Origin of the sequence: Sandarakinorhabdus glacialis (assembly GCF_014643455.1) — a bacterium.
Taxonomy (GTDB): domain Bacteria; phylum Pseudomonadota; class Alphaproteobacteria; order Sphingomonadales; family Sphingomonadaceae; genus Sandarakinorhabdus; species Sandarakinorhabdus glacialis.
In genome coordinates this window covers 1-42,081 of record NZ_BMJM01000016.1, presented here as the reverse complement: position 1 = coordinate 42,081, position 42,081 = coordinate 1, and the positions used below count along the sequence as shown (strand labels likewise).

General features: G+C 63.6%; 35 protein-coding genes, 3 tRNA genes and 1 pseudogene. 22 read left to right on the top strand and 17 right to left on the bottom strand.

Annotated features, from left to right (window positions below):
* The coding region (locus IEW98_RS15190) for a transposase (RefSeq protein WP_188764235.1) at nt 1-122 on the top strand (122 nt) is incomplete at its 5' end.
* Nucleotides 123-189: 67 nt separating this feature from the next.
* Here the strand turns inward: IEW98_RS15190 and IEW98_RS15185 are convergent.
* The 4 genes from IEW98_RS15185 to IEW98_RS15170 form a co-directional block, all read right to left on the bottom strand.
* Complete coding sequence (locus tag IEW98_RS15185; RefSeq protein WP_188764233.1) at nt 190-2,595, bottom strand: hypothetical protein; 2,406 nt, start codon at nt 2,593-2,595, stop codon at nt 190-192.
* Nucleotides 2,596-2,614: 19 nt separating this feature from the next.
* A complete protein-coding gene (locus tag IEW98_RS15180; protein ID WP_188764231.1) occupies nt 2,615-3,703 on the bottom strand; it encodes a PDDEXK family nuclease in 1,089 nt (362 codons plus the stop codon).
* Nucleotides 3,704-3,886: 183 nt separating this feature from the next.
* On the bottom strand, nt 3,887-4,063 hold the full coding sequence (locus IEW98_RS15175) for a hypothetical protein (protein ID WP_188764229.1): 177 nt from the start codon (nt 4,061-4,063) through the stop codon (nt 3,887-3,889).
* Nucleotides 4,064-4,604: 541 nt separating this feature from the next.
* A tRNA-Thr gene (locus tag IEW98_RS15170) sits at nt 4,605-4,680 on the bottom strand.
* 119 nt (nt 4,681-4,799) lie between these two features.
* Here IEW98_RS15170 and IEW98_RS15165 point away from each other — a divergent pair.
* Together IEW98_RS15165 and IEW98_RS15160 are read left to right on the top strand one after the other, a co-directional pair.
* Nucleotides 4,800-5,363: a hypothetical protein gene (locus tag IEW98_RS15165; protein WP_207792594.1), complete on the top strand. Its 564-nt coding sequence runs from the start codon at nt 4,800-4,802 to the stop codon at nt 5,361-5,363.
* A 168-nt stretch (nt 5,364-5,531) separates the two neighbouring features.
* Entirely contained in the window at nt 5,532-10,271 is a 4,740-nt protein-coding gene (locus IEW98_RS15160) for an NAD-glutamate dehydrogenase (RefSeq protein ID WP_243450811.1), read from the top strand.
* 21 nt (nt 10,272-10,292) lie between these two features.
* Here the strand turns inward: IEW98_RS15160 and IEW98_RS15155 are convergent, their stop codons facing one another.
* The 8 genes from IEW98_RS15155 to IEW98_RS15120 all read right to left on the bottom strand — a co-directional run bounded on the left by IEW98_RS15155 (nt 10,293) and on the right by IEW98_RS15120 (nt 21,262).
* Complete coding sequence (locus IEW98_RS15155; protein WP_188764225.1) at nt 10,293-11,438, bottom strand: DSD1 family PLP-dependent enzyme; 1,146 nt, start codon at nt 11,436-11,438, stop codon at nt 10,293-10,295.
* A 198-nt stretch (nt 11,439-11,636) separates the two neighbouring features.
* Nucleotides 11,637-12,302 (bottom strand): glutathione S-transferase family protein, encoded by a 666-nt coding sequence (locus tag IEW98_RS15150; RefSeq protein ID WP_188764223.1) that lies wholly within the window; start codon nt 12,300-12,302, stop codon nt 11,637-11,639.
* A gap of 66 nt (nt 12,303-12,368) precedes the next feature.
* Nucleotides 12,369-12,662 carry a hypothetical protein gene (locus tag IEW98_RS15145; protein WP_188764221.1) on the bottom strand — a complete coding sequence of 98 codons (294 nt, stop codon included), beginning with the start codon at nt 12,660-12,662 and terminating at the stop codon, nt 12,369-12,371.
* A 60-nt stretch (nt 12,663-12,722) separates the two neighbouring features.
* On the bottom strand, nt 12,723-17,270 hold the full coding sequence (gene gltB, locus IEW98_RS15140; protein WP_188764219.1) for a glutamate synthase large subunit: 4,548 nt from the start codon (nt 17,268-17,270) through the stop codon (nt 12,723-12,725).
* Between the two features lie 11 nt (nt 17,271-17,281).
* Nucleotides 17,282-17,845, bottom strand: coding sequence for a DUF2059 domain-containing protein (locus IEW98_RS15135; protein ID WP_188764217.1), 564 nt, complete (start codon nt 17,843-17,845; stop codon nt 17,282-17,284).
* A gap of 19 nt (nt 17,846-17,864) precedes the next feature.
* Nucleotides 17,865-19,289 (bottom strand): NAD(P)-dependent oxidoreductase, encoded by a 1,425-nt coding sequence (locus tag IEW98_RS15130; RefSeq protein ID WP_188764215.1) that lies wholly within the window; start codon nt 19,287-19,289, stop codon nt 17,865-17,867.
* A 160-nt stretch (nt 19,290-19,449) separates the two neighbouring features.
* Nucleotides 19,450-20,253 (bottom strand): undecaprenyl-diphosphate phosphatase, encoded by an 804-nt coding sequence (locus IEW98_RS15125; protein WP_188764213.1) that lies wholly within the window; start codon nt 20,251-20,253, stop codon nt 19,450-19,452.
* A gap of 34 nt (nt 20,254-20,287) precedes the next feature.
* Nucleotides 20,288-21,262 carry a complex I NDUFA9 subunit family protein gene (locus tag IEW98_RS15120; protein WP_188764211.1) on the bottom strand — a complete coding sequence of 325 codons (975 nt, stop codon included), beginning with the start codon at nt 21,260-21,262 and terminating at the stop codon, nt 20,288-20,290.
* Between the two features lie 101 nt (nt 21,263-21,363).
* On the opposite strand from IEW98_RS15120, the gene IEW98_RS15115 reads away from it, so the two are divergent.
* From IEW98_RS15115 to IEW98_RS15095, 5 genes are all read left to right on the top strand, one after another.
* A tRNA-Leu gene (locus IEW98_RS15115) sits at nt 21,364-21,450 on the top strand.
* A 167-nt stretch (nt 21,451-21,617) separates the two neighbouring features.
* Entirely contained in the window at nt 21,618-22,814 is a 1,197-nt protein-coding gene (locus IEW98_RS15110) for a tyrosine-type recombinase/integrase (RefSeq protein WP_188764209.1), read from the top strand.
* 24 nt (nt 22,815-22,838) lie between these two features.
* Nucleotides 22,839-23,450: a hypothetical protein gene (locus IEW98_RS15105; RefSeq protein WP_188764206.1), complete on the top strand. Its 612-nt coding sequence runs from the start codon at nt 22,839-22,841 to the stop codon at nt 23,448-23,450.
* A 133-nt stretch (nt 23,451-23,583) separates the two neighbouring features.
* Nucleotides 23,584-23,754 carry a helix-turn-helix domain-containing protein gene (locus IEW98_RS15100; protein WP_188764204.1) on the top strand — a complete coding sequence of 57 codons (171 nt, stop codon included), beginning with the start codon at nt 23,584-23,586 and terminating at the stop codon, nt 23,752-23,754.
* 236 nt (nt 23,755-23,990) lie between these two features.
* Nucleotides 23,991-24,539, top strand: a complete 549-nt coding sequence (locus tag IEW98_RS15095) for a hypothetical protein (RefSeq protein WP_188764202.1) — start codon at nt 23,991-23,993, stop codon at nt 24,537-24,539.
* A gap of 23 nt (nt 24,540-24,562) precedes the next feature.
* On the opposite strand, the gene IEW98_RS15090 is transcribed toward IEW98_RS15095, so the two are convergent.
* Nucleotides 24,563-25,999, bottom strand: a complete 1,437-nt coding sequence (locus tag IEW98_RS15090; protein ID WP_243450810.1) for an ADP-ribosylglycohydrolase family protein — start codon at nt 25,997-25,999, stop codon at nt 24,563-24,565.
* 26 nt (nt 26,000-26,025) lie between these two features.
* Nucleotides 26,026-26,403, bottom strand: a complete 378-nt coding sequence (locus tag IEW98_RS15085) for a hypothetical protein (protein ID WP_188764198.1) — start codon at nt 26,401-26,403, stop codon at nt 26,026-26,028.
* Nucleotides 26,404-26,832: 429 nt separating this feature from the next.
* Here IEW98_RS15085 and IEW98_RS15080 point away from each other — a divergent pair, with 429 nt between their 5' ends.
* From IEW98_RS15080 to IEW98_RS15065, 4 genes are all read left to right on the top strand, one after another.
* Entirely contained in the window at nt 26,833-28,986 is a 2,154-nt protein-coding gene (locus tag IEW98_RS15080; protein WP_188764196.1) for a site-specific DNA-methyltransferase, read from the top strand.
* A 3-nt stretch (nt 28,987-28,989) separates the two neighbouring features.
* Nucleotides 28,990-31,581, top strand: coding sequence for a DEAD/DEAH box helicase (locus tag IEW98_RS15075; RefSeq protein WP_188764194.1), 2,592 nt, complete (start codon nt 28,990-28,992; stop codon nt 31,579-31,581).
* 107 nt (nt 31,582-31,688) lie between these two features.
* Entirely contained in the window at nt 31,689-32,234 is a 546-nt protein-coding gene (locus IEW98_RS15070; protein ID WP_188764191.1) for a hypothetical protein, read from the top strand.
* Between the two features lie 280 nt (nt 32,235-32,514).
* Nucleotides 32,515-33,735, top strand: coding sequence for an MFS transporter (locus tag IEW98_RS15065; protein WP_188764189.1), 1,221 nt, complete (start codon nt 32,515-32,517; stop codon nt 33,733-33,735).
* Nucleotides 33,736-33,868: 133 nt separating this feature from the next.
* Here the strand turns inward: IEW98_RS15065 and IEW98_RS15060 are convergent, their stop codons facing one another.
* A complete protein-coding gene (locus IEW98_RS15060; RefSeq protein ID WP_188764187.1) occupies nt 33,869-34,582 on the bottom strand; it encodes an NAD-dependent deacylase in 714 nt (237 codons plus the stop codon).
* Nucleotides 34,583-34,700: 118 nt separating this feature from the next.
* Here IEW98_RS15060 and IEW98_RS15055 point away from each other — a divergent pair, with 118 nt between their 5' ends.
* From IEW98_RS15055 to dapB, 3 genes are all read left to right on the top strand, one after another.
* Complete coding sequence (locus IEW98_RS15055) at nt 34,701-35,075, top strand: hypothetical protein (protein WP_188764185.1); 375 nt, start codon at nt 34,701-34,703, stop codon at nt 35,073-35,075.
* A gap of 22 nt (nt 35,076-35,097) precedes the next feature.
* The gene (locus IEW98_RS16830; RefSeq protein ID WP_308785511.1) at nt 35,098-35,493 is read left to right on the top strand and encodes a hypothetical protein; all 396 of its coding nucleotides are present in this window, start codon (nt 35,098-35,100) and stop codon (nt 35,491-35,493) included.
* A gap of 154 nt (nt 35,494-35,647) precedes the next feature.
* A complete protein-coding gene (dapB, locus tag IEW98_RS15045) occupies nt 35,648-36,451 on the top strand; it encodes a 4-hydroxy-tetrahydrodipicolinate reductase (RefSeq protein ID WP_188764237.1) in 804 nt (267 codons plus the stop codon).
* Nucleotides 36,452-36,543: 92 nt separating this feature from the next.
* Here dapB and IEW98_RS15040 read toward each other — a convergent pair whose 3' ends face one another.
* On the bottom strand, nt 36,544-37,002 hold the full coding sequence (locus IEW98_RS15040; protein ID WP_188764183.1) for a DUF2244 domain-containing protein: 459 nt from the start codon (nt 37,000-37,002) through the stop codon (nt 36,544-36,546).
* Nucleotides 37,003-37,062: 60 nt separating this feature from the next.
* Here IEW98_RS15040 and nth point away from each other — a divergent pair, with 60 nt between their 5' ends.
* From nth to IEW98_RS15005, 7 genes are all read left to right on the top strand, one after another.
* Nucleotides 37,063-37,707 (top strand): endonuclease III, encoded by a 645-nt coding sequence (gene nth / locus IEW98_RS15035; protein WP_188764182.1) that lies wholly within the window; start codon nt 37,063-37,065, stop codon nt 37,705-37,707.
* Nucleotides 37,708-37,849: 142 nt separating this feature from the next.
* Nucleotides 37,850-38,218, top strand: a complete 369-nt coding sequence (locus IEW98_RS15030; RefSeq protein ID WP_188764180.1) for a hypothetical protein — start codon at nt 37,850-37,852, stop codon at nt 38,216-38,218.
* Between the two features lie 53 nt (nt 38,219-38,271).
* Nucleotides 38,272-38,348: transfer RNA gene (locus tag IEW98_RS15025), tRNA-Arg, on the top strand.
* Between the two features lie 362 nt (nt 38,349-38,710).
* Nucleotides 38,711-39,322: a hypothetical protein gene (locus IEW98_RS15020; protein ID WP_188764178.1), complete on the top strand. Its 612-nt coding sequence runs from the start codon at nt 38,711-38,713 to the stop codon at nt 39,320-39,322.
* Between the two features lie 118 nt (nt 39,323-39,440).
* Nucleotides 39,441-39,623 carry a helix-turn-helix domain-containing protein gene (locus IEW98_RS15015; protein WP_188764176.1) on the top strand — a complete coding sequence of 61 codons (183 nt, stop codon included), beginning with the start codon at nt 39,441-39,443 and terminating at the stop codon, nt 39,621-39,623.
* A gap of 128 nt (nt 39,624-39,751) precedes the next feature.
* Nucleotides 39,752-40,012 (top strand): PC4/YdbC family ssDNA-binding protein, encoded by a 261-nt coding sequence (locus tag IEW98_RS15010; protein WP_188764174.1) that lies wholly within the window; start codon nt 39,752-39,754, stop codon nt 40,010-40,012.
* An 86-nt stretch (nt 40,013-40,098) separates the two neighbouring features.
* Complete coding sequence (locus tag IEW98_RS15005; RefSeq protein ID WP_188764172.1) at nt 40,099-40,872, top strand: hypothetical protein; 774 nt, start codon at nt 40,099-40,101, stop codon at nt 40,870-40,872.
* 775 nt (nt 40,873-41,647) lie between these two features.
* On the opposite strand, the pseudogene IEW98_RS15000 reads toward IEW98_RS15005, so the two are convergent.
* A pseudogene (locus IEW98_RS15000) lies at nt 41,648-42,081 on the bottom strand (transposase); the annotation flags it as partial.

Below are 42,081 nucleotides of genomic sequence, written 5' to 3'. Positions count from 1 at the left end.
CCATCGAGCGCATGTTCTGCCGCCTCAAAGACTGCCGTCGCCTCGCCACCCGCTACGATAAACTCGCCGCCAACTTCCTCGGCAACATCCACCTCGCCGCCGCCACCATGTGGTGGTTATGAGTCTCGGCCCTAGATTGGCAAATCCAACCAGGCGCCGATCCACAGCGATGCGTCGGAAAGCTAAAGTCTAACCTTTATTGGCACGGCCCTGGCGATCGACGCTGAATAGACGCGTGACGGCCAGCCGGTCGAGCGCGGCGGGAAGGCGCGCTGCGACCCAGTCTAGGTGTTCGACCGGTATGTCCTCCACCAGGTCGGCGCGGCCACGCCGCGCGATGGCGGTGGAGATTGCGGAGGCGATGGTCCGGCCGCGCCACGAACGATCGGCATCGTCGGGTCGCGACAGCTGCAGGACCGCGACGTCGATGCCCGCGTCGTCGTGCCTCCGGGCGAACTCGGCAGCGGCGGCAACCACTTCGGTGTCGGTGCGGCCGAGGCAGCGGATCACCAGCTTGCTCAGGGCCGGTGTGACGTCGGTGGCCGCGTCTGCGAGGAAGATAAGCGTCCGTTCGAGGATCTCGGAATCGCCGTCGATGACGGCGTTCAACCGGTCGGCGGTCTCGTCGCCCGTCAGCGGCTTCGCGACGCGGGAGTAGCGGAAGTAGTAGGGTGCGTCGTTCGGCAGTGACTGGAGCAGGTCAAGCTGGCCGGCGGCGTCGTGCGCCGGCAGCACGCTCTCCACCATCATGCCGGTGATCCAGTGGGCATCCTGCGAGGGCGCCAGCGAAGGGTTCGCGGCGGCTTCGTCGATCCGCTGGGTGATCGCGCTGACGGTGTCGGGATCGAGCAGCGGGCTGATCCATGGAAGATGCCAGCCTAGTTGTCGCAGCGGGAGCCCGGTCCTCGTCGAGACGGTCCGGGCCACCCGGTTGAGAAATCCGCGCAGGCTGTCGAACTCGAAGCGGACGAGGTTCTCCATCGTCCGCTGGAGGTCGTGGTCCTCGGCAGTCGTGCTCATGTGGTTCCAGATGATCGCCGGATCCATCGCCGAGGTGCGCGCGGCGGCCTGCTCCACACCTTCAGGTCGCTCGGTCTCCGGATCGAGCGCGTCCGGACTTGTCTCCCCGAACGCGGTCGCAGATTGCCTGGGCTGCAGGGCCTCGGCGGCGTCCTCATCCTCCTCCATCCCCATCAGCCGCAGCGCGAAGGCGACTGCCTGACGGGCAAGGGCTGATGATCCGTTTGTGGAGAAGGGTGCCACGGCGTCTCGGACGGCGGCTGCGAATTCCGCCGGGTCGATCCGGTTCAAGCGGAGCACCCAGGCGAGCTCGTCATAGGGCGAGTCGAACGGGCCGGCCATCTTGTAGGCGAACGCGAAGGCAACGAGGCCCGGCGCAAACGGCGTCAGCGCGCGGCCGGCCATGTGCAGCGTGGCGGCCGTCGCGAGTCCTGTCGGCCTAGCGAGCTCCGGGCAGTTCGCGGCGAACCAGGCCCGTTCATCGATCATCATCGACTCGAGCCGGTCTTCGATCAGGTGGTCGCGCTCCGCTTGGCGGCGTTTGAGTTCCGGGCCGTCGGCGCTGTCGGGCAGCGCCCGGGTCCAGCTGCCGAGCCAGCGGACGACCCGTTGGTCGAGCGCGAGCCGCACACTCTCCCGCTCGGCTGCGGCTTCCAGGATGAAGTGGAGGAAGCGCCCGTCGTCGCGGTCAGTGTCGCGCAGTTCGTAGGCGTCGAGGAACGGGCCGGGCCGGGCGGCGATGTGCGGGATGAGGTCGTCGAACGCGTCCTCGACATGGTTCTGCAGCGAGATCCACACCGAGACGAGCGCCGCTATCACGGCGTCGGGATAGCCCGCGGCCATCACGCTCACCGCGATGGCCGCGGCCAGGATGTCGGCGGCGGCGTCGAAGCCGCGGATCGGGTCGATGATCGGGGCCAGCGCCTGGTCGAGGTCGTCTCCGGCGTCGACGTGGCCCCTAAGCTCGTCCGCGATCAGCAGGCCGAGCGCGAACCGCAGGCTCTCGGGCCGGAACCGGTAGGTGTTGCTGGCGACGTCGAAGAAGCGCCCCTCCTCGATCTCGGTGAGATCGTTCCTGATGTCGCGCCCGTCGTCCCGCGTCGCGGCTCCCGACCGGGCGCGCCATTCGTCGCGGCTGAAGTCTCCGCTCTGGCGTTCACGATATTCGCGCGCGTGGCGGACGAGCAGGTCGCGGAAGTCGGTTTCGTTGTGCGCGATCATGTCGTTGCGTTCCTCGAGCCGATGGCGCCAGAACTCCATGAGTAGGCGCTCGATGCTCAGGTCCCCGACACCGGCGAGGCGCGGCAGGATCGTCAGCGCCAGCGCGCAGATCCTCGGGTTCCGCATGAAGGCGTTAAGGCGGGGACTGAGTTCGTCTGGATCGACCCCGTTCCTCCGCAGCGCGTCGGCGAATTCGGCGTCGTCATAATCTTTCACCTGGACCCGAACGGTCGTGACGTAGCGCGGCAGGCGGTCGCCCACCTCGCGAACCCAGTATCGCTCGCGGCATGTGGCGACGAGGACGCCGCCCAGGTCGCGAACCGCGGGCAGCAGGTCGCGCAGGATCGATGCCATGCCTTACCGCTGGTTTCGTTCAGGCCGTCGACCACCAGCACGAAGCCATCCCGCGAGCGCCCGCCCTGCGACCACCGCTCGATCCGCCGGCGCCAGCGCGCGACGGCGTTGGCGTCGCGCGGTCAGGACTGGTGCGCGGCGAGGCGTGCGAGCATCTCAACCGGTTCGATGACCGGCGAGAGCTGTTCCGCGATCCGCCGATAGATAGTAGCAGGATCGGGCGCGGGTCGGCCGACAGCCACCAGTTCGTGACCGCCCAGGTCTTCCCCGAGCCCTCGCCGCCAGCGACCAGTACGAGCGTGTCGCCCTCCGCGTCGGCACGCGCACGATTGACCGCCTCGCCGATCGCGCACCGCAGCTCGGGCCGGTTGGCGGTGAGGGAGCTGTCCTCGAGCGGCACGAGGAACTGGGAGAACTGGCGCTGGGCGAGCCGCCTGCTCCCGAGCGTGGCCTCCGCCCAGTCCGCGTTGCGGTGCCGGAAAGCGTCGAGGCCGAGAAGTGCTGGCGATAGCTTGTTGCGTATCTCGTCCAGGCTAGCTCCAAACCCCGGGTCGGCGGCGATGTCGGCCAGGCCGGCGGCAAGCGCCGCGTGCTTCGACGGGTTGAGATGGATCTTCGCGAACTCGTTCACGTGCTCGGGCACGGCGGCCAGCAGCACGGCGAGTGGCGGCAGGCCCGCGGCCGCCCAGTCGAGCGTCAGCAGGCTGATGCCGCCCTTTTCAAGGATCTGCTCGAGCTGCCGTTCGGTCGCCTCGCCGACCTCGACGGTCGCCGCCAGCACCCAGAGGTCGATGCCGTCGGTGAGCGCAAAGGCGGCAAGCGTAGACTTGCCGACGAGTTCCTGTAGCGGTACCGAGGCGGTGTAGCGCTTCGCCTCCATCGCGATGGCGAACCGCCCCGCGGTCGTCGCCGCATCGCGCCCGAACTGCGAACCCGACTTAGCGAGCCTGAAGGTGTAGCCCGTGAAGCCGGCGAGCGCGTCTGCGACCAGCCCCTCGAAGCCGGTCGCGCCGGCCGCCGGATCCCACGTGCGCAGGATGTCGTGCAGGGCTTCGCGTGCGGTCGCCGGGGGTGTCGGGGATGTGGTCGTGGTTGTCTTGCGCGCCATCTCCCCCTTCTAGTGGCAAGGCGGGTGCCCGCAAGGCGAACTGGATCGTTGGCGGGGCGTCAGGCCGCCTGTTTCCGGGCGCAACCGCCCCGTTTCGCATTCCGCATCTCGCGCCTCATCGGATACAGTTCGGCTAGCAGTTTCTTCGTAAGCGGTGTCTGGGCCCGTTCAGTCCGAGGCGTCTCAATATTCGCCGACGCGGCAGCGGACCCTGCCGCGGTACAGGTCGATTAGCGCCTGCGGGTAACCATTCTCAGCGAGCCATTTGTCCATGTTCTCGTTCTTTCCGAATTCCGCCGGGTCGACGCCCTCTGGGGCAGGCTTGGGGAAGCCATACTTCCAGCCTTCCGGCGGGTCCATCAAACCGGCAGCAGCTCAATCCACCTACATGAACAAGTGGCTGCTTTTGAGGTTCGTGCCGAGGTCATCGAATGGCGACTTATGGGTCGATCGAACCGATAGGCGGCATTCGCCTGAAATCTGCATCAGCATTGGGGTCAAAAACCTCGTCATCCGAGATCGGCGGCCCGTCAACCCCTTGATCACCGGTCAGAGACCGCCTGGTACATCGCCGACACTCCCGCGACTAACCGCAATCGCCCGGAGAATGGGCCCCCGTTCGCGCCGAATGCCACGCGAAGCCCAAATTTAGGGCTGCTTGGAATGGGTGGTGCCACGCATCTGACTCGAATGAGCAAACCCATCAAACCCAGCGAAACTATCTAAACACTCCAGTGAGTTAAACAAAGCCACCATCCCGGGTCCCATCTTCAGGCCCCAAACCATTGCAAAAATGGTCGACAGCCAGAGTGCCAAAATGCGTGGTCAAGTGAACGAAAAAAGAAGCCGGCTTTCGCCGGCCCCATCTTAAGTCTCTGATATAAAATCATGATTTTAGTAGTGGTGCCGCTTAGGTGACTCGAACACCTGACCCCATCATTACGAATGATGTGCTCTACCGGCTGAGCTAAAGCGGCATTGGAACGGTAGGGAGCGGCCTCTAACAGGCACGCGCGCTTGTCGCAAGCCGCCCGGGTGAATGTTTTGCCGGCGCTGCCGTAACCTCATGGGCAGCACATCAGGGAAAGGCGAGGCAATGCGCGGCGCGATGGCAATGGTGGCCGATCCGGCATTCGACCTGCCACCGCACTTTGCCGTCGTCGAGCGGCGGATGGCGGGCCAGGCGCTCGATCGCTGGCAGGCACGCGGCCGTGGGCTCATTACCGGCTTCGAGGCCAACAGCCTGGTCATCGCCGACCCGTTCGGCGCCGCGACCATCGACAGCGTCGGTGACGCCATTGCGGGGACATTCGGACTCGCTGCCGGCCTAGCGCTCGGCACTACCGGCCTTGCCGCCGAGCTCCGCGCCGCCTGCGGACTGATGGCGATCGACATCGCGCCGCAGCCTTTCGAAGCCACGCTCGAAATCGATCCCGACGGCTGCATCGTGCTTCGCGGCATCGCGCTACCGATATGCGACCATGTCGCCGGGGCAATCGGCGACAACATCCCCGATTTCGTCCAGTTCGTCGTCAACTGGCGTGAAGTGCTGAATCGGTCGGCATCGGCGCGTTTGCGGCGCGAACTTGTCACGGCACTGCGGATTGTGCGGGCGGTTTCGCCCAAAATCGACCCATTTGCGCCCGATCCGCGCGAATAACCGCCCCGCCGTGATCCGCGCGGCCTTGGACTTTGCCCGGCGGGAGAGCATAAGCCCGGCCTGCGAAACGCGGAGCCAGTCGTGCCATTGACCGTCAAGGGGCAACCAAAGCCCATCAAGTCCGCAACCCTGCCGGACGCATTGCCGCCCGGGGTTCACGCGGCCCTCGTGGCCGCATTGTTCGACCATGCACTGCCCGGTGAAGTCGAAAATCTCGATAACGCCGGCCGCGACGCCATCGCCGCCTTCATGGCCAGCGCCTTGCAACAGCGCGCCCCCGATGCCCCCGTCGTCCAGCTCGATCCGGCTGAAAACGCCGATGGCGAGGACGGTGTCCGCCGCCGCCGCATGGCTTTGGCGATCATCGGCGAGGACCGCCCGTTCCTCGTCGATTCGACTTCCGCCGCGATCACCGCCGCCGGCCTCGAGATCGATCGCCTGCTTCATCCCGTCGTCGACGTCCGCCGCGATGCGGACGGCACCCTCATTGAAATCATCGGCCTGGCCGCCGGCACCCCCGCTCCGGGCGTTGCCCGCGAATCGCTGATCTATTTCGAGATCGAGCGTGCCGGTGCCCGCGCCCGCACCGCCCTGATCGCGACGCTCCACAAGGTCCTCGAAGACGTCGAGGCCGCCGTGACCGATTGGCCGGCAATGCTCAAGACGCTCGAACAGGTCACCCGCGACCTGTCCGCCAACCCGCCGCCGGTCGCCCCCCACCGCGCCGCCGAGGCAACGGCCTTTCTCGATTGGCTTGCCGACGACAATTTCACCTTGCTCGGTGTACGCCGCTACGAACTCGCCGGCGATCTCGACGACCCGGCGATGCAGCCCGTCTCGGCGTCTGGCCTCGGCCTGCTCCGCGACCCCGACTTCCCGATCTGGACCGGACACGCGGGGAATACGGATACGCCCGGCGCGCTCAAGGCCTTGCTCGCCACCCCCGAGCCGCTGCTGATCACCAAGTCAGGCGCTGTCGTCTCGGTCCATCGCCGCGTCAACGGCGACCTCGTGTCGGTCAAAAGCTTCGATCGGCAGGGCCGTGTCATCGCCGAAACCCGCTTCCTCGGCCTGTATACGTCCGCCGCGCTCGCCGTCTCGCCGCGCCAGGTCCCCCTGCTCCGCCGCAAGGTCGCCGAAGTCGTCGACGAGCTCGGATTTGCCGCGGATGGCCACACCGGCAAGGCGCTGGTCCATGTCCTCGAAACGTTCCCGCGCGAGGAATTGTTCGAAGCCTCGACCGCCCGCCTGCGCGACATGGCGCTCGGCCTCCTGTCGCTGCTCGATCGCCCGCGCCCCAAGCTGTTCGCCCGCGTCGATCCGTTCGCGCGCTTCCTGTCGATCATCGTCTATGTGCCGCGCGACAGCTACACCAGCGGCGTCCGCGAAAGCATCGGTCGCATGTTGACCGAGACCACCGGCGGCAGCCTCGGCCGTTTCGAGGTCGAACTGCGGTCCGAGGGTCTTGCCCGCGTCCACTACGTCATCGCGATATCTCCGGCCGTCGCCGAAAGTTTCGGCGCCGCCGAGGAAGCCGACCTCGATCGCCGCCTGCGCCAGATCGTCCGCGGCTGGGAGGAAGGCCTCGAGACCGCGCTTCTCGCGCTCGTCGGCCCGACCCGCGCCGCGCGCCTGGTCATCAGCCACGGCCGCGCCTTTTCGCCGAGCTACCGTGCCCAGCACAGCGCCGACGCCGCCGCCGCCGACATCATCGCGCTGACGGCCCTCCACGACGACAACGGCCGCGCCGTCCGCCTCCTCCCCGGCGCCCCCGACGACCCCAAGCAACTTCGCCTCAAGGTGTATCGCCTCGGCAAGATCATTCCCCTGTCGGAAGCCGTCCCCGTCCTCGAAAACTTCGGGCTCCGCGTCATCGAGGAATTCCCCTTCGATCTCGCCGAAGGCCGCCTCGGCTGGATCCATGATTTCCTCCTCGAAGTCAGCGACCCCTCGGTGCTCGCCGATTGGGACGCCCTGCGCGCCCGCGTCGAACCCGCGCTGACCAGCGTGCTCCTCGGCGCCGACGAAAACGACGGCTTCAACGCCCTCACCGTCGAAACCGGCCTCGGCAAACAGGCCGCCGGCTGGCTGCGCGCCTATTTCCGCTACATGCGCCAGACCGGCGTCACCTATGGCCTGATGACCGCCGTCGACGCGCTGCGCCGCTATCCGGAGGTTACCCGCGACCTCGTCCGCCTGTTCGAAACCCGCTTCGGCCTTGCCGTCACCGACCGCGACGCCGCCAGCGAAACCGCCCTCGCCGCCGTCGACACCGGCCTGCAGGCCGTCGCGTCGATCGACGACGACCGCATCCTGCGCCTCTACCGTTCGATGATGCTCGCCACCCTGCGCACCAACGCCTTTGTCCCCGGCCGCCCCGAGGCCCTGGCCTTCAAGCTCGACAGCGCCCTCGTCCCCAATTTGCCGCGCCCGGTGCCGTACCGCGAAATCTGGGTCTATTCCCCGCGCATCGAGGGCATCCACCTGCGCGGCGGCCCGATCGCGCGCGGCGGGCTGCGCTGGTCCGATCGCCGTGACGATTTCCGCACCGAGGTGCTCGGGCTGGTGAAGGCGCAAAAGGTCAAGAACACCGTCATCGTGCCGACCGGCGCCAAGGGCGGCTTCTATCCCAAGCAGTTGCCCCCCCCGACCAACCGCGACGCCTGGCTCGCCGAAGGTACGGAATCGTACAGTATCTTCATCCGCGCATTGCTGTCGCTCACCGACAACCTCGCCCCCGATGGCGCCAACATCCCGCCCGAAAATGTCGTCTGCCTCGACGCCCCCGACCCGTACCTCGTCGTCGCCGCCGACAAGGGCACCGCGACCTTCTCCGACACCGCCAACGCCATTGCCCAGCAGCACGGCTTCTGGCTCGGCGACGCCTTCGCCAGCGGCGGCGGCCATGGCTATGACCACAAGGCCATGGCGATAACCGCGCGCGGCGCCTGGATCTCGGTCCAGCGCCACTTCCGCGAGATGGGCGTCGACGTCCAGACCGAGCCCGTCCGCGTCGCCGGCGTCGGCGACATGTCGGGCGATGTCTTCGGCAACGGCATGCTGCTCAGCCCGTCGATCCTGCTCGTCGCGGCGTTCGACCATCGCCACTTCTTCTTCGATCCCGCTCCCGATGCCGCCCTCAGCCTGACCGAACGCCAGCGCATCTTCGCGCTGCCGCGCTCGAGCTGGGACGACTATGACCGGACGCGCATATCGGCCGGCGGCGGGGTCTTCGCGCGCAGCCTCAAGTCGGTGCCGCTGACCCCCGAGGTCCAGGCGATGCTCGGGGTGACCGCTGCCAGCCTGTCGCCGTCCGAACTAATCACCGCGATCCTGAAAATGCCGTCCGACCTGCTGTGGTTCGGCGGCATCGGCACCTATGTGAAGGCCACGACCGAGAGCCAGGCCGATGCCGGCGACCGCGCCAACGACGCCCACCGCATCAGCGGTTCCGAGATCGGCGCCAAGGTCGTCGGCGAGGGTGCCAACCTCGGCGTCACGCAAGCCGGTCGCATCGAATTCGCCATGAAGGGCGGCCGCATTAACACCGATTTCATCGACAACAGCGCCGGCGTCGATTGCTCGGACAACGAGGTCAACATCAAGATCGCGCTCAACGCCGAAGTCACCGCCGGGCGGTTGACCGAGCTCGATCGCAATGCGCTGCTCGTTGAAATGACCGATGACGTTGCCGCCCTCGTGCTCAACGACAACGTCATGCAGACCCAGGCGCTCAGCATCGCAGAACGCGGCGGGAGCGCCGCCCTGCCAGGCCATGTCCGCCTCATCCAGGCTTTGGAAGCCAGCGCCGCCGAGCTCGACCGCCAGGTCGAAGGCCTCGCCAGCGACGATGTGCTGCTCCAGCGCGGACGTAGTGGCGGCGCGCTCGAACGCCCCGAACTCGCGGTCGTCATGGCCTATGCCAAGATGGCGATCTATGACGCGCTGGTCCCGACCGGGACAGGCGGCAGCGGCCCGGCACTTGTCGACGATGCCTTGCTGGTGCCCGATCTCCACGGCGGTTTCCCGACCGCGATGCGCGAGCGTTTCGCCCCCGCCATCGACGGCCACCGGCTGCGGCGCGAACTGATCGCGACACGGCTGAGCAATCGCCTCGTCAATCGCGGCGGGCTCGGGCTGGCGTTTGAACTGGCCGAGGAACTCGGCGTCGGCCTGTCGGACGTCGCCTCGGCGTTCGTCGCGGCGCGGGCGTTGTTCGACCTCAAGGGGTTATGGGCGGCGATCGACACTGCCGCGGTGCCCGGCCCGGTTCAGATCGACCTCCACGTCGCGGCTGTTGCGGCGTTGCGGACGCAGATGGCCGACATCATCGTCCACGGCCGCGGTGTCGCGCCTTCGGTGCTGGTCGAACGCCTGCGCGCCGGCATCGACCGGCTGGCGGACAGCATCGATGCGGTCCTGCGCCCCGAGCCTCGCGCCCAGGTCGACCGGTTCGCGGCGCGGCTGGCGGCGCAGGGCGCGCCCGAAGCGATCATTGCCATGCTGGTGCGGATCGAAGTGCTCGGCGGTGCTGTCGGCGTTGGCCTGTTGGCGCGCGACCTCGGCGCTGCCGAAGCCGCCGTCGCATCGGCCTATACCGCGCTTGGCGAAGCCACCGGACTCGACTGGGCCAAGGGCGCGGCTGCGGGCCTTGACCCCGCCGACCCATGGGAACGCCTGCTCCGTGCCGGGCTGGTCCGCGATTTCGACCACCTCCGCCTCGACCTGCTGCGGCGGATCATCCCCGAAGGCAGCGACCCCGAAACCGCCGTCAACGCCTGGCTCGAGGCCAACAGCGACCGCGTGGCGCGCATCGCTGGCGCGGTCGCGCGGGCGCGTGCAGGCGGCGTGGTGACGACGGCAATGCTGGCCCACCTTGCCAGCCAGGCGCGGGCGGTGCTGGGCTGAGTCGGGGACGCGGCTGGAGGGTCAGCGTGACCGGCCGCGCGCGGCGACCGGCCAAAGCATGCGCAGCGTGTCGCCTTCGACGACGTGGTAGGTGTCGTATAGATTGACGGTGGGATCGCAGTGCGGCGCCGCCAGGGTGACGATGTGCCCGAGCGGCAGGGTGCCCCGGTCCGGCAGCAGAAGCGCGCCATGCTCGTCGCCCATGAAGCGATAGGTCGATCCCGCTGGCGCGCCGGAGACCACGGCAGGATTGCCGGCGTCGGTCGCGAAGGCCTTGATGCCGGCATCAAGCGTCACCATTCCGGGCGTATTCGCACTGACCACGCGTGCATCGACCATCAGGGCGGTTTCGAACGGCGCCGGCTGGTCATCGCCGGTCAGGTCGCAGGCAAGATATTCGCCATCCATGAAGACATAGGAGCCGACCTGAAGCTCGGTGAAAAGTCCGAGGGCAGGGTCGATGCGGTGCGTCCCCGTGCCGCCGCCGGTGACGATTGCGGGCTTGCCGCCAACCAGGGTGAGAGCAGCGATGATCGACCGGATATTCTCGGCGCGGTCTTCCATTGCCCGGCGCCGGTCGCCGAAGTCGGCAATGTGCTGCTGCGCGCCGCAATAGCATTGCACGCCGGCATAGTGGAGGCTGCCCGCTTGCTCGATGGCATCGAACAGGCGGGCGGCGGCTTCTGCCGAATTGACACCAGTGCGGTGCATGCCCGGATCGATATCGATGATCACGTTCAAGGATTTCCCCGAGGCGTGCGCGGCCACCGACAGGGCGCGAACATTCTCGGGATTGTCGACGACGCACATCAACCCGTCGGTGCGCTGGTTGAGTGCGACCAGGCGGGCGATCGCCGGCGACGAGACCAGCGGGGAGGTCAGGTGCAGGCCGTGGGTGACACCATTGTCCGCCAGCACCTCGGCCTCGCCGATCTTGGCGCAGCAGATGCCGATGGCGCCGGCGGCAAGCTGTCGCCTGGCGATGTCGGGGCTTTTGTGGGTCTTGGCATGGGGTCGCAAGTGCACGCCTTGCGCTGCCGCATACCGCGCCATCGCCGCGATGTTGCGATCGAGCGCATCCCGGTCGATTACCAGCGCTGGCGTATTGAGGCTGTGGCGCGAGCCCTGCTGGCCGATCAAATGGCCGTGAAGTTCGTCGTCGGTCATAGGGGGCATTTCCTTGCGGCGACACGGCTACGGCATTGTCGCCGCTGTCCTACATGCGGCTTTTCCGTTACGAATACACCGCCCTCGCCCGCGCCCTTCCACACTGCCGCTTCGAAAGGATTTCCCCGCTCCGCCGAAAACCGGCGAAAGCGGAAAATGTGGAAAATGTTAACGAATAAGGCGGAGATCCGACAGACGCTAGAAATCGAGCTTGTCGTAGTGCGAAGGCGGCGGCAGGCCCTCCATCCGCTCCTGCAGCAACGGGCGGAACGTGGGCCGCGACTTGATCGCCGAATACCAGGTCCGTGCCGGGTCATGGCCGTCCCATTCGATTGCCCCGAGATAATCGGCGACCGAAACCTGCGCCACCGCCGCGATATCAGCGAGCCCGAACGCCGGCCCCGACAGCCAGCGCCGCCGATCGAGCAGGAAGTCGAGATAGTCGAGGTGGGCCTCGGCGTTACGCGCCGCGCTTCGGATGGCAGCGGCGTCGGGCGCCTCGCGAGTAAAAAGCCGTTTGTACATGCGTTCGGACAGCAACGGCGCCGTAACTTCGCCATAGAATTTCTGGTCGAACCAGGCGATCAGCCGCCGCGATTCCGCACGTTCCTCGGGCCCGGCACCGAGCAGCGGCGTCCGCTCGATGGTTTCCTCAAGATAGTCGCAGATCGCGGCGGAATCGACGAGCGTGACGCTGGAATTCTGCAACACCGGCGTCTGCCCGGCCGGGTTGAGCGCGGCAAAACCATCGCGGCGGTCCCAGGGAAATTCATCGACCAGCTCGACGGTCACGCCCTTTACCGCGCAGGCAAAGCGAACCTTACGACTGAACGGGCAAAGGGTATATTGATAGAGGCGCCACATTATTCGGAAATACAGTCTTAACGAACTGGCGCGCCGGGGGAAGAGGCAGCAGGCACATAAATGCCTCTAATTCTTGTGACGTTTGACTTTCGTCAATTGCGCAATCTCGGCCTCCAGCGCCGCGATCTTGACCGCCTGCGAGACGATGATGTCGTGCAGCGCCGCCTTGTGGGCGGCCTGATCGACAGGCTCGGCCTCGGGCATCGCCGGCGGCACGTCGACGATCGTCTCGGCGGCAGCCTGCTCGCGCGTGCCGGCCTTGAACATTCCCGATTCCCGCGCCCGCTGGATCAGCGGTGCAGCGCTGACGGCAAGCGCCATCAGGCTGGCGATAAGGGGATCCTGCTTGTTGTCGGCCATGCTGCGTCCTCGGGTGTGCCCGCCCTAGATAGGGAGAAGGCACACCCGATACAATTCCGCCTATTCGGCGGCCACCGACAGCGAAATGTCGTCAAGTGGATAAGCCAGCCGCGACAGCATCTCGCGCGGACAGACCTGCCAGATATGCGCTTGGGTCCGGTCCCATCCGGCGAGCAGCCCGGCCGACCATTTCGACCCGGTCTCGCGAGCATGTTCGGCAATCAGGTCATGGACAACGCCGGTCCAGTGCGCGCTGGCGAGGCGGTTGATGACGACCGACTCATTGTTGACGCGGATCGGGAAGTCGCCGTCGAAATCATAGACGAACGCCATGCCGCCGCTCATCCCGGCGGCGAAATTGTCGCCGACGCGGCCCAGCACGACCGCCGTGCCGCCGGTCATGTATTCGCAGCCGTTGGCGCCGCAGCCCTCGATGACGACCGTCGCGCCGGAGTTGCGGACGGCGAAACGCTCGCCAGCCCGGCCCGCTGCGAACAGGCGTCCCGAGGTGGCGCCGTAAAGCACGGTGTTACCGATGATGGCATTGTCCTGGCTGGCCAGCGGCGACGACACCATCGGGCGAACCACGATCGTTGCTCCCGACAGGCCCTTGCCGACATAGTCGTTGGCCTCGCCGAAGACTTCGAGGCGGATGCCCTGGACGGCGAATGCCCCGAGCGACTGCCCGGCCGACCCGCGCAGGCGGATCTGGACATGCCCCGGCTGGAGACCGGTCATGCCGAACTTGCGGGTGATCTCCGAGCTCAGCCGGGTGCCGACGGCGCGGTGGGTGTTGCGCACCGAATAGGTCAGCTGCATCTTCTCGCCGCGGCTGAACAATTGCTCGGCGTCACGGATCATGTCGGCGTCGAGGCTGTCGGGGACTTCGTTGCGATGCCCCGCGATGCCGAAGCGGCGCATGTGATCGGGCGCATCGACCTTGGCGAGGATCGGGTTCAGGTCGAGGTCGTCGAGATGTTCGGCGCCGCGGCTGACCTGGCGCAGCAGCTCGGTGCGGCCGATGACGTCGTTCAGCGACTTCACCCCGAGCCGGGCGAGGATCTCGCGGACTTCCTCGGCGATAAAGCTCATCAGGTTGATGACCTTTTCCGGCGTGCCGTCGAACTTGGCGCGCAGCGCCTCGTCCTGCGAGCAGACGCCGACCGGGCAGGTGTTCGAATGGCACTGGCGGACCATGATGCAGCCCATGGCGACCAATGACAGCGTGCCGATGCCATATTCCTCGGCACCCAATATGGCGGCGATGACGATGTCGCGGCCAGTCTTCAACCCGCCATCGGTGCGCAGCTTGACGCGGTGGCGCAGGCCGTTGAGCGTCAGCACCTGGTTGACCTCGGACAGGCCCATTTCCCACGGCGTCCCGGCGTATTTGATGCTGGTCTGCGGTGACGCGGCGGTGCCGCCGACATGGCCGGCGACGAGGATGAAATCGGCATGCGCCTTGGCGACACCGGCGGCGATCGTGCCGATGCCGGCGGCGCTGACGAGCTTGACCCCGACCCGGGCGCGTGGATTGATCTGCTTGAGATCGTAGATGAGCTGCGCCAGGTCTTCGATCGAATAGATATCATGGTGCGGCGGCGGCGAGATCAGGCTGACGCCGGGAGTCGCGTGACGCAGCCGGGCGATCAGTTCCGACACCTTGAAGCCGGGCAATTGCCCGCCCTCGCCGGGCTTGGCGCCCTGCGCGACCTTGATCTCGATTTCCTCGCAGGCATTCAGATATTCGGCGGTGACGCCGAACCGCCCCGAGGCGATCTGCTTGACCACCGAATTGGCGTTGTCGCCGTTTTCGTAGGGCGTGAAGCGCTTGCGATCCTCGCCGCCCTCGCCGCTGACCGCCTTGGCGCCGATGCGGTTCATGGCGATGGCGAGGGTTTCATGGGCTTCGGGCGACAGCGCGCCGAGGCTCATTCCCGGCGTGACGAAGCGTTTGCGGATCTCGGTGATCGATTCGACGTGCTCGACTGGGATTGAAGTCGTTTCGGCGAAATCGAGCAGGTCGCGAAGCGCAATCGGCGGCTGTTCGCGAACGGCGCGCGAGAATTTGAGATAGTCGGAATAGCTGTCGGTGCCGACGGCGTGCTGGAGCAGATGGATCAGCCCGGCCTGATAGGCATGGTCTTCGGATCCGGCGCGATAACGGTAAAGCCCGCCGATCGGCAGCGCGATGACGTCCTCGTCAAAGGCGCGGTCGTGGCGCATCTGGGCGTTGATGAACAGCGAGTCGAAACCCTCGCCCGAGATTTTCGACGGCATGCCGGGGAAGAAGTCGTTGACCAGCGCGCGGCTGAGTCCGACGGCTTCGAAGTTGTAGCCGCCGCGGTACGACGAGATCACCGCAATGCCCATCTTGGCCATGATCTTGAGCAGGCCATCCTCGATCGCCTTGCGATAGCGGCCGACGCATTCGTCGTAGGTCAGCGCCCCGAAAAGCCCGCGGGCGTGCCGGTCGGCGATCGCTTCCTGTGTCAGATAGGCATTGACGGTCGTGGCGCCGACACCGATCAGCACGGCGAAATAATGCGTATCGAGCGCTTCGGCCGAGCGCACGTTGATCGATGCGAAGGTGCGCAGGCCCTTGCGCACCAGGTGCGTGTGGACGCCGGCGGCGGCGAGGATCATCGAGATGCCGGCGCGCTGGGCGGACTGGTCCTCGTCGGTGAGGAAAAGCTGGCTCTTGCCCGAGCGGACGGCGGTTTCCGCCTCGGCGCGGACGCGGGCGATGGCGGCACGCAGCGCCTCCGGGCCGCCATGGATGTCGAAGCAGCAATCGATGACCGCCGCCTGCTTACCGAAATGCGCCTTGAGGACGTTCCAGCCCATGTTGGTCATGACGGGCGTGTCGATGACCATGACGCCCTTCTGGCTGGCGCCGCCATCGAGGATGTTGCCGAGGTTCGAGAACCGCGTCTTCAGGCTCATGACGTGGGTTTCGCGCAGCGAGTCGATCGGCGGGTTGGTGACCTGGCTGAAGTTCTGACGGAAGAAATGCGCCAGGTTGCGCGGATTTTCGGAAATGACGGCGAGCGGCGCATCGTCGCCCATGCTGCCGGTCGCTTCCTTGGCGTCCTCGACCATCGGGGCCAGCAACAGTTCCATGTCTTCCATCGATTGGCCGGCCGCAACTTGGCGGCGCCGCAGTTCGTCGCGGGCATAGGCGGCGGCAGGCTGGTTGGCATCGTGCCCGGCCATCGAGGCGAAGGTCGTGAACCCGGCGACCTTTTCGGCATAGTTGGCGGCGCCGGCGATACGATCCTTGATGGCGCGATCGGTATAGAATTTGGGCGTTTCGCCGATTTCGCCGTCAAGGTCGACGGCGATCATCTCGCCCGGCCCGAGCGCGCCCTTGTAGAGCATGTCGGCCTCGGGAATGACGACCATGCCCGCCTCGGAGCCGGTCACCAGCAGGTTGTCGCGGGTCAGCGCATAGCGCATCGGCCGCAGCGCGTTTCGATCGAGCCCGGCGATGACCCAGCGGCCATCGGTCATGGCGAGCGCCGCCGGGCCGTCCCAGGGCTCCATGATGCTGGCGAAAAAGGCATACATGTCGCGGTGATGGGCGGGCAGCGTGTCGTCCTTCTGCCACGCCTGCGGGATCAGCATCAGCTTGGCGGTCGGACCGTCGCGGCCCGAGCGCACGAACGCCTCGAACACCGCATCGAGCGCCGCGGTGTCGGACGCACCGGCGGGGATCAGCGGCTTGATGTCCTCGGAATGTTCGCCGAAGGCCCGGGCGGCCATCTTGATCTCGTGGCTTTTCATCCAGTTGGTGTTGCCGCGGACGGTGTTGATCTCGCCGTTATGGGCGAGGCAGCGGAACGGCTGGGCCAGCCACCATTGCGGGAAGGTGTTGGTGCTGTAGCGCTGGTGATAGATGGCGAAGCGCGAGACAAAGCGCTCGTCCATGAGGTCGGGGTAGAAGACCGACAGTTCCTCGGCGAGGAATAGGCCCTTGTAGATGATCGAGCGCGCCGACAGCGAGCAGATGTAGAAGCCCTGGGTCTGCGCCTCGATGACCTTTTTCTCGATCCGGCGGCGGATGAGGTAAAGGTCCTTTTCGAAGGCATCGATGGCGCCGGGTCCCGGCATCGGCCCGGCGATCATGATCTGCTCGATCTCGGGGCGCGACTGCATCGCCTTTTCGCCGATGACCGAGACGTCGACCGGCACCTGGCGCCAGCCATAGACCTTGTAGCCAAAGCCGATGATCTCTGATTCGACAATGGTGCGGCAGGTTTCCTGGGCGGCGAGATCGGTGCGCGGCAGGAAGACCTGGCCGACGGCGAGCAGGTTCGGCTTGGGCTTGTGGCCGGCGCGGTCGATATGCTCGTGGAAAAAATCGAGCGGCAGCTCGGTCAGGATGCCGGCGCCGTCGCCGGTCTTGCCATCGGCGTCGACCGCGCCGCGATGCCAGACCGCCTTCAGTGCCTCGATGCCGGCGATGACGACGCGGCGCGAGGCCTTGCCGTCGGTCGCGGCGATCAGCCCGACACCGCAGGCATCGGACTCCATGTCGGGGCGATACATGCCGACTTCGGCGATGCGGGCACGCTCGGCGGCAGAAGCGGTAAAGGAGCTGGTCATCAGGACGTGTCCTATTTCTTCTTGGGCGGCGGTGCGGCGTTGAGCGGTGCCAGTGCGGTCTGCAGCCTTGCCGAGTTGGCCTGCATGGCGGCATCGAGCTTGCTGCCGATGGCGCGCCCGGTGGCGGCGCCGATCTCGGCCGACACCTGCGGCTGGCTCCGCTGGAAGGTCTGGCCGAGCGGGCTGCGGTAGAAGTCCGACAGGCCCTTCAGCTCGGCGGCGGTGTAGTTGCGGGCATAGGCGCGCGCCGATTCGGCAACGACGGCGTTGATGTTGTCGTTGATGACTTTTTGCGCGATTTCGGCCTGGATGCCGCCGGCCTTTTGCAGGACCGGGTCGAACTTGGCGCGGTTGGCCTGATAGGCTTGTGCAAAGCCCGGCTGCTGGGCGAGCATGGCGCGCAGGGCGACGCCCGATTTCATCGCCTGGACGTTCTGGGCCATGCCGCGGCTGATCTGGCCGCGCACGTCGAGCTGCTGGACCAGCGCCGTGGCAGCTGCAAGCGCGGCCGGGTCGACGGGTTTTGCTGCAGGCTGGGCGACGGCAGCGACGGCAGCGACGATAAACGAAATCATTCAACAGTCTCCTGGCAGGTCAGGCCGCGCGCGCCGTGGCGGCGGCATTGGCGCGCAGATATTGATGCATATGCGTGGCCACGTCACGCCCGTCGCGCACTGCCCAGACGACCAGGCTGGCGCCGCGGACGATGTCGCCGGCGGCGAACACGCCGGGCAGCGAGGTCATCATCGTCTTGTGATCGATGCGCAGCGTGCCCCAGCGGGTGACGCCGAGGTCGGGAGCGCCGAACAGGCCGGGCAAATCCTCCGCATCGAAGCCAAGCGCCTTAATGACGAGATCAGCACGGGCGGTGAATTCGGCGCTGGGGTCGATTTCAGGCGCGCGGCGGCCATCGGGGCCGGCCTGGCCGAGGCGCATCCGCGTGGCGCGGACTTCGCCGCCCGAAATCGATGCGGGCGCGGCGAGCCAGACAAACTCGACGCCTTCCTCCTCGGCGTGGGTGACTTCGCGGATCGAGCCGGGCATGTTGGCGCGGTCGCGGCGATACAGGCATTTGACGCTGGCAGCTCCCTGCCGAATTGCGGTGCGGACGCAATCCATAGCGGTGTCGCCGCCGCCGATGACGACGACATGCTTGCCCGCAGCGTCGAAGCCGGCGGCGTTTGGCACGGTGTCGCCGAAACCGGCGCGGTTAGAGGCCGTCAGGAAATCGAGTGCCTCGACGACGCCCGCGGTATCGGCGCCCGGGACATCGACACTTCGCGGCTTGTAGACGCCGGTGGCGACCAGCAGCGCATCGTGGCGATTGCGGAGTTCGGCGAGGCTGGCGTCGCGGCCGACTTCGAAATCCTGGTGAAAGACGATGCCGGCTTCGCGCAGGCGCTCGACGCGGCGCATGACGACGAACTTTTCCAGCTTGAAACCGGGGATGCCATAGGTAAGCAAGCCGCCGGCGCGGTCGTAGCGATCATAGACATGGACCTCGTAGCCCTTGACGCGGAGGTATTCGGCGGTGCTTAGCCCGGCGGGGCCGGCGCCGATGATGCCGACCGACTGCGACGAGCGATCGGCGACGATGCGCACCGGCTTGACCCAGCCGTTTTCCCAGGCGGTGTCGGTGATGAATTTTTCGACCGAGCCGATGGTGACGCTGCCGAAGTCCTTTTCGATGACGCAATTGCCTTCGCAGAGGCGGTCCTGCGGGCAAATGCGTCCGCAGATCTCGGGCATCGTGCTGGTCGCTGCGGAAAGTTCATAGGCTTCCTCGAGCCGGCCTTCGGCGGTCAGCTTGAGCCAGTCGGGGATGTTGTTGTGAAGCGGGCAATGGACCTGGCAGAATGGCACGCCGCATTGTGAGCAGCGCGCGGCCTGCTCCTCGGCCTTGGCGATGATGTAGGGGCGCGCGATTTCGAGGAAGTCGCTGGTGCGCTCGTCGGCAGCACGCTTGGCCGGGTAGGCCTGCGTCCGATCGGTGAACTTGAGCATCTTCGTATCGGCCATGGCTACCGCCCCTTTCGACGCTTTGCGTAGCGACGATGCTAGTGCGAGTCACGCGAATAATCGTCGATGGGACAGCTTTGTTGACCTAATTACGCCATAGTATAATTTAATCACGCTCAGGACACACATTATTACGGCCGATTCGGCCTTATATGACTTGTTAACGGCTGAGCAACATCACCAAGGCAGTTGATCCGACGACGATTCGGTACCAGGCAAAAGGTGCAAAACCGTAGCGGCCGACGATGGCCACGAAGCCCTTCACGACGGCAAGGGCGACCAGGAATGCAACGGTAAAGCCGATGCCGATGGCGGTCAGGTCGCTCATGGCAAGCGAGTCGCGGTTCTTGTAGAGCGCATAGGCTGTTGCCGCGGTCATCGTCGGGACAGCGAGGAAGAAGCTGTATTCGGCGGCGGTCTTGCGTTCGACGCCGGCCAGCAGGCCGCCCATTATGGTGGCGCCCGACCGCGAAACGCCGGGGATCATGGCGAGGCACTGGCCGATGCCGATGAAGAGTGCGGTCTCGCCGGGAATGGCCTCGACACTGGGATAGCGGGCGGTATGGGCCATGCGCTCGATGACAAGGATGGCGATGCCGCCGACGATCAGCGCGATGGCGACGGTCAACGGCGATTCGAGCATGATCTTGATGGTTTCATAGGCGAACACGCCAATGACCATCGCCGGCACGAAGCCGAGAAAGATGTTGCGCGTGAAGGCGATGGCCTGGGGATCGCGGTGGGCGAGGCCGGCGATGACGTTGGCAAAGCGCTGCCGGTAGGCCACGACGACAGCCAGGATGGCACCGAGCTGGATGGCGATCTTGAACGCCAGTTCGGCCTCGCCCTTGAAGCCGAGCAGCTCGCTGGCGAGGATCAAATGCCCGGTCGAGGAAACCGGCAGGAATTCGGTGAGACCTTCGATGATCCCGAGCAGGATCACGTCGAACAGGCTTTGTTCCATTAAATCAGCACCCTGTCAGTCGAAGCCCCGGGCTTCAGGCCGCGATTTCTTCGCGGTTGAAGCGGCCGCTGGGGCGGAAGCGTTCGAGCATGGCGGGGGCGAACGCTGCCATCGGGGTCGGCGTGATGCCGAGATCGGCCAGCCCGAGGCTATTGGCGCCGACGATATTGTCGTTCTGCAGCATGGCGAGCTGGTCCGATGTCATCGGCACGAACGGCAGGATATCGCCGAGCCGGGCCATTAGCTTTGCGATCCCGGCAGGAACCTCCACCAGCCTGCGGCCGTGGCGGGTTTCGCGGTTGATCATCTGCAGGATGGCGCGGAAGCTGAGGACATCCGGGCCGCCGAGCTCGAAGGTTCGGCCAGCGGCTTCGCTGCTGGAGAGCGCGGCGACGGCGGCAGCGGCGACATCGAGGACATAGACCGGCTGGAAGCGGGTGTTGCCCGCGATGACGGGCAGCACCGGTGCCGTGCGTGCCATGGCGGCGAAACGGTTGAGGAACTGGTCCTCGCGGCCGACGACAAGGCTGGGACGCAGGATGACGGCGGTCGGGATGGCGGCCAGGACGGCAGCCTCGCCTTCGGCCTTGGTGCGGGCGTAGGGGACCGGCGACCCCGCGTCGGCGCCGATCGCGGACACCTGCACATAATGGCCGATGCCGGCAGCAGCGGCGGCACGGGCGGCGCGGCCGGCACCTTCGGCCTGGACAGCCTTGAAAGTCTGGCCGGATTTCTGATCGAGGATACCGACCAGATTGACCCCGGCGGCGGCGCCTTCGAAGGCTGCGGCCATCGATGCATCCGACTTGATGTCGCCGCGGACGATCTGGATCTGGCCAAGGCCGCCGAGCGGTTTCAGGAACAAGGCGCGTTCGGGGTGGCGGACCGCGACACGGACGCGGTGCCCGCGCTCGGCGAGACGCTGGACGATGTATTTGCCCAGGAATCCCGAGCCACCGACGACGGTGACAAGGGAATCAGGAGCGAGTACGGAATGGATTTCAGTCATGGCGGCCCTTTAGCGCAGGCATTCGATGCTGTCGCGGCGCAAAACAGCGGTTGTGATTGACAAGGCGTTCGCTGGCCCGTAACCGCCCCCTCCTACCCCGTGCCCGGATGGCGGAATTGGTAGACGCACTAGCTTCAGGTGCTAGCGCTCGTAAGGGCGTGGAGGTTCGAGTCCTCTTCCGGGCACCAGTCACCTGTATCAGGGTGACCCCCTAAGTATCGACAAACGATGGAGAAACGTGCACATTCCGGTTCTGGAAGTGCCCGTTTGTCCCACGCGATGCCCCTACAATCCGCAAGCTTTGGGGGCATATCAGGGGGCATGGCGGGCAATCATGTGCAGGTGATGCCCCCATATGGCGCTAAAAGACACAGAAATCAGGGCTTTTCGGCCAGCTGCCAAGCCGTTTCGGCGAGCTGATGAGAAGGGGCTGTATATCGAAGTATGCCCGAACGCATCGAAGCTATGGCGTTTCAAATATCGGCACGCCGGCCTGGAGAAGCGGCTAGCTTTGGGGGCATATCCTGAAGTGTCGCTGGCGACAGCGCGGCGCAAACGGGATGAAGCGCGTGCCATGCTTGCCGAGGACCGTGATCCAGCGATGGCACGCAAGCGGGAAAAGCTTCAAGCTAAGCTCAATGCTGACAACAGCTTTGCGGTCATTGCCGAGGAATTCATTGCCACAAAGCTGGAGGGAGAAGGCAAATCCGATGCGACACTGATCAAGGCGCGCTGGTTTCTTGACCTGCTACGCCCCGCAATCGGGCGTCGGCCTATTGTAGATATCGAGCCTTCGGAAATCCTCGCCCCGCTGAAACAGCTAGAGCGCAAGGGTCATCACGAAACTGCGCGCCGGGTGCGCGCGTTCGCCAGCCGGGTGTTTCGGTTCGCTGTGGCGACGGATCGCGCAAAGGCTGATCCTGCGGCCTTGCTGAAGGGCGGGCTGATTTCCCCCAAGGTGAAGCATCACGCGGCCATTCTGGAGCCTGAGAAGCTTGGCGCGCTGCTGCGGGCCATTGACGGCTTCAACGGTAGTCCGGTGACCCTGCTAGCGTTGCGAATAGCGCCGCATGTGTTCGTGCGGCCGGGCGAACTGCGACACGCTGAATGGGTCGAATTCGATATCGAAAACGCGATCTGGCAGATACCGGCTGGCAAGATGAAAGCGCGCCGGCCGCATTCTGTGCCGCTATCGAGCCAAGTTTTGGGCATGATCGATGAGCTGCGCGACCTGACGGGCAGCTGGCCCTATCTGTTCCCATCCATGCAGACCCGGCTGAAGCCGATGAGCGAAAACACAGTAAATGCCGCGTTCCGGCGAATGGGCTTTGGAAATGACGAAGTGACCGGCCATGGCTTGCGATCCACTGCATCTACACTGTTGAACCAGAGCGGGCGGTGGCACCCCGATGCCATTGAACGGGCGCTGGCGCATGGTGATAGTGATGCGACACGCGGTGCGTATCATCGCGGGCAATACTGGGATGAACGCGTGAAGATGGCGAAATGGTGGAGTGATTATCTGGATCAGCTGCGTGCGCAAAAACCGTGACGTGAAAGGGACGGACGAAACGCCATGACCAATCTGCAAGGCGCATCTGGCGCATCACCGGAACAGCTGCTTGTGGAAGCCGAGCTGCAAGCCTTGATCAAGCGGCACGGCAAAGCGGCCGTTCGTTGCGCGGCAACCAAGCTTTGCAAAGGTCGGGTCGGACGAAAGGTCGAACCAGATTGGCCGCTACTTGCACCTTATGTCCAAGCGGATGCGGATGCTTGGCTAGATGGCAAAATCCCCGAAGAACTTCGCAAAAATAATGCTATCGCGGAAGACTTTGCCGAAAAATATCCTGGACAGAGCCGCGCGTCCACACACCGTCGTATTATGGGAAAACTTGCCAAGCACCGGGTGACATCTTATTTGAGCGCCGCATGGAAAAAGAGCGAAAATTACCGGCCGCACGCTGATTATTTTCGCGCTGGCGAAGCGCTGATCGCTCACGATAACAGATTTCAGAATTTAGTTTCGTATCCTGCTGAAACTAAAAAGGGTGCGCTAGCTCGATACCGAGATAAACTCGGCGAGCCCCCCGCCGAAATGACTATTGCGGAAATTGCTAAGCTTGCGGGAAGGCACCCAACGGCAATCCCGATGGCGAGACTTCTCTCCGTGCTTGGACTGCCGGCATAATAGATTAGTCGCCTGTGGCATGATGAAATGCCCGCCCGTTGAATCATGATAAAATCGCGTTAAGATTTGCCATCTGTTCGCCGCCTGTTCCCAGAGATAACCGGAACCATCAAGGCGCTTCAGGAGGCACAAAATGGACCGGCTCATGACTATTAAGGAATTTACGCGGCGCTTCGGCGTTGCGCGTTCGACCGTATACCGGGAGCATAACACCGGCCGGTTGGCATTTCGCAAGATTGGCCGAGCCACGCGGATTGCGGAATGCGACGCCAAGCTTTGGTTTGATGCATTGCCCAAGTCCTGATTCGCCGCGTCACCTGACCGGGTTTTGAAACTTGCGAGCATCTGTCCCACAGGGTGCCCCGTCATATCGCCTTACAGCGGCGCATGCGTGGTATTTCAAGGGGCTGCATGTGCCCCCTGCCAAGCACAGGGTAGGACTTGCGATCAACAGTGACAGGCCAGCGACCTTCAGGGCGAGGCGGCGCGCGTAACAGCGCCCTGCGGAAGTCACGCCATCTGACTGCGAGGCAATGCTGGTTGCTGATCGATGCATCACACCGTGCCAAGGCGGCCGGGCTGCCGTTCAACCGGTTTATCACCATCCTGTGGCAGCTTGGCGGGGCGGATGCGAGCTGTAATGCCCGTCTTACAGGGGCATTTATCAAGCGCATCGCGGATTGGCTGCGATTGAACGGGTATAGGCTGGCATGGTCATGGGTGCAGGAGAACAGCCGCAAAAATGGAGCGCATGTGCATATCCTGTTGCATATGCCAGCCGAACTTGACCCGTTGTTTCGGACCAAGCCGCTGGAATGGGCAAAGGCGCTGCTCCCTGGCCAATATGTTGCAGGGGTGATGCAATGCCAGCGGATACACGGCGCGGGCGCACAGCCGGGCGTGTCGCCCTTGCATGAAGCCAATCTGAAACGAAAGTTGAAGTATATGCTGAAGGGCTGCGATCACGCCACGGGCGCTTCCCTGGGCCTTCCACGGCGGGGTGAAGCCAGCATTGTCATAGGCAAGCGGCTGGGTGTGTGGCAGCGACGGCGCACACCGCCAGCCGTCATGTGGCAAGATTGCTTATAATTTCGGAAAATCTTGGCGCTCGATCAATCGTCGCTCAGTAGTGCTTTAGCCATTCCCCAAATCCGCGGTCGCCAGGCAAGTTTGTCTAACCACCCTTCCGGGATTCCAGTAACCCCGTACAAGGCGCCGGCAAGCTGACCGGTGATCGCGGCAGTCGTGTCGGCATCATCGCCCAAATTGGCGGCCAGCAGCACAGCTTCCTGATAGCTTCCTGCTCGACCGACCGACCACATCGACGCCTCCAATGAATGCGCGACATAGCCTGACGCTTTGACTTTCGGCCGAGCCCTTCCGCGCCACGATCCGGCCATTATGGTTGCAATCGAGCCCGACATACCGTCCCCACGGCTGCGCATGACTTCTGTCCTGGGTCGCCCCTCGATCGCGTCAGCCAGAGCGTCTGCAAAAGCCACGCATGCATCAACAGCTTCAGGCGCCGCGTGTGTCGTACGGCTTTGTCGGGCTGCGACATCACGAAGCCGTGGACGATCTTTGAAGAACCGGATTGCAACGGGTGACAGGCGCATGAGGCTGCCATTCCCAGCGGTGTTGGGCTCGGTTGAACCGGCAACAGGATCGCCCGTCTTTTGCCAACGCGACAAGGCGGCTGAAGTCGTCATTCCGATGTCAAAACAGTGACCAGTGCAGGAATAGACGCCGTCCTGTCGCCATTGAACGAACCGACGCATTAAGTCAGCTTCATCAAGATTGGACTTGTCAAAGAGTGAGTCTGCAAGCGCCAGTGCCATGGCGGTGTCATCGGTCCATTCGCCAGCTTTCAGGCCAAACGGCCCGCCGCCGATCATATCGGTCAGCTGGGGGTAACGATCCCTTGGTTTGAACTCCAGTGTGGTGCCCACGGCATCGCCCGCAGCAAGCCCTAGCAAGGCGCCAGCTGCGCGATCCTGCACTCCTACCCCGGAAGTATCTGGAAAGGCCTCAGGCGCCGCTTGTAGCGCCCTGACATAGGTTTCCTGAGCATTGGTCTCTATTGCGCCCGGTCGGGCCGCTCGAACCGCTGAAATTGCAGATGCGGGCGACATGCCAAGCTCGATTAACAAACGGGCGCCCACTGTGCCCGCTCGGCCAAGGCCACCCTTGCAATGCACAAGCACGTTGAAGCCGTCGCGAAGGCGCGCGCGCAGCCCTTCCGCTGCATCACGCCACGCTAATTCGAACTGGGCGTCGGGAACCGACACATCGCGTATCGGCATGTGGAACCATGTCATGTGTCGCTGTCGCGTCATCTTTCCGAGCTCCGCGACATGAAGCGCCTTCAACTCATGGTCTTCGATTAGCGACACGACGGCCGCGGCGCCCCAGTCGGCAACGGCATCGAGATCGATACCTAGGTCGCGGTCCCAGCCGCCGGTCATGGCGCCTGGCTGCTTTTTCCCTGGGCAGAATGTGATGCCGACTTTGCCATAGCCCGGCGCTGCGCAGACTTCGGCGATCTGCAAAGGATGCGTCTTGCTTGTGCGCAAAGTCAGCTCCCGCTCTCGGTGCAAGTTTTGATCTGTAATTCGACGTCGCGATAATCGTTCGCCCCCAGCCCGCTCATTCTATAAAATCGGACACGAGTTTTCCTCTCAACCGTTTCCGCATCGACGAGCATCAGCAGGTTTCCGAACGAAATCAATATTGTACCAATATCAACCGACACCGTGCCCCCGGTAGGGAGGGGTGTATACTGCGTCGCTCTCCCGTCACGCTGCCATTTTTCGTTGATGCAGCCCAGTACGGTTTGCGGGGCTTTGTCCGAAAACAGTTCCAGCCGTGGCGCTTGCTCTCGATAGCCCTTTGACGTGTGGGCACACCCTGACAGCACCGCCATTGCGCTAAGTGATATCGCAATCAGTTTCATGATATTTCCCCCTAGAAGATGGCAATATCAAATTGCCACGTCTGTGAAGGAGGCTCCGGCGACAAGCCGGGTGTTCGAAACCTCGGCAGAGCGCAAGGCGCGGACGCCTTTGGGCCCCGAAAGGCCTTGGACATGCGCGCCCGCCACCCGGCCACGATGTCGTGACCGGTGCTCTGCGTTCGAGGTTTCGAAGCCTCACCGCCCCTCTCAGGGCAGCGACACGGTTATGGTCGCTCCCCAAACGTTTGCAAGTCTGGTTCATCAGCAAGCAGCTGGCGGTCTGGCAGCGACGGCGCGCTCCACCAGCCGCCACGTGGCAAGATTGCTTATAATTTCGGAAAATCTTGGCGCTTGGCGGGTTGGCCCGTAAGGATGCTGGCGAATGGCAGGGGGCACAGCATAAATGCGAAATCGAGCAGGCGGTGTGCCATGTCGCGTCTGACTGATCTAATTGCCAAGGCCAAGGCCAAGGATTCCGATCTGGGGCGGGAGCTGGAGCGAGAGTTTCGGGCGCTGTCTTCGCGCCGCGCGTTCGGCCTCAATTTCGAGCGGCACCGGCCTGAGAATGTTGAGCTTCCCGGTCGCCCCATACGTAAGGGTGACAAGGTGCGCATCCTCCCCGAACGTGGATCGACCAAGAAGGGCGATCACCGGCTTTGGAAGGTGGCGAGCCTTGCGGGCAAGGGTGCGGAGCGCGTCGCCAGCCTGTCCCTGCTCTACACCGATAAGCCGGAGCGGACGCAAGCGCCGGTTGCCGATCTGTGCGTGGTGGCTGAATTTCGGGATTATATCTATCCCGGCCTTGTCAGCACAGGGAAGGTCGAACGCGGCGGTGACAAGCCGTTTCACACCGTGATCAATGGCGAAAATTTTCATGCGCTGGAGGCGCTGACCTTCACCCATCGCGGCAAGGTGGATGCGATCTATATCGACCCGCCATACAACACCGGCGCAAGGGATTGGAAATACAACAACGATTACGTGGAAGGCGACGATCAGTATCGTCATTCTAAGTGGCTTGCGATGATGGAGCGGCGGCTTCTCGTTGCGAGGGAGCTACTCAATCCCGTTGAATCGGTTCTGATCGTATCGATTGACGAGAAGGAATATCTTCGACTGGGGATGCTTCTGGAGCAGGTGTTCCCTGATGGTGATATGAATATGATCACGAGCATCATCAGTGCAAAGGGGGCCGTTCGCCCCGGCAGATTCTCCCGCGTCGAAGAACATATCTTTTACGTGTTTTTTGGCGCTGCGCGTGTCCAGTGGTGGACAACCAATATGCTACCCTCTCCCGGTGATGAGGACATTCGAGACCTAGATGGTGCGGTTCAGCCTATCGAATGGCTCTTGTTGAGAAGACGAGAGCCTACAAGTGTTCGGGCCGCGCGGCCAAACCAATTTTATCCAATATTCGTGGACGAGAATACTGGGCACGTACATTCGATTGGCGAACCCATCACTCCAGATGTTGATCGCAATACGATTGTCTCCCCTGAAGGGACGATCGCTATCTGGCCACTAAAACCGGATGGCACAGAGATGCTTTGGGGGCTCACCCCGGACGTTTTGAGGAGAAACTGGTCTGAAGGCTTCGTAAAGGCGACTAGCTGGAGGCCAGCCAATCGAACGTGCTCGATCAAATATCTTCAGACGGGTGTGATTGCGCGCATACGATCCGGCGAGATAGCTCTAACTGGGCACGCGCCTGATGGGTCTGTTGAGGGTCATGTTGCCGCAGATGCAAGCGTTGGAAGGTCTCCAAAGCGGGTCTGGAATATGCGGTCGCATAATGCCGAGACTGGAGGCACCAATATGCTGACGGCGTTGCTCGGGGGCCGCCGCTTTCCATTTCCAAAATCCTTATACGCCGTTGAGGATGCGCTCCGATTCGCGGTTTCGCACAAACCGAAGGCAATTGTTTTAGACTTCTTCTCGGGGTCTGGGACAACTGCTCACGCAGTAATGCGCCTAAACAAACAGGACGATGGCAGGCGGCAATGTATCTCCATTACCAACAATGAAGTTGGTGCTGACGAACACGCTCTGCTGCGCATCGATGGCTTTCGTCCCGGCGATCCCGAATGGGAGCAATGGGGCATTTGCGATTACATCACCAAGCCCCGGATCAACGCTGCGATCACGGGTCAAACCCCTGAAGGTCAGCCGATCAGGGGCGATTACAAATTCACCGACGAGTTCCCAATGCTTAGTGGATTCGCGGAAAATGCCGAGTTTCTCACGCTCACCTATGAAACCCCGGTCGCAGTCAGCCATAATCGCGCGTTCGAGCGCATCGCCCCACTGCTGTGGATGCGCGCCGGGAGCGAGGGAAGCCGCATTGAGACCCTGCCGGAAGGCGGCTGGAGCGTGGCCGATTGCTATGGCCTGATGACTGATCTGGATCAGGCGGCACCCTTTGCCGAAGCGATCCACGGCAAGGACAGCATCCGCTTTGCCTATATCGTCACCGATGATGAGCGGCGCTTCCAATCGGTCGTGCGGCAATTGCCAGACGCGGTCGAGCCGGTGCGGCTATATGAATCGTATCTTGCCAACTTCCGTTTTTCGATGGGGCGCTGAGCCATGAAGTTCACGCTGAAAGATTATCAGGACGAGGCGGTTGCCGAAGTACTCGACCGGATGAAGAAGGCGCGGAAACGCTGGCACGAAGACAAGGATTCGCACGCCTTTTCGCTCACCGCCACAACAGGCGCGGGCAAGACTGTCATGGCGGCGGCTGTGTTCGAAGCCTTGTTCTATGGTAATGACGAACACGATTTCGAGGCCGATTCCGGCGCGGTCGTGATCTGGTTCAGCGATGATCCTTCATTAAATGAGCAATCCAAGTGGCGGCTGTTTCAGGCTGCGGACAAGCTCACGGTCTCTGATCTGGTGACGGTCGAAAACACCTTCAGCCGGGAGAAGTTCGAGCCGGGGAAGGTGTATTTCCTCAACACGCAGAAGCTGGGCAAGAAGAGCCTGCTGGTGCGCGGGCACGATCCCGACGATGAGGGGTTGGAAAAGACCGCTACGGGCGAAACGCTCATGCCCGATTTGCGCGCGCATACGATCTGGCAGACGATCCAGAACACAATCGAAGACCCGGACTTGACGCTTTACCTGGTGCTTGATGAGGCTCACCGCGGGATGCGCGATGGTGGCAATACGGGCGAGCGCGGCAAGCCGACGATTGTGAAGCAGCTAATTAACGGCACCGGCACCGTCCCCGGCATTCCCATCGTTTGGGGTATTTCCGCGACGGTAAAACGCTTCAATGATGCCATCGAGGGAATGAAGCGACACGACACGCTTCGCAATGTCGTTGTGGATTCCAAGAAGGTGCAGGACAGCGGTTTGATCAAAGATACGATTAAGCTGGACGTGCCCGATGAGATTGGCGACTTCGCAACTGTGCTCTTGCGCCGCGGGACGGAGCGGCTGCGCGCCATGACGAAAGCGTGGGCCGAATATAGCGCTGATCAGGGGCAGGGAGAAACAGTCCAGCCGCTCATGGTGCTTCAGGTGCCGAACAATCCCGATCCCAATGAGATTGGGCGCTGGATTGATACCATCTTCGAGACCTGGCCGGACTTGCCACAAGACTGCGTTGCCAACGTGCTGGGCGAGCACCGCACGGAACAATTCGGGAGCTACTCCGTCCCCTACATAGAGCCGGAGCGGGTGCAGGAACGCGATGGCGTGCGCATCCTGATTGCCAAGGATGCGATCAGCACCGGCTGGGATTGCCCGCGCGCCGAAGTCATGGTTTCATTCCGGGCGGCGAGCGACCGGACGCATATCACGCAGCTTTTGGGCCGAATGGTGCGCTCGCCCCTGGCACGGCGCATTCCCGGCAATGATCAGCTTAACGCGGTCGATTGCCTTTTACCCCGGTTCGACAAGGCTACCGTAAAGGCTGTGGCCGATGCGCTTATGCTGGGCAATGAAGCTGAAGGCGATACGCCGCTGCGCCGCGTGCTGATCCAGCCGGTTGAGCTTTTCCCTAACCCTGCGATGCCGGAAGCACTATGGGACAAATTTGTTTCCCTGCCTTCCCAATCCCTGCCCAAGAAGACCGCGCGCCCGGTGAAACGGCTTACCGCTCTGGCGCACGAGCTGGCGCATGATGGGCTTTTGCCGAACGCGGGCAAGAAGGCTCACGCAGCGATGCACAAGGTGCTGGACGGGCTACGCGTCGATCTGGCGGGCGAGATTGCGACGGCGCGGGCCGACGTGCTCACGGTCGAAGGGCAAACACTGGTCGCTGACATTGCGACCGGCGGGACGAGCTTCGATGCGTTTGTGGAATCGGCTGACTATGCCGTGATCGAAGATGCCTATCGGCGGGCGGGGCGGATTATCAGTCCCGATCTGGCGACGAGCTATAGCGGTCATCTGGCAGCGCAGAATGAGGAAACCGACGACTTCGAAGATGCGCTTATTGATGCTCACACCGATATTGCCGCACTGGGACTGATCGATGCGGTCAAGGTGCGGCTGGAGCAAGCTGCGGAAGCCTTGGCCAATGAATGGCTGACCGAATACCAGACGGCAATTGCGCTGCTCACCGACAAGCGCCGCGATGCCTATCGGGAGATAAGCGAGCTGAGCGCCACACCGTTCGATGTGCGGCTGGCGAAGCCGACTTCACGGCTCCAGCCGACCAAGGCGCTTGAGGCCGGGACCGAAACCGACTTGCCGCGCTTTCCTGATCATCTGCTTTGCGATGCCGAAGCTATGTGCCCGGATGAATTGAACGGGCTGGAAACAAAGGTACAGGCTGTCGAGATGCAGCGGGATGGGCGCATTGGCTGGTATCGTAACCCGTCGCGCACAAGTCAGGATTCGCTTGGCATTGCCTATGACTATGCCGGGGACACTCTGATTCTGCGACCTGACTTCCTGTTTTTCAGCGTGGATGCGAGCGGTGCAGTTATAGCGGACATTATCGACCCGCACGGGGACTTCCTTGCTGATGGGGCGTCAAAGCTCAGGGGCCTCGCCAACTATGCCGAGAAGCATGGATCAAAGTTTGGGCGCATCCAAGCCGTTGCGGAAGTCGATGGCAGTACCCTTATGCTGGATTTGAAGGCCGAAGACGTGCGGCAACTGGTGCGCTCAGTTCCGAACTCAAGAGAAGCATATCGCAGTCCATTGAGCGCACCTTATATCTAACAAGACGGCTTCGTTTCTGCTATGTTCCACTAGTGGGCGGATTTGGATCAGGGCGATCGGGCGGGCGGCCGCTGGCAGATGACTGCCTGCGGATCGATATCGGGTGGATGCTGCGCACCGGCCGTGCTCGTGAAGGACATGTGATCCGTGGCGGACTGAGCTGGCAACACGGTGATCAGCCAGCCGGTTCGATTGGTTATACAGCCGACATGTCGGACCTTAACAACGCGGCCCTGGAACTGTGCTATTCACGGGGCAGCGGCGCTACACAGGAATCAGTCATTCAGCGTGTGACGCTGATTCACAGCAAGCCGCACTTGGGCGGCCGGCGATGGTGGCTGCTCTGCCCCTTTCGCACCCGGCGAGCGCTGAAGCTATATTTGCCGCCCGGCGGCGACAGGTTTGCATGCGCCAAGGCTTGGGGGCTGGCGCATCGATCCCAACGCATGAGAGCGGATGACCGGTGCTTTGAAGCCATGTTCCGCATGCAACGCCAGCTTGGCGGGCGTGAAGGCTTTGGCGCCGGACTGCCCCCAAGGCCGAAAGGCATGTGGCAGCGTACCTATGACCAAGCTTGGGCACGATATCACACGCTGGATGATCATTGCAGCGCGGTGACGGCAGGGTTAATGTTGCGACTTGGCGATGCTTGACCCCAAGGTTTTCTGCCTTACCAGCCGAGCTTGGGGGCATATGTGGGGGCATATTCCCAAAGAACTTATATTAAATGCAATACTTTGAGCGTATTAGGGTTCATCTTCGAGTCCTCTTCCGGCACCAAAATTCCTTATTCGTTGCTGAGGGATCGTCCAAAAGACGGTTCTTTCAGTGCGTCTTGTCGAGGCAGGATAGCGTATCAAGGCCGTGTAGGACAGCCGTTCGAGACGGGGGCCGGATTTGGTGCGATAGTGCGGCGTGTCGGAGGGGGGATGGATGGCGACGGGCGATGAAGGCACAGGAAGTCGGCGGTGGCTGGTCGGGCTGTTGTTTGTCGGCACGGCGCTGAATTATGTCGATCGGCAGGTGCTGGCGCTGTTGAAACCGACTTTGGAGGCCGAATTCGGCTGGACCAACCAGGAGTTCGCGCATTTTGGGTCGGCGGTGAATATCTCGACGATCGTGGCGCTGTTGTTCGTCGGCTGGTTCGTCGATCGCTTCGGGGTGCGGGTTGCCTATGGCGTCGCGGTCGGGGTGTGGAGCCTGGCCGGGATGGGCCATGCGGCAGCGGCGAGCGTCGGGCAATTCGTTGCGGCGCGCAGCATCCTGGCGGTGGCGGAATCGGTGAACACGCCGGCCGCGGTCAAGGCGGCGGCGACCTATCTGCCTCTGAAAGAACGATCTTTCGGGTTGGGGCTGATCAATACCGCGCCCAATATCGGCGCGATCCTGACGCCGCTGCTGATCCCGCCGCTGGCGCTGGCGTTCGGGTGGAAATCGGCGTTCATCGTGACGGGTGCGCTGGGGTTCGTGTGGCTGGCGTTCTGGTATTTCGGGACGAAGCGGCTGGTGCCGGTCGATGCTGCGCCGCCGTCGCGGCTGGATGCCAAATGGGGCGTCTTGCTCAAGGATCGACGGAGCTGGGCGGTGATCGGGGCGAAGGCACTAACCGATTGTGTATGGTGGTTTTTATTGTTCTGGACGCCCGATCTTTTTGGCCGGGTGTTCGGGCTGAGTCAGGCCGAGATCGGCGCGCCGATTGCGATCATCTTCACCATGGCAGCCTTGGGCGCGCTGACGTCGGGGGCGCTGTTCCCGCGACTGCTCGACCGAGGACTGTCAGTGAACCGCGCGCGCAAGGCTTCGATGCTGTTCTATGCCGTGCTCATCCTGCCTATCCCGTTGGCATTGCAGGCGGATAACCAGTGGACGGCGGCGCTGCTGATCGGGCTGGCGCTGTTTGCCCACCAGGGATTTTCGACAAATATCTTCGGCATGGCGGCGGATATCGTGCCGCAGGCGCGGGTCGCGAGCGTGATGGCGGCGGGGGCGGTGGCGGGCAATTTGACCGGGCTGGGGATGAATGAGTTGACCGGGTGGAGTCTCGATAATGGCGTCGGTTATTGGCCGATGTTCGCGATTGCGGCGTCGGGATATCTGGCGGCGTTGCTGTGGGTCCATCTGGTGTTGCCGGTGATCCGTCCGGCCCACGCATAGGGCGATTTGCGGGGATTTCGAGGTGTTGCGGGGCGTGCCGCCGGTGCGTGCCGGGTATGCGGCAGGCTGGTTTGCGCCAGGGAACGGGACAATCGCGGCATGTCGGCGGTATGTTTGGGCCGATGCGTAAGATTCAGCCGAGCATTTCAGCGACGAATTCGGGAACGAGGGCTCCGGCGGGGCCGTGGCGGACTTCGCCGAACATCGGGGTGCCGGCCGAGCGGTCGAGGTTGAGCTCGAGAGTCCGGGCGCCGCAACTGCGGGCGTGGTCGACGAAACCGGCGGCGGGATAGACGGCGCCCGAGGTGCCGATCGAGACGAACAGGTCGCAGGCGTCGATCGCGGCCTCGATGATGTCCATGTGATATGGCATCTCGCCGAACCAGACGATGTCGGGGCGGAGCGCGGCGGCGGCGCAGCGCGGGCACGCCGGCGCGCCGGACAGGTCGGCACTCCACGGCGAGGCAGCGCCGCATCCGGTGCAGAGCGCGCGCTTCAGTTCGCCGTGCATGTGGAGCAGGCGCTTCGAGCCGGCGCGCTCGTGAAGGTCGTCGACATTCTGGGTGACCAGCAAAAGCGCGCCGCTCCATTCGGCGTCGAGGCGGGCCAGCGCGAGGTGGGCGGCATTGGGTTCGACGCGGGATAGCGCGGCGCGGCGCTCGTCGTAGAAGCGTTGGACGAGCAGCGGGTTGCGGCGGAAGGCCTCGGGTAGGGCGACGTCCTCGACGCGGTGGCCTTCCCACAGGCCGTCGGGGCCGCGGAAGGTGGGCACGCCCGATTCGGCGGAAACGCCGGCGCCGGTGAGGATGACGATGTTGCGGATGCGGGGGTCGGGTTTGCCGGTCATGGCCTGACTTGTAGCGAGCCCCGCTGCGGCAGGCTATCGCGCTGTCCGGCGGAACCCGCATCCCGTTCGCCGGTTACATGGCCGTCACGGCTGGACGGCGCGGCGAGGGAGATCGGCAATGCGTAACGCGAAAATCGGTCGGCAGATGGCAATGGTGGCGGTGGTGCCACTGTGCCTGGCGCTGGCCGCCTGCGGGTCCAAGGCTCAGGATGAGGCGGGGTCTACTGCCGCGACCGGCACGGATATGGGAGCGATGACGACAGCGCCGATGTCGAACGCGCAGACCGGCGCCGCGGCGGCCCCGGAGATGGCGCCCGGTTCAGCAGCAGACGGGACCTCGATGAACCCGGGGTCGATGGCCGGCGGCACGGTGGTGCCGGGAACGATCGAGCCGAACACGACCGATGCGGTGACGGCCCCTGCCGCACCCGGCGGCGCTGGCACGGGCGCCGGCACGGGCAACAGCAACACCTCCGGCGACCAGGATCGCTGACCTTCGGAACAGGACAATATCGATGATCGATCATCCGGCAACCACTTCGGCAGTCGAGCGCGTGGCACGCGTGCTGGCGGCCTGGCGATTATCGCTAAACGCCGGTGGCGTCGATCCATCGGCATCGCCGGAAGTCGAGGCCGAATGGCCCAATCGGATCGAGCAGGCGATGGCCGTGCTGAGGGTCCTGCGCGAGCCTGATGCGGCGATGGCGGCCGTAGGCGATGTCGCGGTCTGGTCGCGGATGGTCGAGGCGGCGATCGCCAGCGAGGAACCGCCAGCCGTGGCGCCGCCGACGCCCGAGGTGCGCGATGCCGGGGATCCGAGCCATGACGGGCCCTGGTCGCGGCGGGACCAGGCGATGGACGAGAGTTTTCCGGCGAGTGATCCGGCACCGCTAAATCCCGGGGTCGATTGAGGGCTGCGCCTGGATCGGCGGGCGTGCCTCGACTTCGCTCGGCAGCGGGGTGGGGTCTTCGGGGGTTGGTGCGCAGCTTTTGTATAGGGCGGCGTCGTTATCGGCAGGCTTGTGTGCGCTTGCGCCGTGCAGGCGGCGGGTGCACACCGCCCGCATGGCAAAGGCGGCGATCAAGATCGGTATTCTCGGCGCGGGCGGGCGCATGGGGCAGGCGTTGATTGCCGCCATCGGCGCGCAGCCGACTTTGAAACTGGTCGGGGCGATCGAGCATGCGGGACACCATCTGGTCGGCACGCCGATCGGGCCGCCGTTTCCACCGCAGCTGACCTTTTGTTCGAACCATGGCCCGATTGCCTATGCCAGTGACGTGCTGATCGATTTTTCGGCGGCGGCGGCGCTAGAGGCGACGCTCGATTCGGCGTGCGAGGGCAATGCGGCGATGGTGATCGGTACCACCGGGCTCGAGCCGCACCATCATGCGATGATCGACCGGGCGGCGAAATCGGTCCCGATCCTGCAGGCGGCGAATACCAGCCTGGGCGTGGCCTTGCTGGCGCGGCTGGTAACCGAGGCGGCGCGGGCGCTGGGGCCGGATTGGGACATCGAGATTTCGGAACTGCACCACCGCTTCAAGGTCGATGCGCCATCGGGGACGGCATTGGCGCTGGGCGCGGCGGCGGCGACCGGGCGCGGGGTCAAGCTTGACAAGGTTTCGGATCGGGGGCGCGACGGAATTACGGGCGCGCGGATGACCGGGCATATCGGCTTTGCGTCGCTGCGCGGGGGAAGTGCGGCGGGGGATCACACGGTGTTGTTTGCCGGCGAGGGCGAGCGGATCGAGCTTCGGCATCTGGCAGAGGGGCGCGAGATTTTTGCGCGCGGGGCGTTGAAGGCGGCGGTGTGGTTGGCGGGCAAGCCGGCTGGGCGGTATTCGATGGATGATGTTTTGGGGATGTAGGGGAAGGCCCCCTCTCCCCGCTCAGCGAAGTCGCTGAGTCGCCCTCTCCCTCAGCCGGAGGCGACGCCTTCGCGTCAACGGGAGAGGGTAGATCAGGAGCGGTAGTGTGTTAGGGCGGCGGCGATGGCGGCGCCGACCTGGCGGCGTTCGGGGGCGCTGAGGAAGCTGCCGACGCTGACCCGTCGGCCGCGGGCGGCGAGGTAGACATGGGCGTCACCGAGCGCGGTCTCCTCGATCTGCACGCGGGTGAAAAAGGGTTCGAAACCGAAGCGTTTCTCGGTCCCTTGCGGGCTGACCCGGTGGAGGGTGAGAGCGTCATCGGCCAGGACGACGCGCTCGTGGCCGCGGCCGGAGGCGGTGCTGGCGCGAAAGGCCCACCACAACAGCGCGACGTCGAGGAACAGGAACGGCAGGATCGGCCAGGCCCCGAGGGCGAGAAAACGCAGGCCCGAGACCAGGAAGACGCCGCCGACGCTGCCGACCACCCAGCGCATGTGGCGCGTGGATAGCGAGCGGTTCGGCGTCAGGGTGAGATCGAGGACCGGCGGCATTCGGCCATGCTATTCGCTTTGGACTGGACTTTGAATGCACCGCGACTTCAAAGCGCAGCCATGACCGATGACCAGGTGGACGAATTCTACAGGCGGCTGAGTGCGGCGATGCCGGCGCCCGAAACCGAGCTGGCCTATGTCAATGCCTATACGCTGCTGGTCGCGGTGGTGCTGTCGGCGCAGGCCACCGATGTCGGGGTCAACAAGGCGACCCGGGCGCTGTTCGAGACGGTGACGACGCCGGCGCAGATGATCGCCCTGGGCGAGGACGGGCTGAAGGCGCATATCCGCACCATCGGGCTGTTCAACACCAAGGCGCGCAACGTCATCGCGCTATCGGAGATGTTGCTGCGCGATTTCGGCGGCGAGGTGCCGCGCGAGCGTGCCGTGCTCGAGACACTGCCGGGGGTGGGGCGCAAGACCGCGAACGTCGTCGTCAACGTCGTGTTCGGCGAGGAAACCTGCGCCGTCGACACGCATGTGTTCCGGGTGGCAAACCGGACCGGGCTGGCGCCGGGGAAGAACGTGCTGGTCGTCGAGGAAGGGATCATGGCGCGGACGCCGAAGCCGTATCGCCGGCACGCGCATCACTGGCTGATTTTGCATGGGCGGTATGTGTGCATCGCCCGCCGGCCGCGCTGTTATGCCTGCCCGGTGGAGGATTTGTGTGGGTTCGACCAAAAGGTCATGATTATGCCGGGGTAATGCCGGGGTTCACACCGCGTTCAGTCGAAATGGCGTCCTTGAGTGACTGTAATCGTTGCGTTGCTTTCAACCGTGAACTTTGCGTTGCCAGTGTATTGGGCGGCGGTGTTGCGGACCCATTTCAAAGCCCGAGGAATCGCCGATGCGCGCAATATGCCTTGCTGCCGGTATCCTTCTCGCCGGGTGCGCATCGGGACCGCGGACGCCGCCGGCGCCGGTGGTGGCAACGCGCGTGCCGGTGTCGTGCGTCAACATACAGAATATCCGCCAGACCAATGTCATCGATGATTCGACGATCGATTTCGTCATGCGCGGCGGAGAGACATTGCGGAACCGGTTGCCTAATTCCTGCCCGCAGCTGGGCTTCGAGCGGGCTTTTTCCTACTCGACGTCGATCAGCCAGCTCTGCTCGGTCGATATCATCACGGTGCTGCAGCAGGGCGGCGGTATCAGGCGCGGTGCCAGTTGCGGGCTGGGGCCATTCACGCCGATCGCGCCGCAGGCCAGATGACGATGTCGAACGCGCTGGCAAAACGCCGGCGGCGCTGCTAACACGCGCTTCGGGCACCCGTAGCTCAGCTGGATAGAGTACTGCCCTCCGAAGGCAGGGGTCACAGGTTCGAATCCTGTCGGGTGCACCATTTTACAATGACTTAGCGGCCCCCCGTAGCGCCTGTATGGAATGAGTATGGAAAACAGGGGGTGGAGTTGAGGTCCATGCTCGGCTCTCAGAATCGCGTTGCGGGGTCCACGAAGACGCTCAGCCTGCTCCCGTTTGGTCAGAGGACCGCTGAGGGCCGGAATGCCGACTTCGAGCGTTCTGGTGGCAAGCTAAGAACGCATCAGCGACGGCGCAGTGCAACGGAATTGCATATCACTCGCACCCGCGAGTCTGACGCCGCCATCTGCACGCCAGCGTTCCGAATCTAAACCGGCATATGATGAGGGCATGGCACGATCACTACGACTGCGCGACCGCGTTGTTGGTCATAGGCAAAGTAGCATGACCGAGACCAACCGGCAAAGGCGGCAACGCTTGCAGCACCAAGCTGGTGATAGGGAGAAGTACTTCAAGGCGTACCAGTTTGTCGTTTTCGAGGTTGACCACCTCACCGGTTTGCTTTCCGAAGCCGTCGCGCGTGACGTAGCTTGTGACGAGAACGGGTTGGCTTCCGCGCTACGCTATATCGCTGAGGAGAAGGACGGACGGGTGTGGCGGCATTCATTGCGCGTCATAGCCAACGCCTTGGACAACAACAAAAGCAAGATACGATTGCGTTTGGTTCGTTCAAAACAGGGCCCGGCCAGTACACGAGCCGGTCAGGAGGCTAGGCGCGTGCTCAAGGCCAGTTGCGCACGTTTCATCTTTGACCGCGTCGACATCGGCCACCCGCCGAAGGCTGCGATGGCGGATGCCGTCATCAAGTTCGGCGTATCAAAAAAAACAATCTTTTTGTGGCTCAAAGACGTTGCGGCCGATCACCAAAGGTTTCGGCAAACTTCAGTTGCGATGTTCGATTTGCCAGAGGAACAGGCCGCAAACGACGTATTTCGCACTGACCCATTTTCACTGTGGTTGGAGAGTTACGATAGGCGCCAAAAGGACGCCCATTAAGTCACCTAAATTCAGGAAATAGGGTGACTGGAAAGTGTTTCAGAATCATAGTTTGCTGACCTAGATCAACTGCCGGGTCGTTCCAGCCAAACCCCTGGAAGCCCGGGAGACCACCTTTATGGAAGGCTTCTACAGCGTCGCGGAGTTTCTTCGCATCTTCTCGATGGGGCGGACATCGCTCTACCGCGCCGTGAACGCAGGCGAGATACGGATCACAAAGATTGGGCGCTCCAGCCGCATCGCAAAGACCGATGCAAAGGCATGGGCCGATGGTCTGCCCACCACGGGCGGGGAGGCGTGACTGTGAAAGGCAATGCTTTGTCGAAAAGGGGGGAAGCCGCGCCAACGGCTCCCGCCCCAAACGTAGCCCGCTACTGCAGCAAGGCACATTCCGAGTACCCCTCCGCGACAATCGGCTCAACAGGAGATGTGGTCGGCTCCCCGGCGGCTGAGGCCAACGAGCCGATTAGCGTTTTGCTTTTCGAGCAACCACATCGCGGCGATGTTTGGCGACTCGAGGTCGCGCATCACGGCGGCCGCGCTTTCCTCAACTGGCGCAAATGGTGGCTCAGTGACGGCATCCTGAAACCTACCCGCCAGGGCGTTACGATGCCCTTGGGTCGGCTGGCTGATCTTTACGAGGCGATCGGCAGCTACCTTGAGCCGGATGGGCCGGGTCAGCGCTACTAACCATGGACAGATCGAGGGCGCGGTTGGAAACGGCCGCGCCTTCCTTTTGCTCGGTAATCTTGAAACTTGCGATAGAGGGGCACGTCATGCCCACGATGAAGGTCGATCGCGCCCGCCTAAGTGGCGATAATGCGCCAATTACCGAAACTGGCACGGATTTTGCTCTTACAGGTAAATTGAAGAGTGTCGGTCATGACGCTGCGAGCATCGGTGGGACAACCAATGGATCCTGGGGTGGAGCCCGCAACCGCAGCGACCGCGAGAGCGACTGCCTGACCTTGCGACAAGCCCAGAACATCATCGCTGCGTGTTGTCATGCCGTGCGCTTGGGCATGCCGCTCAACAGGCACCTGACGGTGCACCTCGAAAAATCGGGTGTCGCGCGCCGGGATGGGGCAAAGGCGGTCGGTGCCCTCATGACGCTGCACAGGCAATTGTTGGCATCGCGTTGCCTACCTTTTGCATGCGTCTGGGTTCGGGAGGACGACGACGGAGATGGGAGCAAGGGAGCGCACGCCTATATCCTGATGCACGTCCCACCAGATGCGGCGCCTGTCGTCACGAGGTGGCAACGACGGTGGCTTTGCCGCGTCACCGGACTGCCATATCGCAGGGGGGCGCTGCATACGTCACGGATCGGCGGCAAAGTGCGAGCGGCAACGACATCGCCGAGCATTTATTATCCAAATCTCGAGGCAGTCGTTACGTACCTGCTGAAGGGTGTCGGAGGGGAGACGGCTTCGGCGCTGGGGCTGTCACGCTACAATCAGGGCGGGAACGTAATCGGAAAGCGTTGCGGCTGGAGCGAGAATATTGGCGAGGCGGCGCGAGCGCGGGTGCGCCAGCCAGCAACTATTTAGGCTTCTGCAGTTCGTGAAACGGCAAGGTCATCGGGTCATCCGGAGGTGGTAATCGATAAACGCCCGGGCCCGCGGCGCAATGCGGGCGTTTCCGGCAGACAACTTTGCCCACTCCGCCTCCTGTTGCGAGGACGTTTTGGCACGAAAAGTCGTCGAGGCGGTGACCTTCCGTTCTACAAACCTGGCCGCACGGAGCCGTGCGATTTCGGCGTCGGCCACGCGGATCGGCAGGGCGTTGCAGTCTCTCAAAAAGCGTGGCTCCCCAGCCCACGCTCGCTCCATGATCTTGCGCTGCGTAGTGCCCAAGGGACGCAGCGACCGCGATGTCGAGCCAGACTTGACCACCGCTCAGCGGCGGGGGGCGCTTCCTTGAATGCTTCACGTAAGCGCTGCTATGCAAACCCGACGTGAGAACTGCATCAGCTTTCGCCATCTGGATGGCAACGCCGATGCTGGCCCCTAAGTACATCGATTTAGCCGCTGGAGTTGCCCCTACGACCGGCTCTTAGTGGCTGTGTTCGAGATGCAAATATGGGGCGCCGGTGACAGCTACGCGCACGCACGCGAGGCTTTGCCGATAAATGCAGTTTTATCATAGGCTTAAACGGCGAGCGGAGTCTCGATATTTTGCACCTTCGCACGACAGTGCCTGTCTTGGTCTATGCCCATGTTTTCCAGTTCGGCCCAATGCAGGCCCATGGGAAACGCATGGGCAGAGATGGCTCGGTTTATCTGCACAGCCTCGCGCGATTGCTGAGTGGAGCGGCTGCCGGTTTCATGCCGCTGCGAGAAGCGGTCGGTTGAAGTAGACGTGATCGGGGGTCTTGCGGTCAAGGGACGAGTGCGGGCGCCTGGCGTTATAGAAAGTCAGATACCGGCCGAGCGATGCGCGGGCCTCGCTGACCGATCCGTAGGCTCGCAGGTAAACCTCCTCATATTTTACCGATCGCCAAAGGCGTTCGACGAACACATTGTCCCGCCAGGCGCCGCGGCCGTCCATGCTGATCGCGATCTTCTCGCGGTGCAGGACCGACGTGAATGCCATGCTGGTGAACTAGCTGCCCTGGTCGGTATTGAAGATATCGGGCGCCCCGAAGCGCGTCAGCGCTTCCTCTAACGCCTCGATGCAAAAATCCGTCTCCAGTGTGATCGACAGCCGCCATGACAAAACCCGGCGGCTAAACCAGTCGACGACAGCGATGAGGTAGA

What these genes read in the sequence shown, in the direction of transcription:
- IEW98_RS15185 (WP_188764233.1), bottom strand. Translation starts at nt 2,595, where the DNA reads ATGGCATCGATCCTGCGCGACCTGCTGCCCGCGGTTCGCGACCTGGGC.
- IEW98_RS15180 (WP_188764231.1), bottom strand. Translation starts at nt 3,703, where the DNA reads ATGGCGCGCAAGACAACCACGACCACATCCCCGACACCCCCGGCGACC.
- IEW98_RS15175 (WP_188764229.1), bottom strand. Translation starts at nt 4,063, where the DNA reads ATGGACCCGCCGGAAGGCTGGAAGTATGGCTTCCCCAAGCCTGCCCCA.
- IEW98_RS15165 (WP_207792594.1), top strand. Translation starts at nt 4,800, where the DNA reads ATGCGCGGCGCGATGGCAATGGTGGCCGATCCGGCATTCGACCTGCCA.
- IEW98_RS15155 (WP_188764225.1), bottom strand. Translation starts at nt 11,438, where the DNA reads ATGACCGACGACGAACTTCACGGCCATTTGATCGGCCAGCAGGGCTCG.
- IEW98_RS15150 (WP_188764223.1), bottom strand. Translation starts at nt 12,302, where the DNA reads ATGTGGCGCCTCTATCAATATACCCTTTGCCCGTTCAGTCGTAAGGTT.
- IEW98_RS15145 (WP_188764221.1), bottom strand. Translation starts at nt 12,662, where the DNA reads ATGGCCGACAACAAGCAGGATCCCCTTATCGCCAGCCTGATGGCGCTT.
- gltB (WP_188764219.1), bottom strand. Translation starts at nt 17,270, where the DNA reads ATGACCAGCTCCTTTACCGCTTCTGCCGCCGAGCGTGCCCGCATCGCC.
- IEW98_RS15135 (WP_188764217.1), bottom strand. Translation starts at nt 17,845, where the DNA reads ATGATTTCGTTTATCGTCGCTGCCGTCGCTGCCGTCGCCCAGCCTGCA.
- IEW98_RS15130 (WP_188764215.1), bottom strand. Translation starts at nt 19,289, where the DNA reads ATGGCCGATACGAAGATGCTCAAGTTCACCGATCGGACGCAGGCCTAC.
- IEW98_RS15125 (WP_188764213.1), bottom strand. Translation starts at nt 20,253, where the DNA reads ATGGAACAAAGCCTGTTCGACGTGATCCTGCTCGGGATCATCGAAGGT.
- IEW98_RS15120 (WP_188764211.1), bottom strand. Translation starts at nt 21,262, where the DNA reads ATGACTGAAATCCATTCCGTACTCGCTCCTGATTCCCTTGTCACCGTC.
- IEW98_RS15110 (WP_188764209.1), top strand. Translation starts at nt 21,618, where the DNA reads ATGGCGCTAAAAGACACAGAAATCAGGGCTTTTCGGCCAGCTGCCAAG.
- IEW98_RS15105 (WP_188764206.1), top strand. Translation starts at nt 22,839, where the DNA reads ATGACCAATCTGCAAGGCGCATCTGGCGCATCACCGGAACAGCTGCTT.
- IEW98_RS15100 (WP_188764204.1), top strand. Translation starts at nt 23,584, where the DNA reads ATGGACCGGCTCATGACTATTAAGGAATTTACGCGGCGCTTCGGCGTT.
- IEW98_RS15085 (WP_188764198.1), bottom strand. Translation starts at nt 26,403, where the DNA reads ATGAAACTGATTGCGATATCACTTAGCGCAATGGCGGTGCTGTCAGGG.
- IEW98_RS15080 (WP_188764196.1), top strand. Translation starts at nt 26,833, where the DNA reads ATGTCGCGTCTGACTGATCTAATTGCCAAGGCCAAGGCCAAGGATTCC.
- IEW98_RS15075 (WP_188764194.1), top strand. Translation starts at nt 28,990, where the DNA reads ATGAAGTTCACGCTGAAAGATTATCAGGACGAGGCGGTTGCCGAAGTA.
- IEW98_RS15070 (WP_188764191.1), top strand. Translation starts at nt 31,689, where the DNA reads ATGCTGCGCACCGGCCGTGCTCGTGAAGGACATGTGATCCGTGGCGGA.
- IEW98_RS15065 (WP_188764189.1), top strand. Translation starts at nt 32,515, where the DNA reads ATGGCGACGGGCGATGAAGGCACAGGAAGTCGGCGGTGGCTGGTCGGG.
- IEW98_RS15060 (WP_188764187.1), bottom strand. Translation starts at nt 34,582, where the DNA reads ATGACCGGCAAACCCGACCCCCGCATCCGCAACATCGTCATCCTCACC.
- IEW98_RS15055 (WP_188764185.1), top strand. Translation starts at nt 34,701, where the DNA reads ATGCGTAACGCGAAAATCGGTCGGCAGATGGCAATGGTGGCGGTGGTG.
- IEW98_RS16830 (WP_308785511.1), top strand. Translation starts at nt 35,098, where the DNA reads ATGATCGATCATCCGGCAACCACTTCGGCAGTCGAGCGCGTGGCACGC.
- dapB (WP_188764237.1), top strand. Translation starts at nt 35,648, where the DNA reads ATGGCAAAGGCGGCGATCAAGATCGGTATTCTCGGCGCGGGCGGGCGC.
- IEW98_RS15040 (WP_188764183.1), bottom strand. Translation starts at nt 37,002, where the DNA reads ATGCCGCCGGTCCTCGATCTCACCCTGACGCCGAACCGCTCGCTATCC.
- nth (WP_188764182.1), top strand. Translation starts at nt 37,063, where the DNA reads ATGACCGATGACCAGGTGGACGAATTCTACAGGCGGCTGAGTGCGGCG.
- IEW98_RS15030 (WP_188764180.1), top strand. Translation starts at nt 37,850, where the DNA reads ATGCGCGCAATATGCCTTGCTGCCGGTATCCTTCTCGCCGGGTGCGCA.
- IEW98_RS15020 (WP_188764178.1), top strand. Translation starts at nt 38,711, where the DNA reads ATGACCGAGACCAACCGGCAAAGGCGGCAACGCTTGCAGCACCAAGCT.
- IEW98_RS15015 (WP_188764176.1), top strand. Translation starts at nt 39,441, where the DNA reads ATGGAAGGCTTCTACAGCGTCGCGGAGTTTCTTCGCATCTTCTCGATG.
- IEW98_RS15005 (WP_188764172.1), top strand. Translation starts at nt 40,099, where the DNA reads ATGCCCACGATGAAGGTCGATCGCGCCCGCCTAAGTGGCGATAATGCG.